This window comes from Curtobacterium flaccumfaciens (assembly GCF_013359815.1).
Lineage (GTDB): Bacteria > Actinomycetota > Actinomycetes > Actinomycetales > Microbacteriaceae > Curtobacterium > Curtobacterium flaccumfaciens.
In genome coordinates, this window is the sequence record NZ_JABMCF010000041.1 from 57,672 (window position 1) to 115,342 (window position 57,671).

The following is a 57,671-nucleotide window of genomic DNA, read 5'->3' on the forward strand; positions in this document are numbered from 1 at the left end:
GTTCGAGCCGCTCCGCCCCGGTCCGGGCGAGCCCGAGCGACAGGATGTTGGACAGGTCCGGCGTGCGGTACCCCATCCACGCGACGACGGCGGCTCCCGACCCGTTGCCCGTGGCGGCGAGCGGCGCCAGGGTGGCCTGCTCGCGGGACAGGTCGTTGGCGGTGTTCGTGAAGTCGGTCATCTGCCCGGTGACCGTGAAGAACATGCCCGGCACCACGACGGTGACGTCGGCCGCGGTGTCGAGGTCGCCGATGCTGATCGCCGCACGCCCGGACCCCCGGGTGTCGAGCGCCACCAGGAAGCGCCGCGGGTCGCCGGCTTGCTGCACCAGGGAGTCCCGGACCTGCCCGAGCATCGCGGCCCGGGCTGCACCGAGATCGGCGTCGGCGAGGCCGGACGTCAGCGTCGCACGGTTCGCCTGGTCACGGACGGCGTACGGCACGCCCTCGAGGTTCCCGACCAGGGCGGGCGCGTGCGCGAGGAGTCGGTCCTGCTCGTCGGCGGGCAGGTGCGACCACCACTGCGCGACGGTCTGCGCGGGCGGCGGGTCGTCCTGCACCGTCGCCACGACGCCGCGGTCGGTGGCCGCGCTCCGCAGGTCGGCGGCGCCGAGCGCACCGAGGTCCTCGACGAAGGCGCGTCCGTGCGCGGCGGCGAGGTCGTCGACCCGCACCGCTGTCGTGGACGGCGCCGCTGCCGCCACCGGCGTCGCCACGGGAGCCGATGCCGACGCCGACGCCGACGAGAGCACGTCGTCGACCGGGACGATGCGGGTCGTGGCGGTGCTGGCGACCGTGACCTGGTGCGCCGGGGGCATGCCTGGGGCCTCGATCACTCCGAGCGAGTGCACCGAGGCGGTGAGCAGAGCCGCAGCGATGAGCAGCATTCGGGTCTCCCCCGGGAAGGCCGTCCCGACGTCCCCCTGCAGACGACGGGTGATGCTCGGTCGAGTCTATGGAGATGTCCGCGGATCATCCATGCGCGATGCAACTTGTCCCCCGAACTGGGCGCGTTCGACGGCGCGCCGCGCTCAGCGGATGCGACCGGGCGTGCTGCGCGCCCCGGTCGGTCCTCAGTCCTCGGTCGTCGGCGCTTCCGGTTCGGCGAGCGCCGCGGGTCCCTCGGTCACGAGCAGGTGGAACTGCTCGGCGTCGATGATCCGGACGCCCAGCTGCTCGGCCTTCGTGAGCTTCGAACCGGCACCCGGACCGGCGGCCACGAAGTCGGTCTTCTTGCTCACGCTCGAGGCCGCCTTGCCACCGGCGGTGATGATCGCCTCCAGTGCGCCTTCGCGCGTGTAGCCCTCGAGTGACCCGGTCGCGACGACGGTGACGCCGGTCAGCACGCCGCCCTCGACGTCGGCGCTGCCCGGGCCGGGGTGGCCCGGGGTGGTGAACTGCACGCCGGCCGTGGTCCAGCGGTCGATGATCTCGCGGTGCCAGTCGACGTCGAACCAGGCGAGCAGGGCGTCGGCGATGATCCCGCCCACGCCGTCGACGGCGGCGAGGTCCTCGCGCGATGCCGACCGGATCGCGTCGAGGGATCCGAAGTGGTTCGCCAGGGCTCGGGCGGCGACGGGTCCGACGTGGCGGATGCTCAGGCCGACCAGGATCCGCCACAGGGGCTTCGTCTTCGCGGCGTCGATGTTCGCGAGCATCTCGAACGCGTTCTTCGACGGGTAGCGGCTCGGCTCACCGGTGTAGTCGGCGCCGCGTGCCTCGGGGTCGAACGGCGGGTCGGTCTTCTTGCGCGCCCGGCTGAACGGCGTGACGCGCTTCGGGGTGCCGTCGTCGTCCACCTTCTCCATGCCGGTCTCGGCGTCGCGGACGATGACCTCGATCGGGACGATGTCCTGCATCGTCAGGTCGAACAGTCCGGCCTCGGTGACGAGCGGCGGGGTCTCCGGGCGGAGCGGCTGCGTGAGCGCCGCGGCCGCGACCTCGCCGAGCCCCTCGATGTCGAGCGACCCGCGCGAGGCGATGTGCTCGACCCGACCGCGCACCTGCGCCGGGCAGCTCTTCGCGTTCGGGCAGCGCAGGTCGATGTCGCCTTCCTTCGCGGGGGCGAGCTCGGTGCCGCACTCCGGGCAGTTCGTCGGCATCACGAACTCGCGCTCGGAGCCGTCACGGAGCTCGACCACCGGGCCGAGCACCTCGGGGATGACGTCGCCGGCCTTCCGCAGCACGACGGTGTCACCGATCAGCACGCCCTTCGCCTTGACGACCTGCTGGTTGTGCAGCGTGGCCTGGCGGACCACGGACCCGGCGACCTCGGCCGGGGCCATCACCGCGAACGGGGTGGCACGGCCGGTGCGGCCGACGCTGACCACGATGTCGGTGAGCGTCGTGTGCACTTCTTCCGGCGGGTACTTGTACGCGATCGCCCACCGCGGCGCCCGCGACGTCGACCCGAGTTCCTCGTGCAGGGCGAGGTCGTCGACCTTCACGACGACGCCGTCGATCTGGTGCTCGACCGACGAACGGCGCTCCCCCGTGGTCCGGACGAAGCCGTTGACCTCGTCGATGGTGTCGAACACCCGGTAGTGGCTGCTCGTCGGGAGTCCCCAGGTCTGCAGCAGCTCGTAGACCTCGGACTGGCTGCGGACGTCGGTGCCCTGCTCGAGTTCACGGACGGGCCACGCGCCGATGCCGTGCACGAGCATCCGCAGACGCCGCAGCCGGTCGACCATCAGGGCCCGCTTCGCCTCGGACTTGCCCTCTTCCTTCTGGCGGAGGGACCCGGCGGCGGCGTTGCGCGGGTTGGCGAACACGCGCTCCCCCGCCTCGCGCTGGTTGGCGTTGAGCTCGTCGAACTCCGCGACCGGGAAGAAGATCTCGCCCCGGACCTCGACCAGGGGCGGGTGACCGGTGCCGGACAGGCGGTCCGGGATCGTGCCCATCGTGCGGACGTTGCCGGTGACGTCCTCGCCGACCACGCCGTCACCGCGGGTGGCGGCGGAGACGAGCCGACCGTGCTCGTACCGCAGGTTGATCGCCAGGCCGTCGATCTTCAGCTCGGTCAGGAACCGCACCCGCTCGGCACCGGCGTCCCGCTGCACCTTGAGGGCCCACTCGGTGAGCTCGTCGGGGCTGAAGACGTTGTCGAGCGAGAGCATGCGCTCGGCGTGCTCGACCGGTGCGAACTGCGTCGTCTGCGCCTGCCCGCCCACGGTCTGCGTCGGGCTGTCGGGCGTCAGGAGTTCCGGGAACCGCCGTTCGATCGCGTCGAGGCGGTGCACCAGGGCGTCGTAGTCGGCGTCCGACAGGGGCGAGGCGTTGCCCTCGTAGTAGTCGTGGCGCAGCTCGGTGACGCGGGCGCGCAACCGGTCGACCTCGCGCGCGGCCTGGGCGGCGTCGAGCCCGTCGGGGTCGATGGTCTCGAACGTCGCGTCGGTCTCGCTCATGGCATCAGTTCTACCGTGCACCACCGACGCGGCGTGCAGCGAGCGTGTGCCCCGGGAGCGGCGGGGTCAGGCGTCGACGGGGACGGCGCTGACCGTGGTGTCGATCGTGCACTGGCCGAGCACCCGCGTGCCGACGTAGACCACAGCCGTCTGGCCGGGAGCGACCCCGTGCAGCGGCTCGTCGACGTCGATCACGAGCACGTCGTCCTGCACGCGGGCCGTCGCGGGCACCGGGTCGGCGTGCGCGCGGATCTGCACGTCGCAGGCGAACGGCGTCGCGGGGTCGGCCGGGGCCGTGCCCGCCCAGGTGAACCGCGAGCCGGACATCGAGGTGACGGCGAGGGCCTCCTTCGGGCCGACGACGACGGTGTTGTCCTTCGGGCGGATCTCGAGCACGAACCGGGGCTTGCCGTCCGGTGCCGGGCGACCGAGGGCCAGGCCGCGACGCTGTCCGACGGTGTAGCCGGTGGCGCCCTCGTGCGAGCCGACGACGGTGCCGTCACGCTCGACGACCTCGCCGGGGGCGGTGCCGACGCGGTCCGCCAGCCAGCCGCGGGTGTCGCCGTCCGGGATGAAGCAGATGTCGTACGAGTCCGGCTTCTGGGCGACCGTCAGCCCGCGCTCGGCGGCCTCGGCCCGGACCTCGTCCTTCGACGGCGTCGCGCCGAGCGGGAACATCGCGTGCTGCAGCTGCTCGGCGGTCAGGACCCCGAGCACGTACGACTGGTCCTTCGCCCACGCGGCCGACCGGTGCAGCTCGCGGGAGCCGTCCGGACCGGTGACGATCGACGCGTAGTGCCCGGTCGCGACGGCGTCGAAGCCCAGGGCCAGTGCCTTCTCGAGCAGCGCCGCGAACTTGATCCGCTCGTTGCAGCGCATGCAGGGGTTCGGGGTACGGCCGGCCTGGTACTCGGCCACGAAGTCGTCGACGACGTCCTCCTTGAACCGGGCCGAGAAGTCCCACACGTAGTACGGGATCCCGAGGGCCGACGCGGCGCGCTGGGCGTCCATCGAGTCCTCGATGGTGCAGCACCCGCGACTGCCGGTGCGCAGGGTGCCGGGCATCCGGCTCAGGGCCAGGTGCACACCGACCACGTCGTGGCCGGCGTCGACCGCCCGGGCTGCGGCCACCGCCGAGTCGACACCACCGCTCATCGCCGCAAGAACACGCATGCGTCCAGGGTAACCCGCCGACGAAGCGGTACCGCTGGCGTACCGTTGGTCGGGCGATGGCCACGACGGGGAACGACTCATTCGACTTCCGGTCCGTCCTGCTGTCCGGGTTCCTGCCCGCTGCGCTCTTCGCGATCGGCGAGGGCGCGATCATCCCGATCATCCCGATCGCGGCCGACTCGCTCGGTGCCAGCCTGGCGTTCGCGGGCTTCGTCGCCTCGCTCATCCTGGTCGGCGAGCTCATCGGCGACGTGCCGTCCGGCATCGTCGTCGCCCGCATCGGCGAGCGGAACGCGATGATCGGGGCTGCGCTCGTGTCCGTGGTCGGGCTGGTCGTCGCCACGACGGCCGCGAACGCCTGGGTCCTGGCACTCGGGGTGTTCCTGGTCGGTGTCTCCACCGCGGTGTTCGCCCTCGCCCGGCACGCCTACATGACCACCGCGATCCCCCTGCGGATCCGGGCCCGGGCGCTGTCGAGCCTGGGCGGCGTCTTCCGCTTCGGCTACTTCGTCGGCCCGTTCATCGCCGCCGGCGTCATCCACCTGACCGGCACCACCAGCAGCGCCTTCTGGATCCACGTCGTCTGCTGCCTGGCGGCGGCGACCGTGCTCCTGGTGCTGCGCGACCCCGCGACGGGCACACGCGGTCTGCGGTTGCCGCCACGGGCCTCCCGGCTGTCGGCCGACCACGCGACGGACGCGAGCGACCAACCGACCGAACCGCCTGCCGACACCGGCGCGCAGTTCGTCCAGCAGGAGGCGCAGGGCCTCTTCCGCACCATCCGCGCGAACGGGGCGGTCCTGCTGCGGCTCGGCAGCGGCGCCGGCCTGATCGGTGCGATGCGCGCCGGGCGGCAGGTGATCCTGCCGCTCTGGGCGGTGAGCGTCGGTCTCGACGACTCGACCGCGGCCCTCGTGATCGGCATCGCCGGAGCAGTCGACTTCGCGCTGTTCTACACGAGCGGGCAGATCATGGACCGCTGGGGACGGCTCGCGAGCGCGCTGCCCTGCATGCTCGGTCTGAGCATCAGCTACTTCCTGCTCGCCTGGAGCGGCCACCTGGACGCCCGGGTCGGCTGGTTCGTCGCGATCGCGATGGGCATGTCCCTGGCGAACGGGGTCGGCTCCGGCATCCTCATGACGCTCGGCGCGGACCTCGCACCGCGCGACGCCCCGGCACCGTTCCTGGGGGCCTGGCGGTTCACCGGCGACTTCGGGTCGGCAGCCGCACCGCTCCTCATCTCCGGCGTGACCGCCGTCGCGTCCATCGCCGTCGCGAGCGGGGTGATGGGCGTGCTCGGCCTGGTCGGCGCGGGCATCCTGCTCCGGTACGTGCCCCGGTACCTGCCGCGTCCGCTGCGCTGACGCGCTGCTGCGCTGGCGCACCGTGCGCGCTCCTCCGCTCCGTGCGTGGTTGACCGCACGTGCACACCTACAGCGCCGCACGCAGCCGCCAGGCTCGCACCCGGGCGCGGACCGCGCACGGTGCGTCCCACGGCCTGGAGGCCCGGCGCACGTTCGCCCCGCACCCCGCGCTCGGTAGACTGCCGCTGCTCGCGGGAGTGGTGGAATCGGTAGACACGCAGGATTTAGGTTCCTGTGCCCCAGGCGTGAGGGTTCGAGTCCCTCCTTCCGCACCGAGTCCCTCCTGGCGCACCGTTGCGGTCATCCGCACGCCTTGTGCAGGTCAACCCTGCGAGGGATGGCCCGGTCACTTCCGGGCGGTACCCTCATCCCGCGGGAGTCCTCCCCGTGACTCCCGCTCCACGACCGGAAGAACCATGCACTCCGTCGCACTCGCCCTGATCCCGTGGCTCGATCCGCAGTACATCCTCGACCACTTCGGGGCCATCGCCGTGCTCGTGGTCTGCGCGATCGTGTTCGCCGAGACCGGTCTGCTCATCGGCTTCATCTTCCCGGGCGACAGCCTGCTGGTCATCACCGGCCTGTTCGCCTTCGACCGCGGTGGCGAGATCGGCGGCATCCCGATCTGGGTCGCGGCGCTGATGATCGGCGCCGCCGCGTTCCTCGGCGGCGAGCTCGGGTACTACATCGGCAAGAAGGCCGGGCCACCGATCTTCGAACGCAAGGACAGCGGGCTCTTCTCGAAGGCGAACGTCGAGCGCACCAACGCGTTCTTCCACCGCTTCGGCCCCCTGGCCGTGATCCTGGCGCGCTTCGTGCCGGTCGTCCGCACCTTCGCCCCGATCGCCGCGGGCGTCGGCCGGATGGACTACAAGAAGTACTCGCTCTACAACGCGATCGGCGCCGTGGTCTGGGGCGTCGGCGTGACGTTCCTCGGGTACTTCATCGGGCACATCCCATTCGTGGCGCACATCGTCCGCGAGTACATCGACATCATCCTGCTCGCCGCGGTCGTCGTGACCGTCGTGCCGATGGCGCTGACGTACCTGCGCAACGCCCGAAAGGCGAAGCACACGAACGAGGCCGAGGCCACCACGGCCCCGACGGTCGACCCGACGCTCTAGCCGCAGCACTGGCGCACAACCAAAGTCGCCCCGGACCACGCGATCACGTGGTCCGGGGCGACTTCCGTTGTGCGGAACGACGAGCGCGCCGGTGCTCAGACGCCGAAGTGCTCCCGCACGATCGGCGCGATGCCCCGGAACGCCTTGCTGCGGTGCGACAGGGCGTTCTTCTCGTCGCGGGTGAGCTCCGCCGACGAGCGGTCGGCGTCGTCCGGCCGGAACACCGGGTCGTAGCCGTGCCCGCCGTCACCGACGGGCTCGGTCAGCACCTCCCCGTTCCAGACCGCCTCGACGACGTGCTCCTGACCGTCGGGCGTCACGAAGGCGGCAGCGCACACGAACGCGGCGGTCCGCTCGACGACGCCCTGCAGGTTGGTGAGCAGCAGCGCGATGTTGTCGGCGTCCGAGCGGGTACCGGCGTAGCGGGCCGAGTGGATGCCCGGTGCACCACCGAGGGCGTCGACGGCGATCCCGGAGTCGTCGGCGAGCGCCGGCAGCCCCGTGTGCGCGACCGCGGCACGCGCCTTGATCAGGGCGTTCGCGGCGTAGCTGTCGCCGTCCTCGACCGGCTCGGGGCCGTCGTACCCGACGAGTTCGACACCCTCGCCGAGCGCCGACCCGAGGATCTCGCGCAGCTCGACGACCTTGCCCTGGTTGTGGGTGGCCAGCACCACCTCGCGGGACGTCACGCCAGACCCAGGACCGAACGCTGGATCGCTGCGAGCGACTGGTTGCCGGCCAGGCCGAGGTCGAGCAGGACGTTCAGCTCGTCACGGTCGAACGGCGCGTGCTCGGCGGTGCCCTGCACCTCGATGAACTTGCCCGAGCCCGTCGTGACGATGTTCATGTCGGTGTCGGCGGCGGAGTCCTCGGTGTAGGCGAGGTCGAGCATCGGCTCCCCCTTGACGATGCCGACCGAGATCGCCTGCACGCTGTCGGTGAGCGGGGTGGCCTTCTTCGCGATGAAGCCCTTGGCGCGGCCCCACTCGATCGCGTCGGCCATCGCCACGTACGCGCCCGTGATCGACGCCGTGCGGGTGCCGCCGTCGGCCTGCAGCACGTCGCAGTCGATGACGAGGGTGTTCTCGCCCAGGGCCTTCGTGTCGACGACCGCGCGGAGCGATCGCCCGATCAGGCGGGAGATCTCGTGCGTGCGGCCGCCGACCTTGCCCTTGATGGACTCGCGCTGCATGCGCTCGTTCGTCGACCGCGGCAGCATCGAGTACTCGGCGGTGACCCACCCGGTGCCCTTGCCGGCGAGCCAGCGGGGCACGCCGTTGGTGAACGACGCGGTGCAGAGCACCTTGGTGTTGCCGAAGGAGATGAGCGCGCTGCCCTCGGCCTGCGTGCTCCACCCCCGCTCGATGGTGACGGGACGGTGGTCGGTGGCGGTGCGGCCGTCGACGCGGAGGTTGTCGGTCATGGGGTCCTTTCGGTGCGGGGCAGCGTGATGGCCCCCGTCTGGAGGTGGCCGACGCTCGAGACCTCGGGACCGAGGAAGCGCCGGGCGAGCCGGATGAAGCCGTTCTTGTCGTCGCCCGTCGCCTCGAACGAGTAGGTCGGGGCGGTGGTCGCGGTGCGCTCGAGCCCGTGCTCCACGAGCCGGCGGTAGACGTCGTTCGCGGTCTCCTCGGCGCTGGAGACGAGCGTGACCTCCGGACCCATGACGAACTGGATCGCGGCGGACATGAGCGGGTAGTGGGTGCAGCCGAGCACGAGGGTGTCGACGTCGGCGGCACGGATCGGGTCGAGGTAGCCGGCCGCGATCTCGCGCAGGGACGGCGACGAGGTGTCCCCGGCCTCGACGAACTCGACGAACCGGGGGCACGCAGCGGCGGTCAGCGTGACGTCGGCGGCGACCGCGAAGGCGTCCTCGTAGGCGCGCGACGCGATGGTGCCCACGGTGCCGATCACCCCGACGCGGCCCGTCCGGGTCTGCTTGACGGCGGCGCGGGCCGCGGGCTGGATGACCTCGACGACGGGGATGCCGTACGCCTGCTCGTACCGTTCGCGGGCGTCGCGGAGCACGGCGGACGAGGCGGTGTTGCACGCGATCACCAGCGCCTTGACGCCCTGCTCGACCAGGTCGTCCATGACCTCGAGCGCGTAGCGGCGGACGTCGGCGATGGGCTTCGGGCCGTAGGGCGAGTGCACGGTGTCGCCGACGTACCGGATGCTCTCGCGCGGGAGCTGGTCGATGATGGCGCGGGCCACGGTGAGGCCGCCGACCCCGCTGTCGAAGACTCCGATCGGTGCATCCGTCACGGCACCAGCGTACCGACGCAGGCCGACCAGCACCGACGCGGCCACGCGCGCCACGCAGGCCGGGCGCCCGGGTGATCCGGGCCTCCCGAGGGTCACGTCACTAGTGTCGGAGACGTGACCAGCGCGCTCCTCACCGACCAGTACGAGCTCACCATGGTGGACGCCGCCCTGAAGGACGGCACCGCCGACCGCCGATGCGTCTTCGAGGTGTTCGCCCGGCGGCTGCCGGACGGCCGCCGCTACGGCGTCGCGGCCGGGCTCGGACGCTTCCTCACCGCCCTCGGCGACTTCCGCTTCGGCGACGAGGAGATCGGGTTCCTGCGCGACCGCGGTGTCATCGACGCCGGCACCGCCGCGTGGCTCGCCGACTACCGGTTCAGCGGCGACGTCCGCGCCTACCGGGAGGGCGAGGTCTACTTCCCGAACTCCCCCATCCTGCAGATCGAGGGCACCTTCGCCGAGGCCGTCGTGCTCGAGACCCTCGCCCTGAGCATCTTCAACGCGGACTCCGCGATCGCCTCGGCCGCCGCCCGGATGGTGTCCGCCGCCGACGGCCGCCCGCTCGCCGAGATGGGCTCCCGCCGCACCGGCGAGTGGAACGCCGTGGCCGCCGCCCGTGCCGCCTACATCGCCGGCTTCGGTGCGACGAGCAACCTCGAGGCCGGCCGCACCTGGGGCATCCCCACGATGGGCACCGCGGCGCACGCCTTCACGCTGCTGCACGACTCCGAGGAGCAGGCGTTCCGGTCGCAGCTCGACGCGCTCGGCAACGGCACGACCCTGCTCGTCGACACCTACGACATCGAGGCCGCGGTCGAGACGGCCGTCCGACTCACCGACGGCAAGCTCGGCGGCGTCCGCATCGACAGCGGCGACCTGCCGTCCGTCGTCGCCGCCGTGCGTGCGCAGCTCGACCGCCTCGGCGCGACGGGAACGAAGATCACGGTGACGAACGACCTCGACGAGTACACGATCGCCGCGCTCCGAGCCGCCCCGGTCGACTCGTACGGCGTCGGTACCTCGGTCGTCTCCGGCTCCGGGCACCCCGCCGCCGGCATGGTGTTCAAGCTCGTCGCGCACCGGGACGCGGACGGCGGCGACTGGGTCCCCGTCGCCAAGAAGTCGGCCGACAAGGCGTCGATCGGCGGCCGGAAGGAGGCGGGCCGACGACTCCGCAACGGCGTTGCCACCGCCGAGATCGTGCTCACGGGTGCGCAGGTCGGCCCGGACGAGCGGCCGCTGCTGGTCCCCGTGGTCACCGGCGGCGAGGTCGACCCGGCGTTCCTCGGCACGCAGGGTGTCGAGGCCGCACGCGCGCACCACAAGCGCGCGAAGGCGGAGCTGCCCGCCGACGCGTCGCGCATCGGGCGCGGCGACCCCGCCATCCCCACCCTGGTGATCTAGGGGACGCACATGCGTCGCGTCGCGGCGCCGCTTCGTGAGCAGCAATGGTCGGGTCTGCGTGACGGACCCGACCATTGCTGCTCACGAAGCGACCGGATGACGGACGGGAGGCCCGTGGCGGCGTCGCCACGGGCCTCCCGTCCGTCTGCTGGTCGCGGCTACTCGGCCTTCATCTTCTCGTAGATGGCCTTGCAGTCCGGGCAGACCGGGAACTTCTCCGGGTCGCGACCCGGGATCCACTTCTTGCCGCACAGCGCCTTGACCGGCTTGCCGGACAGCGCCGACTGCAGGATCTTGTCCTTCTTGACGTAGTGCGAGAACCGCTCGTGGTCACCGGGTTCGATCGCTTCGTCTTCGAGGAGCTTCTCGAGCTCCCGGTCCATCACGTCGAGGCCGCCGCCTGGTTCCGTCATGCTCATGGGTCCAGGGTACGACGGTCCGCCCTCGGGCGCGCCGCTCGTCCGCGCTGGGCGATCGTCGCGCCGAGTCGCTCGGTGTTCGATGTCGCTAGTTGCGCTGTGCCGCGGCGAGCAGGTCGGGGCCGCGGCGGTCGAACAGGCGTCCGCCGGCGGAGACACCGATCACGAGCACGACGGCACCGACCCCGATGCCCACCAGGAGCGTCAGCACCGACCAGGGCTCCGGACCCTGCACGACGGCGAGCACCGCGAGACAGGCTGCGGGGACCGTGCAGAGCACGATGCCGATCACCATGGACGCCTGCGCGACCGTGGCGGTGACGCCGGCGGCCTGGGGCTGCTGGAAGGGGTGGTCGCCCGGCCGCACCGTCGGGTAGGGCATGAGCACGGACAGGACGCTCGACAGCCCGAGGCCGGACAGCAGCGCGCTCGCGCTCACGCCGATGAGCAGCGGGAACGCCGCCCAGTCTCCGAACAGCCGGGCGGACAGCGCGGCCCCGGCGACGATCGCGGGCGCCCCCACGACCAGCACGGGCACGACACGACCGAGCCGGTCGCTCCACCCGGGCGCACCCGAGGCGACGTGCAGCCACACGGCGGTGTTGTCGTACGAGACGTCGTTGTGCGGCAGGAACCCGGCGATCAGGGCCATCAGCGGCAGCGGCACGAGCGCGGTCCACTGCCACGGCACCCCGGCGACACCGAGCGGGATGACGACGATCGGCACGAGCAGGATGATCAGGTACGACGTGCGGTACCGCGGGTCGCGGACCCAGTAGGTGAGCGCCCGGGCGGCGACGGCCGACACCGGGGCCGAACCGAACCGGTCGAACCAGCCCAGGCCCTGGTAGCGGCGGGTGCGGGCGCGGTCGTCGACGGTCTCGAGCGCACGGCCGACGAGTGCCCACCACGCCCAGGCGAGGAGCGCGACGACGGCGACCGCGACGAGGAGCTTCAGGACACCGGCGCCGACGTGGCCGCTCGCGACCTCGGCGGGCACGGCCCACGCGGCGCCCCACGGGGTCCACCCGGCGACGTCCGCGACGCGCTGCATCTCCGCGCCCTGCGGGTCGAGCCAGTCGACGCGCAGCAGCAGCGCCACCGTCGGGATCGACAGCGCGATGATGACCAAGGCCACCAGCCACCCGGCGTCGCGGGAGCGGTCCGGCCCGATCAGCCGGGAGCCGACGGTGCAGCAGACCCGGATGAGGAGCGCGCACGTGACGACGCCGAGGAGCCCGCCGAGCACCGCGAGCAGCCCGAGACCGGGGTCACGGGCCCAGGCGACGACCTGGCCGACCGCGACGACCACCACACCGATCACCGGGATGCCGACGAGGCCGGCGACGACGAGTCCGGTCGCCAGGCGACGGCGCTCGATGCCGAACACCGCGAAACGCCGCGGGTGGAGCTGGTCGCTCCGGCCGACGACGAGCGGCACGACCGTGAACCCGAAGGTGATCAGGGTGCCCACGGGCACGATGACGGCACGCGCGACGTCCGGGTCGGCGTCACCGAGGGCGATGGTCTGCGACGCGACGAACACGGCGGCGAGGAGTCCGACGAGGCTCCCGAGCACGACGGCGACGGACCGGCGGGCGGTGCCGCGGACCTCGCCCGCGAGCAGGTCCGCCCTCAGCCGGAGAAGCTGTGCAACCATTCCATGCTCTCCGCGACGACACGACCGCCGGCGAGTTCGACGAACTTGTCCTCGAGGCTCTTGCGCCCGCGGACCTGGGCCATGGTGCCGGACGCCAGGACCTTGCCGCCGACGATGATGGCGACCGAGTCACAGGTGCGCTGCACGAGCTCCATCGAGTGGCTGGACAGCACGACAGTGCCGCCGCCCCGGGTGTACCGGCGCAGGATGTCCGTGATCGTCGCCGCACTCACCGGGTCGACCGACTCGAACGGTTCGTCGAGCACGAGCACCCGCGGCGAGTGGATCAGGGTCGCGGCCAGGGCGATCTTCTTCGCCATGCCGACGGAGTAGTCGGCGACCTGGCGGCCCAGCGCCTCGCCCAGCCCGAAGGCCTCGGCGAGGTCGGCGCTGCGCTTCCGGGCGGTGGCCCCGTCGAGCCCGCGGAGTGTGGCCGAGTAGTAGAGGAGCTGCGCGCCGGTCAACCGGTCGAACAGGCGGAGCCGGTCCGGCAGCACACCGAGACTGCGCTTCGCCGCCGTCGGGTCGGCCCAGACGTCGTGGTCGAGCACCGTCACCGAGCCGGCGTCGGGACGCAGCAGTCCGGTGATCATGGAGAGGGTCGTCGTCTTGCCGGCGCCGTTCGGGCCGACCACGCCGAAGATGGAGCCCTGCCGGATCTCGAGGTCGACCTCGTCGACGGCCAGGGTCTGCCCGTAGCGCTTGACCAGGCCGCTCGCTGCGAGGACGACGGGCTGGAGCGTCTGCGGCTGCTTCGGGGCGGCGGTGCGGGGCGCACGCTTCTTCGCCGCGGGCGCGGTGGTGCTCGCCCGCTCAGCGACGTCCGTCGCGTCGTCCGCGTCGGTCGGGACGGGAGGCGCGGCGTCGGTCCGCGGGGCGGCCTTCGTCGGGCGCTTGGTGCGTCCCTTGCCGTTGCGCGCCTTCGCGGGGCGGGGCGCTGCGGCCGTCGCGTCGTCGGTGCGGGTGTCCGTCGTCGCGTCGTCCGTGCGGGTCTCGGTCGTCGCGTCGGTGCCCGTCGTTGCGTCGGTGGCGGTCGTCGCGTCGGTGCCCGTCGTTGCGTCGGTGGCGGTCGTCGCGTCGTCCGAGTGGGTCACAGTCGTCGCGTCGGTGCGGACGGCCGTCCCGTCGGTCATCGCGTCATCAGTGGCGGCGTCGTCCGCATCAGTGTCCCCCGTGTCGTCGTCGGCTGCGTCGTCCTCAGCAGCCGCGGCGGTGTCCGCGTCGTCGGCGTCCCCCGCCTCGGTCATCCAGGCAGCGTCGGCCGTGGCGTACACGTCCTCGTTCTCTGCTCGCGCTGGCATCGACCCACCGTACCAACGCTCTCCGACCGTCGGGAACCGTCTCGGCCAGGGTCACGAATTGAGTACGAAGCACGCAGACCCGTACCCCGCGAGGGGGTGTTTCCGTATCATTCACCAGGGCACGAAGGAGTGTTCACCACTTGGAAACCTGCTCCAGCAGGCGATCCCGGCAGCCTCCTCGCTGCGACGACCACGTCGACGCGACCGGTTCTCGGGCAACTCGGACGTTGGAAGCGCAGACTCGACGAGGCCCGCCCGTACCCCAGGGTGCGCGGGCGGACACCAGAAGGGACCAGCATGACCACGCAGATCGTGATCCTCGCAGCGGGGATGGGCAGCCGTCTCGGCCGCAGCCTGCCGAAGCCGCTCACGGAGCTCAGTGACGGCCGCACCATCATGCAGCAGCAGTTCGACAACATCCGCGCCGCGTTCGGTTCGAGCGCCCGCGTGACGATCGTCGTCGGCTACAAGTCGGAGCACATCGTCGAGGCGTTCCCCGAAGCGAACTTCGTCTACAACGAGTCCTACGACTCCACCAACACCTCGAAGAGCCTGCTGCGCGCCCTCAAGGCCACCGGCAAGAGCGGTGTCCTCTGGATGAACGGCGACGTGGTCTTCGACCCGATGGCGCTCGTCCGTGCGGCCGACATGATCGACGAGGGCCGTTCCTTCGTCAGCGTCAACACCGACAAGGTCTCCGACGAAGAGGTCAAGTACACCGTCGACGCCGAGGGCTTCATCCACAAGCTCTCCAAGCAGGTCGTCGGGGGTCTCGGCGAAGCCGTCGGCATCAACTACGTCTCCGCCGTTGACAAGCAGGCCCTCATCCGCCAGCTCGGGCGCGTCGACGACCAGGAGTACTTCGAGGGCGGCATCGAGGCTGCCATCGCCGAGGACGGGCTACGCTGGACGCCGATCGACATCTCCGACCTGTACGCGGTCGAGATCGACTTCGCCGAGGACCTCGAGCGCGCGAACAACCTGTTCGCCTGAACCACCGTCAGGACCCCCTCGGCGGTTCCGCCCGGAGGGAAACCGTGACGACAGCGAGTGCGCCGACCGCGCCCGTGGCTCCCGCACCTGCGAAGGCCCGGAGCGCCGGTCGGCGCTATCGCCAGGCCCTGTGGTTGCTGACCGTCCGCGACCTCCGGGTCCGCTACTCGACGTCGGCGCTCGGCTACGTGTGGTCGATCCTCGACCCGCTCGTGATGTCGGGGATCTACTGGTTCGTCTTCACGCAGGTCTTCCACCGCGGCTCGGTCGGTGAAGATCCGTACATCGTGTTCCTGCTGTCCGCGCTGCTGCCGTGGATGTGGTTCACCGGCGGCGTCTCGGACTCCACCCGGGCGTTCATCAAGGAATCGAAGCTCATCCGCTCGACCACCATCCCCCGCACCATCTGGGTGGCACGGATCATCGCGTCGAAGGGCATCGAGTTCCTGCTGAGCCTGCCGGTCCTGGCTGCCTTCGCGATCGCGACGGGTGCCCACCTGCACTGGCAGGTCGTGTTCTTCCCGCTGGCGATCGTGCTGCAGTGCGCGCTGGTCTACGGCCTGGGCCTCATCGTCGCACCGCTCGTGGTCTTCTTCCGTGACCTCGAGCGCGCCACCAAGCTCGTGCTGCGGTTCCTGTTCTACGCGTCCCCGATCATCTACGGCACGCACGCGCTGCCCTCCGCCCTGCGCGACATCGCCGCGATCAACCCGCTCACCGGCATCTTCGGCATGTACCGCGCGGCGTTCTTCCCCGGCCAGCTCGACTGGCTCGAGGTCGGCGCCTCGGTGGTCGTGACCGGCATCGTCCTGGTGATCGGGTTCGCGGTGTTCCGCCGCAGCGAGCACCGCGTGCTGAAGGAGCTGTGATGACCGCGACCGACCAGACCCGTCGCACCGAGACCGTCGCACCGGTCATCTCGGTGCGCGACGCCGGCATCTGCTTCAAGCGCAACCGTCGCGCGAGCCGGAACTTCAAGGACCTGTTCGCCGGACGCGGGCGCCGCAAGCGTGCCGATGAGTTCTGGGCGCTCCGCAACGTGTCGTTCGACGTCCGCCCGGGCGAGGCGATCGGCGTCGTGGGGCGGAACGGGCAGGGCAAGTCGACCCTGCTGAAGCTCGTGGCCCAGGTCATGCTGCCCGACGAGGGCCGCGTCGACGTGGGTGCCGGTGTCGCCCCCCTCATCGAGATCACCGGTGGCTTCGTCGGGGACCTCACGGTGCGCGACAACGTGTACCTGACGGCGGGTCTGCACGGCATGTCGCGGGCCGAGATCCGCGACGCCTTCGACGAGATCATCGACTTCGCCGAGATCGCCGACTTCGTGGACACCCCCTACAAGCACCTGTCGAGCGGCATGAAGGTCCGTATCGCGTTCGCGGTGATCTCGCGGCTCGACGAACCGGTCATCCTGGTCGACGAAGTGCTGGCGGTCGGCGACAAGGCCTTCCGCGAGAAGTGCTACAAGCGGATCGAGCAGCTCCTGGCCGGCGGCCGGACGCTGTTCTTCGTCTCCCACAGCGACAAGGACCTCCGTCGCTTCTGCGACCGGGGGCTCTACCTCGACAAGGGTCGTCTGCAGCTCGACGGCACCATCGAGGCCGCGCTGGCCCGGTACGCGGCCGACTACGGCTCCTGACCGGCCGGGGTACTCCCCCTGCACCAACACCGGTATCGCTGGCTCCCTCCACAGCCCCGGCCCTCGTGTGCGCCCCCGGGGTCCCGCCGTCGGACCCTCCCCCTAGCGTTCCACCCATGCACCACCCACCAACCGCGTACGCCGTCCCGTTCGCCGTCGACCGATCGCACGCACCGCGTCGGTACGACCTCGTCAACACCGGCCCCGAGCCGGTCGACGGGCTCTCCCTCACCCATCTGGGCAACGGCTACTGCCCGCCGCTCGCGGTGCGCCGCCTCGACCCGGGTAGGTCGTTGTCGCTGGCGGTGTTCGGCGCCGACCCCGAGGACACGGGGGTCGTCATCGTGCGGTGGCGCCGGCCCGACCGGTCCGAGTACCTCTGGCGGATGTCACTCGTCGGGCCGGGGCTCCAGCCGTGACCCTGCACCGACCTGCTCCACGGAACACGCGGGGTGACGACCGGCCGTCAGCGCCCGTCGCGTTCGGCGGCGACGGTCCGCCACCGCTCGAGCAGCCACCCCACGGCTTCGTGGAACCGCTCCGTGGCGGCACCCGGGGTCGTGTCGCCGAAGTACCGCGCGACCCAGTGCTGCAGGCGCGCGAGCTCCTCGGCGTCGCTCGCGGCCGCGTCGACACGGGCGAGCACCGACGGGGCATCGGCCGCGGTCAGCCAGTTCGCGTCGCTCAGGTACCCCCGCTCGTCGACGTCGGCCTCGGGCGAGACCGGTCGCGTGACGATGAGCGGCTTGCCGACCGCCAGCCGGTCGTAGATCATCGCGCTGATGTCCGTGATCGCCACGTCGGCGTCCGCCAGCTGCCAGCCGAGGTCACCGCCGTCGTCGTACAGGTGGTGCGCGGCGGGTTCGGCGGCGTTGGCCGCGCTGATCGCTGCCACGATGCGCTCGTGCGCCGCGCGGTACGCCGGGTCGAGCACACCACTGCGCGGGTGCGGGCGGTAGACCAGCCGGTGGCGGGGCGACGCCAGCACCTGCTCGGCGATGACCGTGCCGTGCGACGCGATCGACCCGTACGCTGCGGCACCGCGGTCGCCCTCCCACGTCGGGGCGTAGAGCACGACGGTCCGGTCGTCGTCCGGGTACGGGGCCGCTCCGGCGAAGTGGTCGGCCTGCGGGCGTCCGATCGCGATGGTCCGGGCGTCCAGGTCGTAGTCCCACAGCGCCTCGGCCAGGCGATCGCGCGCTGCATCCCCCGCGATCAGGGCGTAGTCGTACGCCTTGAACTGGTTCGTGGTCATGTACATCTTGTCGCTCTCGCCGTGGTTGACGAAGACGTGCCACATCCGCCCGTACCGCATCATCTGGAAGTTGCGGGCGTTCTGGTTGACGTACAGCACCACCTTCGGCGCCTGGGTGTCGACGAAGTGCTCGAGGTCGACCACCTGCCGGGCGTAGACCGCGGGCACGGGCGACTCGTCGAGCAGGGTCAGCATGGTGCCCGGGCTCCGCGAGACGATCGCCACCGGGTGCGTCTTCGCGAGTTCGGCCAGCGGCGCGTACCACTGGCGCACCTGGTACATGTTGACCGGACCGTCGGCGAAGTACACGGCGATCTCGACCGAACCGGGCGCCGGCTTCGGCGCGGACGGCAGTCGCTGCGCGAGCTGCCGCCGGCTCCGGCGCGACGTCAGGAGTCGCTCGACGAGCCGCAGGGCGGTCCTCAGGTCGCTGATGATCGACATGGTCGTTCTCCGGGTCTGCTCGGGCGGTACGGGGCGGGCGGGTCAGACGACCGGCGGCCGCCCTGCGATGGTCATGCGTGCGACTGTGAGCCAGCCCATCGGGCGGACCGGACCGCAGTCGGTCGTCCATCCTTCACGGATGCCCCCGAACCAGGTGACCAGTCGGCGGGGGTGACGCCACCAGCGCGCGATCTGGATCGCGGCCCACGACCCCACGTACAGCGGTCGCAGCACCGCCGGCAGGTTGCGCCGAGCGAGCCACACCCGGTTCCGGGCGTTCAACCGGTAGTACTCGGTGTGCCGCGCCGGGTCGATCGCGGGGTGGTGCGCGACGAGGTCCCCGGCGTACCAGGTCCGACGGCCGGCGTCCCACACGCGCCAGGCGATTTCGATGCCCTCGTGGGCGTAGAAGTACTCGGCACCCCAGCCACCGACCGCCCGGTACACGTCCATCGGCAGCACGACGGCGCCTTCCCAGACCGAGAAGACCGGCGACGAGTGGTCCGGCTCGCCCTTCCGGATCCGCGGGACCCACCGGCGGGGGTTCGCGGCGCCCGTGGGGTCGACGACCCGTGGCTGCACGAGGCCGAGCGACGGATCGTGCTCGAACACCGCGATCGCGTCGCGCAGGAACGTCGGCGACGGCACCGACGCATCGTCGTCGAGGAAGAACACGTAGTCGCCGTCGACGACCTCGGCCCCGGCGTTGCGCCCGGCCGGGATCCCGACGTTCTCGGGCAGGGCCAGCGCCCGAATGCCGTCCGGCAGCCCGGTCGGCACCCAGCCGTTGCCGACGCAGACGACGTCGAGCTCGACGTCCTGCTGCGCGAGCACGCTGTCCAGCCCGCGGCGCAGGTCGTCCGGCCGGGTGCCCTGCGACAGGCTCACGACGGCGACGCGCGGTCGTCCGCGGTGCACCACCGCGTGGCGGCGCAGCGTTCCGGGCACGGTCGTGTCCTCGGTCACGCCTTGACCCGCTTCGAGGCGATGATCGCCAGGAAGTGCCCGACCGTCGCGAGCACCGCGAGCGGCAACAGCGCACCGACCAGGATCCGGCTGGCGAGCGGGTCGCCGATCACCAGGGCGAGCAGGGCGAAGACGAACGCGAGCATGCTCAGCTCGACCGAGTGGTACAGGCGGTGGAACGGCAGGAACTTCGCCAGACGGCGGAGCGAGGCGAGCTTCCGACCCGACGGCGCGGTGGAGGCGTCCCGCCGGTCGACGAGCTTGTCGAGCCCAGCGTTCGCGCGGGCCACGTGCACCATGTCGTTGAGGGCCTTGTTCAGCACGATGACCAGGCCGAGTGCGCAGCCGATCGTGGTCCACATCCAGTCGGCGTCGTGGATCGGCCACGTGGCGGCACGGATGCCGAGCGCGACCGGGATCAGGCCCTCGGTCGTGTAGTGCCCCACCTTGTCGAGGAACACCCCGGCGGGCGACTTCGTGCCGCGCCACCGGGCGACCTCGCCGTCCGAGCAGTCGACGAGCATCTGCAGCTGCCCGAGCACGAGCGCCAGCGCGGCGCCCCAGATGCCGGGGATGAGCAGGGCGGCGGCGACGCTCCAGCCCACCAGGATCATCAGGCCGGTGACCTGGTTCGCGCTGACACGGGTCTTCAGGAGCACCCAGGTCAGGTACGGCGAGACGTCACGCAGGTACAGCGAGGCCGTCCAGTGCTCGGCGTTGGCGCGGGCACGGACCTCGTCCGGCTGGGCGACGGCCCGGAGCTCGGCGATCGAGGTCGGCCGTGCGGATCCGCGGCCGGTTGTGGGCTGGTCGGTCATTCGGTCACCGTCCCGTGTGGGTGGTCAGCTCGGACGTGCGGGTCAGGAACCCGATGATGAACCCGAGCCCCCAGCCCACGTGGATGCAGGGCAGCACGACGAGCAGCCAGAGGAGCGTCGGCAGCCCGGAGCGGAGCGCCACGGCGATCGACCCCAGGACGACGAAGAGCAGGTAGACGACGGGCACCACGAACCCGAGCAGCGCCCAGGCGAGCGGGGTACCGAGCACGGCGCCGACGATGCCGACGAGCCCGGCGACGATGCCCAGCGCCATCGCCGCCACCATGGCCGGCGGCACGAAGTAGCGCAGGCCGTTGTTGGCCGGGAACCGACGCGCGAGCTCGCCGCGCCAGAGCCCCGTGGCGACGAACTGCCGCACCAGGCGCTTCAGGCTCGGCCGCGGGCGGTACGTGACGACGAGTTCGGGCGTGAACCAGACGGTCCCACCGGTCTGGCGCAGCCGCCGGTTGAGTTCCCAGTCCTGTCCGCGCTTGATGCCCTCGTCGAAGAGTCCGACGTCGAACAGCCGCTCGCGTCGGAACACGCCGAGGTAGGCGGTCTCGGCCGGGCCCGCGGTGCCGCCGACGTGGTGCGGCGTGCCACCGAGCCCGACACGGCTGCCGTAGGCCAGGGCGACGGACCGCTCGAAGGGGGTCCGGCCCTCGGCGCGCATGATGCCGCCGACGTTGTCCGCGCCGGACTCGAGGAGCGTGTGCACCGCGATGCGCGTGTAGTCGGTCGGCAGGACCGAGTGCGCGTCGACCCGGATGACGACGGGGTGCACGGACGCACGGATCGCGACGTTCAGCCCGGCGGGCGTCGACCCGACGGGGTTGTCGATCGCACGGATCCGGGGGTCGGCAGCGCTCATCTCGGCGACGAGCTCGTTCGTGCCGTCGATCGACGGCCCGAGCGCGAGGATGACCTCGAACGGGCCCGTGTAGTCCTGGTCGAGCAGGCTGCCGACGGCGGCCCGGACCTCGGTGACCTCGTTGAGCACGGGCATCACGTACGAGACGCCCGGCAGGGGCTGTCCGTCTGACTGCATGCGTACCTCGGGGTGCTGGCTGGCGGCACGGGACGCACCGGGGCGGTGCCGCCCCGCAGAGCGACCATGAGCCTATCAAGAGGCCGAACCGCCCACCTGCGTCCGTCACGGGACGCGCCCAGTGACGGACTGGAGGCCCGGCGCACGTCGTGCCCCGGGCCTCCTGTCCGTCGTGTGGTGGCGTCAGCCCTTGCTGTCGAACGTTCCCAGCTTCACATCGGCCTGGCGGGTCTGGCCGTCGCGGACGTAGCTGATCGTCGTCGAGGCGCCGCCCGCGAAGAAGCGCACCTGCGCGGTCAGGTCGGTGGCGTCGGAGACCGACGCCGAACCGATCTTCGTGACGACGTCGCCCTTCTGCAGACCGGCCTTCGCCGCGGCACCGCCGTTGGACACCGACTTGATGAGGGCGCCGACCTGGGTGGCGCTGGCGTCCTCGGTGGCGTCGCCGACCGTTGCGCCGAGGAGACCGTGGGTCGCCGACCCGTTGTCCTTGATCTCGTTCGCGACCCGCTTGACCAGGTTGGCCGGGATCGAGAAGCCGACGCCGATGCTGCCGGCGGCCGACTCCGACGACGACGAGCTGCCAGCCGAGGCGATGGCCACGTTGATGCCGATCAGCCGGCCCTTCGAGTCGAGCAGCGCACCGCCGGAGTTGCCCGGGTTGATCGATGCGTCGGTCTGGATGACCGGGAGCGAGACGGTGGTGTTCGCGGACGAGCTGCTGCCGTTGTCCCCGTTGCCCCAGAAGTCGAAGGGACCCGAGCCGCCGTTGCCGCCCTCGTTCGAGTCGCCGCCCTCACTGGGGGCGCTCGAGGTGACCTGGATGCTGCGGTTCAGCGTCGAGACGATGCCGTCGGTGACGGTGTTCGACAGGCCCAGGGGCGCGCCGATCGCGACCGCGGTGTCGCCCACGTTGAGCTTGGACGAGTCCGCGAACTCCATCGGCTTGAGGTCGGTCGCGTCGATCTTGATGACCGCGAGGTCGACCGTCGGGTCGGTACCGATCAGCTTGCCCGCGTAGATCTTGCCGTTCGAGGTCGTGACGGTGATCCGGCCGTTCGAGCTGTCGCCGTCGAGGGTGACCACGTGGGTGTTCGTGACGATGTAGCCGTCCTTGCTCATCACCACGCCGGAACCGGTGCCGGCCTCGTTGCTCGCGGACACGTTGATGGTGACGACGGACGGGGTCGCCTGTGCCGCGACGGCCGTGACCACGGTGGCGGAGTCGTAGTCGTTGACGGTCAGGTTGCCGCCCTGCGACGAACCGGAGGACACCACGCTGCCACCGTCGTTGCCCGAGGAGACGGCCCAACCGGCACCGCCGCCGACCAGACCACCGGCGATGACCGCGGCGATGACCGGCAGGAGCAGCTTGCTGCGGCCCGAGCGGTCCTTGGTCGTCGTGGTCGCCGCGGCGCCCGAGGCGTCGTCGCTGAAGTAGTGGCCGTTGCGCTGGTTCGCGCCGTCGACGTCACCGAAGGCGCTCGTGGCCGACTGCGGAGCCTGCGCGGACGCGTTCGCGTACTCGGAGGACGAGCTCGGAGCGGCCGAGGACGTCGGCTGGGCGTACTCGCCGTAGCGGGGGCGTTCGCCGCCCGGCTGGCCGTACTGGGACTGCTGGCCGTACGGGTTCTGGGGCTGCTGGCCGTACTGGCTCTGCTGCCCGTACTGGCTCTGCTGCCCGGAGGGGTTCTGGGGCTGCTGGCCGTACTGGCTCTGCTGGCCGTACGGGTTCTGGGCCTGCGGCGTCTGCTGCCCGTACTGCGGCTGCTGGCCGTACGGGTTCTGGCTCTGCTGGGGCTGCTGGCCGTACGGGTTCTGGCTCTGCGGCGACTGCTGGCCGTACGGCGACGTCTGCTGGCCGTAGCCGCCCTGCTGCGCACCCGAGGAGTCGCCGGAGACGGCGGGGTACGGCGCGGTGTAGCGGTCGGTCGGGTGGTCCGTCGACGACGGGATCACGTCCGTGTGGTCCGGGGTCGTCTCGTCGTTCTGGTTCTGGTTCTGGTTCTGGTTCGGGCGAGGGGTCTCGTCCGGCTGGTCGGAGTCGTTCGGCATCGACGTGTTCCCTCTCGTGGCCGCTGCTGCGGCGTCCTCACTGGCGGCAGGCGGAGCCGCATCGTCCGGACGGCGGTCGTCGCCCTGCCCGCTGGGCGTGGTGTCGGTCATGCTGGACGTGCTCCTTTCAAGCTCGTGCAGTCTGTCGCAAGCACCTGAGCGGTCCTTCTGGCGAGGCTGCGAGCCACCCCTGGCGATCTTATGCGTGCGCTGTACACGGTGGCCCGGTCCGCCGCGGGACGGACAGCTAGGTTGGGGTCCGTTCAGCGCGACACGTCGTCGCCCGCACGGGAGGGAACCACATGCGCCAGGCAGGACCGTGGCTGCGAGCCGCGGACGGAGCGATGCTGCTCGGACCGGACGGGGTCCCCGCACCGACGGTGTTCGCCGAGATGAGCGCCCTCGCCGCCAGCACCGGCGCGGTCAACCTGGGGCAGGGGTTCCCCGACGAGGACGGACCGGCCGAGGTGCTCGAGGCCGCGGTGCAGGCGATCCGCGACGGCGTGAACCAGTACCCGCCGGGCCGGGGCACCCCCGATCTGCGGGCGGCGATCGCCGAGCACCAGCAGCGGTGGTACGGGCTCGAGGTGGACCCCGACCGCGAGGTCCTCGTCACCGCCGGCGCCACCGAGGCGCTGGCCGCGACGATCCTCGCGCTGGTCGAACCCGGTGACGAGGTGATCACCTTCGAGCCGTTCTACGACGCCTACGGCGCCCTCATCCGGCTGGCCGGCGGGGTGCACGTCACAGTCCCGCTGACCGCGCCCGACTTCCTGCCCGACGAGCGCACGCTCCGCGCGGCCTTCACCGACCGCACCCGCGCCGTGCTCGTGAACACCCCGCACAACCCGACCGGCCGGGTCCTGCCCACCGAGGTGCTGCAGACGATCGTCGACCTGGCCACCGAGCGCGACGCGGTGATCATCACGGACGAGGTCTACGAACACCTGACGTTCGACGTCCCGCACACGCCCATCGCGACCCTGCCCGGCGCCGCCGAGCGGACGGTGTCGAGGTCGAGCGCGGGCAAGACCTTCAACACGACCGGGTGGAAGGTCGGCTGGCTCACCGCTCCCCCGGCACTCGTCGACGCGATCACGACGGTGAAGCAGTACCTGACCTTCGTGAACGGCGCGCCCTTCCAACCGGCCGTCGCCGTGGGACTCCGCCTGCCCGACGCGGTCTTCACCGGCATCGCCGCCGACCTGCGCGCGAAGCACGAACTACTCGCCGACGGACTGACGGCGGCGGGGTTCGACGTGATGCGACCCGACGGCGGCTACTTCGTGCTCGCCGACGCCGCGCCGCTCGGGTACGACGACGCCCGTGCGTTCTGCCTCGAACTGCCCGCGTTGGCCGGTGTCGCGGGCGTGCCGGTCTCGGCGTTCGTCCGCCCGGACCGGGTCGCCGGCTACCGGTCCCTGGTGCGGTTCGCGTTCTGCAAGCGCCGGAGCGTCCTGGAGGACGCCGCCGCACGCCTGGCGACCCTCGGAGGGCGCCCCCGCGCCTGAGACGCGACCGCATCGGGGACGCGACCGACGCGTCAGGGCTGCCCCGGGCCTCCAGGCAGGGTGCGCAGTGCGACGTCGTAGCGCCGCAGCGACAGCGACGGGTTCACCCGCCGGACGGCATCGGTGACGGTGGTGTCGATCGTGGCGGTGAGCGTGGTCGGCGAGGCGCCGGCCGAGGCGATCGCGACGCCCGACGGGTCGAGGACGACCGAGCCGCCGATCCCGATCGGCGGCGTCTGCCCGACCCCGACGACCCAGACGGTGTTCTCGATCGCGCGGGCGGTGAGGAGCGTGTGCCAGTGGTGCTCCTTGCCGGGGCCGCGCACCCACTCCGCCGGGAGGACGACGACGTCGGCCGCTCCGGTCTCGGGAGCCGCGAGCCGTCGCGTGACCTCGGGGAAGCGCAGGTCGTAACAGGTCTCGAGCCCGACACGGACCCCGCCGAGGTCGAAGACCGGCAGCTGCTCCGGGTCGCCGGACTCGATGCGGTCCGACTCCCGCGAGCCGAAGGCGTCGTAGAGGTGGACCTTCCGGTACGTCGCCGCCAGGTCGCCCGACGGGAGCACCGCGACCAGGGTGTTCCGGAAGCGCTCCGGCGTGTCTGCCGACTCGGCGACCCCGACGATCAGGGCGATGCCCGTTTCGCGGGCGATGTCACGGAGGCCGGAGACGAACGGACCGTCCAGGGGCTGCGCGGCCGCCACGAACCGATCGTCGATGTCGGCGGTGAAGTACGAGGTGTACTCCGGCGTGACGAGGAGGTCTGCGCCACGGGCCGCCGCGTCGACGGCGGCGGTCCGCACGGTGGCGAGGTTGGCGACGGGGTCGTCCACGGGGGCGAACTGCGCCGCCGCGATCATGAGGGTGGCCATGGGGCGAGCGTACTCGGGGGTCTGCGGCGGGCGGGCCTGCGGCGGGGCGTCCTGCGCCGGGCGTCTCGCGTCTCGCGTCTCGGCGGGGCGTCTCGGCGGGGACACGAAGAAGGCCCCGGTCCTGTTGGACCGGGGCCTTCATGTGATGCTTGGTTGCGGGGGCAGGATTTGAACCTACGACCTCTGGGTTATGAGCCCAGCGAGCTACCGAACTGCTCCACCCCGCGGCACGTTTAGAAGCCTACACGGGGCCGTGGCGGGACACAAATCGAGTGCCCCGCCACGGTGTGTCAGTTGCCGTTCTCGGCTGCCGTGGCGGCCTCGATCGCGTCCTGGAGGCGCTGGTCGGCTTCCGCCGCGGCGACCAGGTCGTTGTCGGCGTAGGCCTCCTGGCGGTCCTGCAGGGCTGCCTTGGCGTCGGCCAGGGCTTCCTGCAGGGCGTCGTTGTCGGTCGAGCCGGAACCCGTCGAGCCGGTCGAGCCGGAGCCCGAGGAACCCGTGTCGGAACCGGACCCCGTGTCGGAGCCGGATCCGCTGTCGGAGCCGGAACCGGAACCGCTGTCGCTGCCGCTCGCGCCGGAGTCGCCCGCCGCGGCACCGGAGTCGCCGCCGAACAGCGAGTTCAGCGCCTCGTCGAGGGTGTCCTCGAACGCGATCTTGTCGCCGAAGGCCACGAGGACCTTCTGCAGCAGCGGGTACGAACCACTCGAGGTCGACTGGACGTAGACGGGCTGTACGTAGAGGAACCCACCGCCGACCGGCAGAGTGAGCAGGTTGCCCTGCTTCACGGTCGAGTTGCCCCGCTTCAGGATGTTCAGCTCCTGCGACACGGTCGAGTCACCGTTGAAGAGGCTCTGCACCTGTCCGGGGCCCGGGATGTTGTCGGTCTTCGGCATCGTCAACAGCGTGAGTTTGCCGTAACCCGACGCCTTCTCGCCCTTGCCGGCACCACCCGCGTCGGAGTTCACCGCCAGGTAGCCGGTCAGCACGTTGCGGTTGTTCGCCCCGGCCGACTGCTGCGGGATGTAGGTCGTGTACAGCGAGTACGCCGTCCCCTGCCCCGGCACCTTCATCGTCAGGTAGTACGGGTCCTGCAGGTTCGCCCTGTTGGCGGTCGTCGTCGTCTGCGCGCCGAGCGCGTTCGTCGACGTCGCCGCGGTGTCGGCATCACTGTCCGACGTCGCCGTGCTCGTCGGTTCCTGCGGGGTGTTCCACGCGTCGTCGCCCGAGTAGAACGAGTTGGCGTTGGTCACGTGGTACGTCCCGAGGATCGAGCGCTGCACCTTGAACAGGTCCGTCGGGTACCGCACGTGGTCGAGGAGCTCGGCGCTCATGCTCGACACCGGCTTCATCGACGTCGGGAAGATCTTCTGCCACGTCTTCAGGACCGGGTCCTTCGTGTCCCACGTGTACAGCGTCACCTTGCCCGTGTAGGCGTCGACGGTGGCCTTCACCGAGTTCCGGATGTAGTTCACCTGGTCGGTGCGGTACGTCGAGGACTCGGCGCCGGCGATGCTGTCCGACAGGCTCTGGCTCTGCGAGTACGGGTACGCGTCGCTCGTGGTGTAGCCGTCCACCACCCACTGGATGCGGTGGTCGACGATCGCCGGGTAGGCGTCGCTGTCGACGGTCAGGTACGGCGCCGCCTTCTGCACGCGGGTGATCGGGTCGCGGTCGTAGAGGATCTGCGAGTCCTTGTTCACCGCGTTCGAGAGCAGGATCTGCTCCGACTGGAACTTCGCGGCGTAGACGAGCCGGTTGAAGAAGTTGCCGAGGCTCGGACCGCCGTCGCCGGCGTAGGTGGTGGTCGCGTTGCCGCCGTTGTCGTCGTCCGAACCGGACGGGTAGTCGAGCTCCACGTCCTTCGTGCCCTTCGGCGCACCCACGATCGAGTAGGGCGGCGAGGTCTCACCGAAGTACACGCGCTGCTGGAAGTCGCCCAGTGCACCGTTCGACGGGATGCCGGACTCCAGGAACACCGGCTTGCCGTCGCTCGCGCGCTGGTTGCCGTAGGCCGCGGTGACGCCGTAGCCGTGGGTGTAGACGAACGCCCGGTTGTACTGCGTGTTCGCGGCCGAGCTGAGCCCGGCGAGGTCGATGTCGCGGACCGCGATGACGGTGTCCTCGGTCTCGCCCTTGACGTCGTAGCGGTCGACGTCCAGCTCCTTCGGGAACTGGTAGTACTGCCGGTACTGCTGCAGCTGGCTGAACGTGTCGGAGACGATCTTCGGGTCGATGAGGCGGATGTTCGCCGTCGTCTGCGCGTCCTTCGCGAGCGCACCCGAGCTCGTCTCGGTCGTGGCGTCGTAGTTCTGTTCCTCGACGCCGGCGACACCGTAGGCGTCTCGCGTGGCCTTGATGTTCCGCTCGATGTAGGCGGACTCGAAGGTGCGCTCCGAGGGCTTCACCTGCAGACGCTGGACGACCCACGGGTAGATGCCGCCGACGACGATCGCGGCGACGAGCAGCAGGCCCGTGCCGACGATCGAGATGCGCCAGCGACCGATGACCGCCGTGACGATGAAGAGCAGCGCGACGATCGCCGCGATGCCCGCCATGATCTCCCGGCCGGGGATGACCGCGTTGACGTCGGTGTACTGGGCACCGGTGATGAGGGAGTTCGACTTCGTCAGGGCCGCGTACTGGTCGAGCCAGAGGCTGACGGCCTGCAGCGCGATGTAGAGCGCCGCCGTGACCGCGAGCTGGATGCGTGCGGCACGGGAGATCCGGACCTCACGACCACCGAAGCGGAGCGCACCGTAGAGGTAGCTCGCAGCGAGCGCGGCGAGGCCGGCGATGAGGACGACGGCCGACGAGTAGGCCACGATCGAGCGCCAGAACGGCAGCTCGAACACGTAGAACCCGATGTCCAGTCCGAACTGCGGGTCGGTCTTGCCGAACGGCGTGCGGTTGAAGTACTCGAGGACCATGCTCCAGCGGCCCGCGGTCGAGAGCCCGGCGAAGATGCCGAGGACCACGGGGATGCCGATCATCACGGCGCGCCGCAGCGGCTCGATGACCTGCTGGTAGCGGTCGAGCTGCGAGTTGAGCTTCGCGTAGACCGGCCGGAACCGGAACGCGAGCGCGATGCTCACGAAGACCGGGACCGCCATGCCGAGGAAGCCCGCCAGGAACATCAGGGTCCCGGCGATCCACCGGGTGGTGAGGACCTGCTGGAACCCGAGCTGCGCGAACCACGCGTAGTCGGTGTACAGGCTGGCGAAGATGAAGAAGGCGATCACCAGTGCGGCCAGCACGATGATCGTGACCACGATGGGGACCCGCGGCGAACGCCGCCCCGAGGTGGACGAGGTTGTCGTCACTTGATGTGCTCCAGACGTGTCGGACCGGCGGGCCCGGCTCGCGGCGGGCCGTCAGTGACACTGATCCTATGGGACGGGACCGAGCGTGAACCTGTACGGGGGCTCAGGACCGGGTCAGGACCCGCAGCGGGCGAGCTTCGCGGTGCTCTTGCCGTCAGCGATCGTCTGCAGGTCGGTGACGGCCTGGTCGAGCGTGGAGACGCTGTAGACGTCCAGCCCGTCCGGCACGTGCCCGACGACCTCGTCGCAGTTGTCCGCGGGGGCGAGGAACACCGTGGCGCCCGCGTCCGCGGCACCGTAGAGCTTCTGCCGGATCCCGCCGATGGGGCCGACCTCGCCGGCCGCCGTGATCGTGCCGGTGCCCGCGACGTGCTTGCCGCCGTTGAGCTTGCCCGGCGTGATCTCGTCGATGATCCCGAGCGCGAACATCATGCCGGCGGACGGACCGCCGACGTCCTGCAGGCGGATCGACACCTTGAAGGGGAACTCGTAGCGCTCGGTGACGCCGACCCCGAGCAGCGCCGTGCCCTGCTCGCTGCGCGGCGTCACCCGGACGTCCTTCGTCGCGCCGTCCCGTTCGACGGTGACGGTCGCGGGGCTCGAGGTGCCGTGCTGCGCGACGGCTTCGCGCAGGCTCACCGCGTCGGCGTTGGTCGTGAGCGACTTGCCGTCGAACGCCGTGATGACGTCGCCCTTCTCGATCGCGCCGTCGGCCGCTGAGCCCTCCTGCACGGCGCTGACCTCGAGTTCGGTGGGCAGGTCGTTCCCCTGCTGGATGAGCGCGGCGGCGACGGCTGACTGCTGCGACGCCTGCATGTCGGCGGAGTCCCGCTCGTTCACCTGCTCGGTCGTGGTGCCGCTCGGGTAGATCGCCTCGACCGGGATCACCGCCTGCGACCTGGTGAAGATCGCGCGGATCACGCTGGTCCACGACGGGCGGTTCGTGGCGTCGCCCTGGATGCCGACGGTGAGCATGTCGAGGGCGCCGGCCGTCGGGTACGTCTCGTGGCCGGACACCTGGATGAGCTTGACGTCCTTCGCGTCCTTGCCCGTCCCCTGCTCCTGGGTGCCGATCGTGTTGTAGACCGGCCCGGGGACCTCGATGAGGTACGGACTGGGCAGCAGGCTCGCCAGCAGTCCCAGCACGACCGCGCCGACCAGGAACGCCCACCCGACCGTCCGGGCACGCGAGCGACGACGGGGCGCGGGGGCGAAGAGGGTCACGCGGGGTCCTTCCGAGGTGGGCACCCGCGCCTGGCGGCAGGGTGTTCGCCCACGTCTCGCGACAGGGCTGTTCGCCCTGGGCGCAGCGCTTCGGGCGTTCCCACGGGGGCATCCCAGGTGCGGCCCCGTGAGCAGCGATTAGCGTAGTCGGCATGCCTGATGAACCACAGCCGGGGCCGGACGACGACTTCCAGGAGATGCTGCGCAAGCTGCTCTCGGGCGAGGGGCAGATCGACCCGTCGCAGCTCGCCGGTGCCGCCGGTCTGCCGAACGACCCGGCCTCCGTGGCGAACCTGATGAGCCAGCTCCAGCGTGCCGCGCAGTCCGGCGGTGACGGCATCGACTTCTCGGCCACCGCCGAACGCGCCACCGCGATCGCTCGGGACGGCGGCCACCCCGTCGACCCGGCAACCTCGCAGGCGGCAGACCAGGCGTTCCAGGTCGCCGCGCTGTGGCTCGACGAGGTCACGACGGTCGCCGAGCTGACCGCGACCCCGAGCCTCTACACGCGTGAGCAGTGGGCTAAGGCGACCGTCCCGGTGTGGACGCAGATCGCCGAGCCGGTGGCCTTCAGCATCGCCGATGCCCTGACCGAGGCGATCGACCAGCGTGCTCCCGAGCAGCTCAAGGCGATGCTCGGTGACGTCTCGAAGGCGATGCGCGGCATCGGCGGGGCACTGTTCGCGATCCAGCTCGGCCAGGTCGTCGGGCAGCTGTCGAAGGAGGTCGTCTCCGGCGGTGACGTCGGCGTGCCGCTCCTCGACGAGCAGGTCGCAGCGCTCCTGCCCCAGAACGTCGCCGAGTTCGCCGAGGGCCTCGACGTCTCCGAGGACGAGGTCCGCATCTACCTCGCGGTCCGCGAACTCGCCCACGCCCGGCTCTTCCGGTCGGCACGGTGGCTCCGCCTGCACATCATCTCGTCCATCACGGACTACGCGCGGGGCATCCACATCCCCTTCGACCGCGTCGAGGAACTCGCGGCCGACATCGACCCGACCAACCAGGAACAGCTGCGCGACGCACTCGCCTCGGGCGCCCTCATCCCGCCGCGGACCGCCGAGCAGGACGCCGCGCTCGCCCGGCTCGAGACGATGCTCGCACTCGTCGAGGGCTGGGTGGACACGGTCACCGCCGCGGCCACCGTCCGTCTCCCCAAGGCCGGAGCGATCGCCGAGATGGTGCGCCGTCGCCGCGCGGCCGGCGGCCCGGCCGAGTCGGCGTTCGCCACACTCGTCGGCCTCGAGCTGCGACCGCGTCGCCTGCGTGAGGCCGCGGCGATGTGGCAGCGGGTGACCGACGAGCTCGGCGCCGAACAGCGTGACGCCCTCTGGTCGCACTTCGACCTGGTGCCGACCTCGGACGACGTCGACGCCCCCGATGCCCTCGTCGCACGGCTGCGGAACCCCTCCCAGACGGACGAGGACGACGCGTTCGACAAGGCCCTCGAGGACCTGCTGAACGACTCGACCGGTGCGCGTCCGCACGAGGACGAGTCCGGCCGCGTGGCCGACGACACCGAGGGCGGAGCGGGCGACGAGCCCGGGAACGACACGGGCGACCAGCCCCGCTGAGTTCTCCACAGATCCCTCTTGTGACCCCACGCGTGCCGCACACTCCGGCAGCGTGGGGTCATGGGCATCCGCATCGATCCGACGCTCGAGTTCGTCTGGCGTGACCCCGCCACGGTCCAGCTCGGGGTCGATCCTCCACGCGCCGTCGTCGCGGTGCCCACCACGGGGGAAGAACGGTTCCTCAACGGTCTGCGACGCGAGACCGGGCACGACGTGCTGGCAGGCCTGGCGGCCGCGTCGGGGTGCTCGCCGGAACGTGCTGCCGGTGTGCTCGGGGCCGCGTCGCCCGCGGTGGTCGAGGTCCTGCCCGAGCCGCTCGAACGCATCGAGGTGCACGGCGCCGGTGTCCTCGCCGACGCCGTGGCGACGTTCCTGTCCGGCGAGGGCGTGACGGTCAGCCGCACCACCGCGCCCGCCGGGGGGCCGATCGTGCTGCCCGAGCCCGAACCACGCCTGGCCGTGGTGGTGGCCGACCACGTCGTCGACCCGGCGCTCCGAGCCGCGTGGACCCGCCGGGGTGTGCCGCACCTGGCGGTCGTCGTCGGCGACGGACGCGTCCGTCTCGGGCCGTTCGTCGTGCCGGGAGCCGGGCCGTGCCTCCAGTGCGCTGAGTACGCACGCGTCGACGACGACCCGGCCTGGCCAGCCATCGCGGCCCAGGTGTGGGGGCGGCACCCGACACCGCTGTCACCGTGGCGGTCGGCGGCGGTGGCCGCCGCCACGACCCGGATGCTGCTGGAACGGCTCCCGCTCCGGACGCAACGAGCCGACCCCGACCAGCTCGTCTTCGAGCGCGACGACCTGTCGGTCAGCCGTTCGCCGGTCCGGCCCCATCCGCGGTGCGCGTGCCGAGCACTGCCAGGAACCGACTCGGAGCCCGGGCTCCCCCACGAGTGGAGCCCTGTTGCGACCACGTGATCGTGACGGAACGGCGGGCGCGCGTCAGCCCGACGTAGAACAGGCGTCGTTCCTCGTCCACCTCGGTGTCGGTCGACGCGTGCGAGATCGGCAGGAGCCCCTCGGCGGCGCCGGCGATGACCACGTGCGGCCACTCCAGGCCCTTCGACGAGTGCAGCGTCGCGAGCGTGACGGCGTCGACCTCGGGCTCGTGGTGCGTCGCCGCACGGTCCACCAGGTCCTGGGTGAACTGCTGCATCGTCGTGCCGGCGGGGGCGTCCTCGGCCAGGCCCATGATCGCCTGCAGCGCTTCCCACTGCTCGCGGACTGCGCCGGTGCCCTCCGGCGGCGTCTCCGTCCAGCCGCTGACCTGCAGCACCAGCCGGACCCGTCGGGTCAGCTCGTCGTCGGTCTGCCGGATCGCCTCGCCGCGCATGTGGTGGACGGCGAGCTTGACCTCCGGGCGGTTGAAGAACCGGGTCCCGCCCTGCACGCGGTAGGGGATGCCGTTCCGACCGAGCGCGGACTCGAGCGCGGCGGACTGCGCTCCGACGCGGAAGAGCACGGCGCAGTCCCCGTAGGACGCTCCGGCCCCGACGAGCTCGGCGATGCGCCGGGCGATGGTCTGTGCCTCGTCACCGTCGTGGACGCAGGCCAGCACGACCGGTTCCGGGCCCGGTTCCTGGCTCTGGGCCACCAGGTCGAGCGCGCCGGGCTGGCCGCGCATCAGCGCGTTGGCGGCGGACACGACCTCGCGGGTGGAGCGGTAGTTCCGCTCGAGGCGCAGGACCGACCCGCGCGGGAACTCCGACCCGAACCCGAGCAGGTAGTCGCTCGAGGCGCCGGCGAACGAGTAGATGGTCTGACTGGCGTCGCCGACGACGCACAGGTCGTCCCGGCCGCCCAGCCAGGCCCGCAGCAGGTCGTGCTGCACGGGCGAGACGTCCTGGTACTCGTCGACGACGAAGAACCGGTACTGCTGCCGCACGTACGACGCCACGCGGGGCTCGGACTCGACCATGCCGAGGGTCGCCAGCAGGACGTCCTCGAAGTCCAGCTGCCGCCGGTCGTCCTTCAGCCGCTCGTACGCCTTCATCAGGTCGATGACCCGGCGCGGCGTGGTGTCGCGCGGCATCACCCGGTCGGCGGCGGCAGCCTCGTACTCGTCGAGCGAGAGCATCTGCACCTTGCGCCACTCGACCTCGGCGGCCAGGTCGCGGAGCACCGGGGTGTCGACGTTCATGCCGACCGTGTCCGCGGCGTGGGCGATCATCCGCCCCTTGGACTCGACGATCTTGGGGGCGTGCCCGCCGACGGTGTCCGGCCAGAAGTAGCTGAGCTGCGCCATCGCGGCGGCGTGGAAGGTGCGCGCCTGGACCGTCCCGGCCCCGAGCGCGCGCAGGCGCGACCGCAGTTCGCCGGCGGCACGGGTCGTGAAGGTCAGCGCCAGGACGTGGTTCGGCGCGTAGGTCCCGGTGGCGACCCCGTACGCGATCCGGTGCGTGATCGCGCGGGTCTTGCCCGTCCCGGCGCCGGCGAGCACCGCGACCGGACCGAGCAGGGTGCGGGCGACCGTCCGCTGCTCGGCGTCGAGCGCGGCGAGCAGTTCGTCGGGCGACGGCGGCCGGGGTTCGACTGCCCCGGCACCCCTCGCACCGCGCGGACCGGTGACGCTCACGGCAGGTCCAGCGGCCCGCCGTACCACTCCTCGATGATGGCGCGGGCGATCGAGGTGCGTCCCGGCAGCAGCAGGGTGTCGCCGGCCCGCTCGCGGATCTCGTCGCGCGAGAACCACCGGACGTCCAGGATCTCCACGCCGTCGGGTCGGGCGGTCGTCGGGTCGCCGCCGGCTGCGCGGGCACGGAAGCCCACCATCAGCGACGCCGGGAACGGCCACGGCTGCGAGCCGAGGTACTCGGGCTCCTCGACACGGACGCCGGACTCTTCCCAGACCTCGCGGCGGACGGCGTCCTCGAGCGACTCCCCCGGCTCGACGAACCCGGCCAGCAGCGAGTACCGATCGGCGTCCCACGCGGCGTTGGAACCGAGCAGGATCCGGTCGTCGGCGTCGACGACCCCGACGATGATCGCCGCGTCCGTGCGCGGGAAGAGGTCGTGCCCCTCGGGGTCGCGGCGAACCCATCCGCCGCTCACGACGGCTGTGGGTGAGCCGGTGCGCGGCGAGAAGCCGTGCACGGCGTGCCAGTTGGCCATCGCCACGGCTTCGACCGCCAGGCCCTGGTCGCGCGGCGAGAGCTCGGTGCCGAACATCCGGAGGCTCTGCCAGGCGTCGTCCTCGGGTTCGATGGCGGTGGCTGTCGCGCTGTCGATCAGGGCGGCGACGAAGCGGGTACCCGCCGGGGCATCGGCGGCGTCCGACACCGCGCGGCCGAGGTACAGGGTCACGGTGTCGACCGGGATCTCCGCCGCGGTCACGAAGCGCAGGGCGCCGTCGGCGTTCCGGAGCATCTCGGCACCACGCACCGGCAGGTACCGGGTGTGCTCGTCCTCGCGCAGGACACGCTCGACGTCGTCGGTCGTGCGGAACTCGGCGTCGCGGTCGAGTTCGTTGCGGGAGAGCGGGAGCCGGGCGGCGAACTCGACGGTCACGGCGGGAGAGCTCCTCGGATCGGGTGCGGACGTGCAGGAGACGTGCGGTGGGCGTGCGGGCCGCCGAACAGCGTGGCGTGCAGCCGTGCACGCGTCACGCGCCTACCCTGAGGGGCATGGCGGGATCCCAGTTCACTCTAGCCGCGTTGGCGACGACGGCCGTTCCAGGTCTCCTTGTCACGGGCACGCGCACGCTCGGCTCGGCCGCGGCCGGCGACTACGAGTCGGCGCTCCTCCGCGACGCCGACGGTGCCGAGATCGTCATCCGCCGCCCCCGAAACCAGCGCGCCGAGGCGCGGCAGTCGGCCGACCTCGTCGCCATCCGCGCGCTGAGCGCCGGCATCCGCACACGCCTGCCGTTCGGCGTCGCCGAGTACCGCGGCCAGGCGCCGATCGGGTCGACGCGCGCCATCGTCACGACGCGGCTGGTCGGGGCCCACCCGACCCTCGCGTCGCTCGTCGAACGCCCCGACCTCGCCACCAGCGTCGGCCGTGCCGTCGCCTCGATCCACCAGCTGCCGACGAGCTTCGTCTCCGACGCCGGCCTGCCGTCGCTCACGCCGTTCGAGGTGCTCCGGTCCGCCGTCTCGGTGATGGACCGCGCCGTGGCGACCAAGCTCGTCCCCGCCGCGCTCGTCGAACGCTGGGAGGGTGCCGCCCGCGACCAGCAGCTCTGGCAGTTCACGCCGACCGTCGTGCACGGTTCGCTCGGCACAGGCGCCCTGCTCGTGGACGGCGACGCGGTGACCGGGATCCTCGACTGGGGCGAGCTGCGGCTCGGTGACCCGGCGAAGGACCTCGCCTGGGTGCTCGCCGGCCGCCGCGACGCCTTCGACACCGTCCTCAGCGCCTACGAGGCGAACGGCGGCGGGCGTGACCGACAGCTCGCGCAGCGTGCACGCGTGCACCACGAACTCGAGACGGCGCACTGGCTGCTGCACGGCGTCCAGGCGAAGAGCACCGAGGTCGTCGATGACGCCGTCGCGATGATGCACCGCCTGGTCGATGCGGTGCACGCCCCGAGTGCGGAACCGCTGCAGTCCGTGTCACCGGAGACGATGGAGATCGGCGAGGTGGAGCAGCTGCTGTCCTCCACCGAACGCCGCCACGGCTGACGCTTCGTGAGCAGGAATGGTCGGGTCGCTGCGGCGCACCCGACCATTTCTACTCACCAACGTGCGGCAGGAGTCGTGGACGCGACCGCCTGGAGGCCCGGCGCGGGTCCGGCGGACCGGCACCGGGCCTCCAGGGCGGAGCACGACACGAACGCAGCGCGGCCGCAGGACGTCAGCCGATGGCCTCGGACCACGCACGCTCGAGTCCGGCGCGGTCGAGCAGCTCGGTCGGACGGACCTCCAAGTCGTCGGCGACGAAGTAGAACACCGCGTCGACCTGGTCGAGCGGTCGCCCGGTGAACTCGGCGTAGGCGACGCGGTACAACGCGAGCTGCAGGGTTCGGCGGGCCAGGTCGTCCGCCCCCGACGGCGCCTTGCCCGTCTTCCAGTCGACCACCTCGGCGCGCCCGTCGATCTCGTACACGGCGTCGAGCTTGCAGACCACGCTGTGGCCGAGGAACGGGATGTGGATCTCGCGCTCGACCTCGATCGGCGTCAGCCCCGCCCACCGTGAGCCGGCGAACGTCGCCTGGAAGTCCGCGAGTCGACGGGCGTCGTCGTCGGTGACCACGGCGTCCGGCGACGAATCGGCGAGGTCGTCGGCATCGAGGTCGAGCTCGCCGTCCCACACGTCGAGGGTCTCGAGCGCGCCGCCGCTCCGTGCCCGCTGTTCCACCCACTGGTGGAACAGCGTGCCGAGCCGGGTGGCGCGGTACGGGCGCTCCGGCATCGGCCGGCGGAGCCGCTCGGCCACGGAGTCGGGTTCGGTCAGGTAGTCCTTGAAGCCCGACGCCGGGACACGGTGCGGGACGGCGACCGCGTGCTTCGCGTTCCGGGTGGCATGCCGTTCAGCGAGCAGCAGGTCGATGTCGGCAGCGAAGCGCCCCGCAGCGCCGGGGTTCGCGTTCCGCACCCGCTCGGCGGCGGCCAGGACCCGCGGTGCACGCTGTCCGAACGGCACGTGCGGCCAGGTCTGGGTCGCGCCGCTCTCCCCCATCGGGTTCTCGTCGTGCACCGTCGTCTCCGGGATCGCCGCACCGTCGATGACGCCGGCGTCCACCAGGTCGCGCAGGTAGCGGCTCGGCTCGGTGGGTCGGACCCCGCCGGCCCAGAACGAGCCGGACACAAGCAGGTCGTGCTTGGCACGGGTCAGCGCGACGTAGGTCAGCCGGCGTTCCTCGTCCTCGTTGCGGGCCTTCACCTGTTCCTTGAAGGCGTCGATCGCCGTGGTGACGTCCTTCTGGGTCTCCTGCCCGCGCCATGCGAGTCGCGGCAGCTCGGCGGCGTCCCCGCGGAACTCGTACGGCAGCCGGCCGAACCCGAGCCAACCGGACGAGCCCTCCTGCGGACGCGCCGGCAGGCCGCCCTCGACCATCCGGGGCACCGCGACGGCGTCCCACTCCAGCCCCTTGGACCCGTGGATCGTCAGGATCTGCACGGTGCCGGCCTCGGGCTCCTCGGAACGCGGGCCCATGTCGTCACGCCGGGCGGCGGCGTCGATCCACCCGAGGAACGAACCGAGGTCGGCCCGGTCGTCGGTCGACACGAAACCGGCGAGCTCGTCGATGAAGGCGTCGAGGTACGCGCCGCTGCCCTGTTCGTGCGCGGCGACCTCGATGTCGAGTCGCATCTCCTGCACGACGAGCGTCACGAAGTCGACCAGGTCGCTCCCCGCGCGTGAGCGGAGCATCGCAAGCTGCCCGCCGAGCGCACGCATCCGGCTGCGACCCGCGGGGGTGATGCCCTCGAGCGCGCCGTGCTCGTCGGGTGCGGTCGCGACGAAGTCGAGGGCGTCGACGATCGACCCGTGCTCCCCGGCAGCCACCGAGGCACGGAAGGCCGCGGTCAGGTCGTCATCGAGGCGCTGCTGGGTGTGGTCGCGCTGGAACAGCCACCGGGCGAGCTGGTGCAGGGCGACGATGTCCGCCGCCCCGACCCGCCACCGTGCACCCGCGAGCAGCCGGAGCAGGTCGTTTCCGGCCGCCGGGTCGTGCAGCACCCGCAGGCACGCCACCAGGTCGACGATCTCCGGACGCTGGAGCAGTCCGCCGGTGCCGAGCACGTGGTAGGGCACCCCACGGGCACCGAGCGCCGCCGTGAACGCCGCGAGGTCCTTCCGGGCCCGCAGCAGCAGCGCCATCGAGCCCGCCGGGTTCTGCCTGCGGTGGTCCTGGAACCACGCCGCGACCTCGTCGGCCTCTTCCGGCAGGGTCTCGGGGAACACCACCCGCACGGTGCCGGCGTCCGCACCTGGCCGCGGGGAGAGTCGTTCGACGTCGACCTCGGACGCCTCGGACAGCGGTGACACGATCGCGTTCGCCCCCGCGAGCACGTCCACCGGGTTCCGCCAGCTGGTCGACAGCGCGAAGGTGACGGGTTCGGCCACGCCGGGTTCGTCGCCGCCGAAGTCGCGCGGGAACCGGGCGAGGTTCGCGGCACTCGCACCGCGGAACCCGTAGATCGACTGGTGCGGATCGCCGACCGCCATCACCGAGTGCCCGCGGAACAGCCGGGCGAGGAACCGGGTCTGCACCACCGAGGTGTCCTGGTACTCGTCGAGGAGCACCACCCCGTACCGGCTCCGCAGGTCCGTCACGACCCGCGGCGCCGACTCTGCCGCGGCGAGCGCGAGGGCGATCTGGTCGGAGAACTCCACGAACCCGCGGTCGACCTTCTGTCGTCGGAACTCGGCGACCAGGTCGGCCAGGGGTTCGAGGGCGCCGATCGCGGCGACCGCGTCGGTGATCGCCTTGTACGGCTTGCCGCGGTTGCCGGGGAGTTCGAGCAGCTCGGAGAACTCGATCGCGAACCGGCGCAGGTCCTCCGGCTCGACGAGGTGTTCCGAGGTGGCGCCGGCGAGCGCGACCACGGCTGCGGTCAGGGTGTCGACGTCGCGGTCGAGCCCGGCGAGCCGGTCGTCGCGGGCGGCCACCACCACCCGACGGGCGAGCTGCCAGGCCGAGGGCTCGGTCAGCACCTGGGACTCGCCGTCACGCCCGACGAGCAGGGCGTTCTCGCGGAAGACCGCGTTGGCGAAGGCGTTGTACGTCGAGACGGTGGGTGCCTCGAAGGCGTCACCGGGGGTGATCAACCCCACGTCCTCGAGCGCGCGGATGCGGTCGTTGATGCGGACGGACAGCTCGCCGGCGGCCTTGCGGGTGAAGGTCAGTCCGAGGACCTCGTCGGGGCGGACGAGTCCGTTGGCCAGCAGCCAGACGACGCGCGAGGCCATCGTCTCGGTCTTCCCGCTGCCGGCACCGGCGACGACCAGCGCCGGCACGAGCGGTGACTCGATGACGGCACGCTGCTGGGCGGTGGGACGAGGGCGGCCGAGGGCGTCGGCGATGGCGTCGGCGCCGTGCCGGATGACGGGCGGTGCAGCGGCAGCCGAGCCAGCCGCAGCAGCCGTGCCGGTCGCGTCACCCGCGTCGGTCGCGTCCGCCGTGTCGGTCGTGTCCGCCGCCTCGGTCGTGTCGCTCACCAGGTCACCTCCGCCACCACGTGGATCCGGCACTCGACCCCGGTCCGGGCCTTCTCGCAGTGGTCGTCCACGTTCGCCACGAACGTGCGTCCGGCCATGCCCCGCGCCACCCCGTGCAACCGCTCGCGGTAGGCCTCGCGCGCCTCGGCGTCGAACGCGTGCTGGGTCCGCTCGGAGTACGCCTGCCCGCCGCGGGGGTTCTGGACGAAGACCAGCCGAGCGTCGGTCATCGGAGACCCCGCCGGCACGCCCTCGACCGCGCCGTCCTCGACCGCGAGTTGGTAGGCGCCGAGCTGTGGGTGTTCCGGCATGTCGTTCTTCTCGCTGGGCATCGAACGGCCGGTCTTCAGGTCGACGACGCTCACGCGCCCCTCGGCGTCGACCTCGATGCGGTCGATGCTCCCCCGGATCCGGGCGGGCCCGGTCACGAGCGCGAACGAGGTCTCGGCGCCGAGCAGCCTGCGGCCGGCGCTGGCGAAGGTGCGGAGGTAGTCGCTCAGCCCCTCGATCATCCGCCGGGTCCGGGCACGTTCGCGGTCGGCGACCCAGGGCGACTCGAACGTGAGCTCGTCCCACCGCGCCTCGACCCGCTCCCACAGCGACTCGACGTCGATCTCGGTGGCGTGCTCCATCGCTTCGTGCACGATCGTGCCGATGCCCATCGCCGGGCTCGGGGCACCGCCGCCGAAGGTCTGCGCGAACCAGTGCACCGGGCACTCCTCGAAGGTGCCGATCCGCGACGGCGACACGGATACTGCCGGGGCGACGGGTTCGCCGCCCTCGACCTCGGGCGCGGGCTCGGCGTCGAGGTCGACCAGGGGGTCGTCCGTGGTCGGCTCGGCGAGCCCGTACCACTCGTCCGGGTCCGCCCCGGGGACCTCGGCCTCGGCCAGGCGGGCCAGCGCGGACGCGGCCTCGTGGTCGCCGGAGCCCACCACGCGGCGGCGCAGCGACCCGGCGAGCCCACGCAGGGACAGCGGGTGGACGGTCGGCTGACGGTCCGGCGGCACCGGGACGAGCCGGACGAAGGGTGACGGCGACTCGTCGTCGTTCGCGACCGTGCCGATGACGACCTGGGTGGTGGCCCGAGAAACGGCCCGGGCGAACAGCCGCAGTTCGTCGGCGACCACGGCGGCTCGGTCGTCGATGGGTGATCGCTCGACCCCGGCAGCGGCGCGGACCAGGCCGTCCGGGTCGAGCAGACTGCCGCGCACCCGGGTGTTCGGCCAGACGCCGTCCTGCAGACCGAGCACCACGGCCACGTCGCACTCGAGCCCGATCGTCGCCGACGGCGTCAGGACCCGCACCCGGCCGGCGGTCCGGTCGGGGCCGATCGAGTCCTCTGGCAGGTCCGCGCCGAGCAGGTCGTCGACGAAGACCCGCGCGGGCGCGTCCGGCGTGCGCTCGACGAAGCGCTTGGCGGCGGTGAACAGGCCGACGACGGCGTCCAGGTGCCGGTCGGCTTCCCCGGCGCCGACCCCACCGGCGGCGGACTGGGCACCCCATGACTTCGCGAGACCGCTGCGCTCCCAGAGGCCCCAGAGGATCTCTTCGATGCTCGATCCTGCATCCGCGTCGGCACGAGCCTGCACCAGGCTGCGGGCCAACCGGGTCGCCCGTCGCGCGAACCCGGCGTCAACGGTCGCCAGGCGCTCCGGCGCGCCCAGGGCATCGACCAGCAGTTCGTCGGCGGTGCGGCTGCCGTCGCCCGCGAGTTCCTCGCGCCGCAGGGCGAGCCGGAGCCGGCGCATGGCCAGGGTGTCGAGGCCACCGAGGGGCCCGGTGGCGAACGCGGTGGCCAGGGCAGCGTCCAACGGCAGGACGTCGAGCGCCACCGCGGCCGCGTCGAGCAGCGCCCGCGCCGCGGAGTCGTCGCGCGGACGGACGGGCGCGGCACCGGCGGTCGCCGGGACCTCGGCCACGGAGAGTGCCCGGACGAGTTCGGGGATGGCAGCACCGCTGCGGGTGACCACGGCCATCCGGTGCCACGGCACACCGTCGAGCAGACGGTGTTCGCGCAGTCGACGGGCGATCGCCACGACGAGCGCGGACCGGCTGGCGGCTTCGAGGTGCACGACGGCGTCGGACCGCGCATCCTGGTCGCCCGCCGACGCGCTGCGCTGCCGACCGGCCGCCGCGGTGCCGATTCGACCCGTGACGCCGGTGACCAGGGCACGGATCGGGGCGGGGTGCCGGTGCACGGCGCCGAGGAACAGCTCGTCGACGCGGTCCACCCCGAGTCGCACGGCCAGCCGACCGAGCACGTCCGGCTCGGCGCCGCGGAACGCCGAGGCGGCGATGTCCGGATCCCCGAAGGCGACGACCTGCACGCCGGAGCGCGCGAGTGCCCCGAGCAGCGCGATCTCCCCCTCCACCAGTTCCTGCGTGTCGTCGACCACGACCAGGCGCAGGGCGGCGATGCTCGCGGGGAGCTCGTGCCGCAGCACCGCGGCGGTGGCGTACGCCACGAGTTCGCCGGAGTCGAGCCCGGTCGGCCGGAACGCGGTGACCGATGCCCGGTAGTCGTCCACGAAGTCCCCGACGGCCCGCCACTCGGGCCGTCCGAGCTCGTCGCCGAGTTCCCGCATGTCGTCGGGCTCGACGCCGGCGGCCACGGCACGCATCATGACGTCGCGCAGGGCGGTACGGAACCCCGCTCGCTCACGGACGACGGCGGTGATCGGGTCGGGCCAGGCCGGTCCGGCTCCGTCGACTTCGTGGCCGGCGAGCAGGTCGGCGATGATCCGGTCCTGCTCCCCGCCGGTCAGCAGCGTCGGGGGTTCCTGCCCCTGCACCGACGCCGCGTGGGTGACGATCTGGAACGCCAGCGAGTTCACGGTGCGTGCGAGGGCACCCGGCACGACCCGGTCGACCGCCCGTGCGAGCCGGTCACGCAGCGCCGTCGCGGCCGTCCGCGCCGAGGTCAGGGCGAGCACCGTCGCGTGGCCGTCGGGGGTGATCGCGTCGGGCCGGGTCAGCCGGTCGGCGACGAGCCGCGCGAGCGTGGTCGTCTTGCCGCTGCCCGGCGCACCGATCACCGCGGCGTGACGGCCGTCCGGCAACGCGAGCACCGCGGCCTGCGAGGGGTCGTCGACCAGTGCGCGCGCGAACCCGGTGTCCTCGGGAGCGGGCATCAGCGTGGTCTGCGGCACGCTCGTACGGTACCCAGGACCGCCGACAGCACCGCTGCGGACGCGCGGGGCACCGGTCGTCACGCCGTCGAGTGCGCCCGCGGCGAACGCCCGATGCCGCACGGGACCGCTCGGATACGCTGTGCTCGTGGACATCAAGATCGGCATCATCAACAGCCCCCGCGAGATCGCCTTCGAGACCGCCCAGACCGCGGACCAGGTCGAGAAGGCCGTGTCCGAGGCGCTCACCGCCAAGTCGACGCACCTGTCGCTGCAGGACGACAAGGGCCGTCGCTTCATCGTCCCCGTCTCGGCCCTGGCGTACGTCGAGGTCGGCGCGGAAGAGGCACGGCGCATCGGCTTCGTCGCCTGACGACGTGGAACTGCTCTTCGCCGTCCTCGGCGGCGTCATCATCGGTGCGGTCGCGCACGTGATCATGCCATGGCGGTCGAACCGTGGCGTGCTCGTCGGCCCAGCGGTCGGCGGCATCGCCGCAGCAGTGCTCTGGGAAGCGCTGACCTGGGCCGGGTGGCGGTACGACGGCACCTGGATCTGGGTCGTGGCCCTCGTGGGGTCCGGCGCGATCACCCTCGTCGTCGAGTGGCTCCTCGGCACCCAGCGCGACAAGCGCGACGCCGAGTACTACGAGCTGCTCAAGACGCGCGGCGCCTGACGCCCCGGCAGCCGAAGCCCAAGCACCTGACGCTCGACCAGCCAGCCCCTCGGGCAGCTTAACCGCTCAGGCCGTCAGCCCGAGCGCGTCCATCCGTCGGGTGTGCGCGGCGATGAGCTCGGTCCAGACCGGCTCGAGCCGCTCCTGGTCCTCGCGGGCGTGCGACGCCAGCGCCGACCGGGCGACGAGCAGGGTGTCGCCCACCAGGCGACGTCCCCACATCGCCAGACGCGAACCGATCTGCGGGTCGTCCTCGATGTGGGCCGTCAGCTCCTCGACGACCGCCGCTTCCTCGCGCGCGTCGAACACCGACCGCAGCCGCTGCCGCACGTCGATCGGCAGCGAGCGGAGCAGGTTGCCGAACAGGTCGTTCAGGATGCCGGCCGTCACGTAGCCGGTCAGCATCGACTCGTACCAGTCGGCGCCGCTCGTCCGTTCGAGGAACAGGTCGATCGCTTCGCGGTGCGGGGCCATCAGCGCTGCCGGGTCCCCGCCGGTGCGCTCGATCTCGGCCACGATCGTGCGGTGCCGCTCGAGCGCCGTGGTCGCGAGGACCCCGGTGACCAGACGGCCGGAGAGCGTCGGGGCCGAAGCACCGGCTCGTCCCATCGTCTCGTAGACGGAGAGCTGCAGGTACGCGGCCTGCCCCAGGTAGACGTCGAGCTCCGGGGTGACGTCGTCGAGCGCGAGGCGCTTGACCTGCGCGGCTCCGCGCGGGTTCCGCGACGCGAGCCATGCGGCAGCGAGCTGCGCCGCGCGCTTCCGGTTCCACCACGACACCACGCGACCAGCATAGAGGGCACCCGCCGGTCACCCGCCCGACGCCCAGCGGCGCCCGCCGGACGCCCGCCCCGACGCCCAGCGGCGCCCGCCCCGACGCCCAGCGGCACCCCCCGGGCGCCTGCCCCGACGCCCAGCGGCACCCCGGAGTGCCCCGGACCACGCGCCCGTCGGGAGCCGGAGTGCCCCGGACCACCAGCCCGTCGGTAGACTGGCCCGGACTTCCACCAGAACTAGGGTGATTCTTTGACTTTCTCAGACCTCAACATCGACCAGGACATCGTCGATGCACTGGCCGGCAAGGGCATCATCGAGCCCTTCCCGATCCAGGAACAGACCATCCCGCTCGGCCTGACCGGCCAGGACATCATCGGCCAGGCCAAGACGGGTACCGGCAAGACGCTCGGCTTCGGCCTGCCGCTGATCCAGCGGCTCGGTGCCGACCCGGCGCACGGCGTGAAGGCGCTCGTCGTCGTCCCGACCCGTGAACTCGCGGTCCAGGTCACCGAGGACCTCGAGCTCGCGGCCTCGAACCGTCCGACCACGGTCGTCTCGATCTACGGCGGCAAGGCCTACGAGGGCCAGGTGGAGCAGCTCAAGGCCGGCGCCCAGATCGTCGTCGGCACGCCCGGGCGGCTCATCGACCTGCAGCGGCAGCGTCTGCTCGACCTCTCCCACGTGCAGGAGGTCGTGCTCGACGAGGCCGACCGCATGCTCGACCTCGGGTTCTTGTCGGACATCGAGCGCATCTTCCAGGCCGTCCCCGAGTTGCGGCACACGATGCTGTTCTCGGCGACGATGCCCGCGCCGATCGTCGCCCTCGCCCGCCGGTTCATGAGCCGTCCGGTGCACATCCGGGCGACCGACCCGGACGAGGGCCTCATGCAGGCCAACATCAAGCACCTCATCTACCGCGCGCACTCCCTGGACAAGGACGAGGTCATCGCCCGCATCCTCCAGGCCGAGGGCCGTGGCAAGACCGTGATCTTCACCCGCACCAAGCGTGCCGCGGCGAAGCTCGTCGAGGAGCTGAAGGACCGCGGGTTCAACGCCGCAGCGGTGCACGGCGACCTCAACCAGGAGCAGCGCGAGCGCGCGATGGCGGCGTTCAAGGCCGGCAAGCGTGACGTGCTCATCGCCACCGACGTCGCCGCCCGCGGCATCGACGTCGACGACGTCACGCACGTGATCAACCACACGATCCCGGACGACCCGGACACGTACCTGCACCGCGCCGGCCGCACCGGCCGTGCGGGCAAGACCGGCATCGCGGTCACGTTCGTCGACTGGGACGACCTGCACAAGTGGACGCTGATCGACAAGGCCCTCGAGTTCGGCATCCCCGAGCCCGTCGAGACCTACTCGTCGTCGCCCCACCTGTTCGAGGAACTCGACATCCCCAAGGGCACCAAGGGCCGCCTGCCCGGCTCGTCGTCGCACGCCGCCTCGGCCGGCGCCCCCGTCGAGAAGCGCGCCAGCGACCGCCCGGCCTCGGGTTCGCGTGACGCGTCGCGTTCGCGGTCGCGCAGCCGCACCCGGTCAGGAGGCACGGAGCAGTCCGCCCCGCAGGCTCCGGCCACCGAGTCGGTCGCCCCCACCGCCGCGGCCGGCACCGAGGACGGCTCGGCCGTCGAAGGTGGTTCCGCCACCGACGGCGCGGCGAAGCGTCGCCGTCGTCGCCGCCGTCGCGGAGCCGGCACCGGCGATGCCTCGGCGACCGCCTCGGCACCGCAGGGCACGTCGGACGGCGAGTAGCGCCTCCAGACCGAAGGGCCCGTCGCTGACGCGACGGGCCCTTCGTCGTCTCCACCCGCGGACCGGCGTCACGCGCGCAGCGACAGTTCACGCGGACGCCGACGCGTGGCCTGTCGGCCAGGCCGAAGACTCGTTCGGACGGCACGACGCGTCAGGACAGGCGCGAGCCGGGTCCGACCACGGGAGCGCTGCCCGTCGCCTCGGACACGATCGCGTCGAACGAGACGCGCGCCGTGCGGTGCTCCCCCAGCCGGTTCGGCTTGCCGGTGCCGTGGTAGTCGCTCGAACCGGTGACGAACAGGCCGTAGCGCGTCGCCCAGTCGAGCAGGGTGCGCTTGCCGTGTGCCAGGTTCTCGCGGTGGTCGACCTCGAGCCCGCCGAGCCCGGCGTCGACCAGGTCGCGGAGCATCGGCTCGTCGATGACGATCCCGCGCGAGGACGCCGCCGGGTGCGCGATGACGGGCACGCCGCCCGCCTGCCGGATGAGTTCGACGCCGCGCAGGGGCGACGGTGCCTCGTGGGGTTCGTAGTAGCCGGACGCCGGGTGCAGGATCCCGCGGAACGCCGCGGACCGGTCCGACTCGAGCCCGCGGGCGACCAGGGCGTCGGCGATGTGCGGACGGCCGATCGTGGCACCGGGGCTGGACTGGGCCAGGACGTCCGCCCAGGTGATCGGGTGGTCCTCGGCGATGCGGTCGACCATGCGGTGCGCGCGGGAGAGCCGGCCGTCGCGGATCCGGGTCGTCTCCTCGACCAGACCGGGGTGCTCGGGGTCCACCAGGTAGCCGAGCACGTGCACGCTGCGGTAGCCGATCCGGGTGCTCAACTCGAGGCCGGGCAGCAGGGTCAGGGGCAGCTCGTGCGCCGCGGCCGTGGCGTCCGCCCACCCCGCCGTCGTGTCGTGGTCGGTCAGCGCGACGGCGTCGAGTCCGGCGGCCGCGGCCGCTCGGACGAGCTCCGCGGGACGCTCGGTGCCGTCGGAGACACTGGAGTGCGCGTGCAGGTCGATGAACGGGTCTGGCACGTGGCCAATGCTATCCACAGGTGAGCGGCCGCACAGGCCGGGTGTCCCCGGGCGGTGCGATGATGGACGCATGGCCGACACGACTCCCCGCGCGACGAGCAACCGATCCACGACCCCCGGGTCCTCGACCTTCAAGGACTTCATCGGGTCGCAGTGGGCCGAGCGCTCGGAAGCGCAGCCCGAGCCCCGCGAGCAGGCCGCGTTCGCCGCAGAGCGTCGCGCGCGCATCTCCGAGCTGCACCCGGGCCGCACGATCGTGGTGCCGGCCGGGCAGGCCAAGGTCCGCTCGAACGACTGCGACTACCCGTTCCGCCCGCACTCCACCTTCGCGCACCTGACCGGCTGGGGCACCGACACCGTCGTCGGCTCCGTGCTCGTGATGACGCCGAACGGCTCCGGGCACGACGCCACGCTGTACTTCCGGGCCACCGCAGGCCGCGACTCGGAAGAGTTCTACGCCAACCCCGAGATCGGGGAGTTCTGGGTCGGGCCGCGCCCCTCGCTCGACGCCGTCGCCGCCGACCTCGGGCTGGCCACGGCCGACCTCGGGGCGTTCACGGCCGTCGCCGACGCACTCGACGCGTCGGCGCTGCTCGTGCGTGAAGCCGACGACGACCTGACCCGTTCGCTCGACGCCCGTACCGGCGCAGCGATCGGTGGCGCGGACGAGACCGAGGGGTCGCCGGCCACCGACGACCTGCTCTCCCGCGACCTGTCCGAGCTGCGACTGGTCAAGGACGCGTACGAGGTCCGTGAGCTCCGCAAGGCCGTCGACGCCACGAAGCACGGGTTCGACGACGTCATCGGCGACTTCGACGCCGTGCTCGCACACCCGCGGGGTGAGCGCATCGTCGAGGGCACGTTCAACCGCCGGGCCCGCGCCGACGGCAACACCGTGGGCTACGACACCATCGCCGCCTCGGGCCACCACGCCTGCATCCTGCACTGGACCCGCAACGACGGCGCCGTGCAGCCGGGCGACCTCATCCTCATCGACGCCGGGGTCGAGGTCGACTCGTTCTACACCGCCGACATCACCCGCACGCTGCCGGTGAGCGGCACGTTCTCCCCCGTGCAGCGCATGGTCTACGAAGCCGTGCTCGAGGCAGCCGACGCCGCGTTCGCGATCGTCAAGCCGGGCATCACGTTCCGCCAGGTGCACGCGACGGCGATGGAGGTCATCGCGCGCAAGACCGCCGAGTGGGGCTTCCTGCCGGTCTCCGCCGCCGAGTCGCTCGAGCCGGACAACCAGTTCCACCGCCGCTACATGGTGCACGGCACGAGCCACCACCTCGGCCTGGACGTGCACGACTGCGCGAAGGCCCGCCGCGAGATGTACCTCGACGGCACCGTGCAGGCCGGCATGGTCTTCACGATCGAGCCCGGACTGTACTTCCAGCAGGACGACCTGACCGTGCCGGAGGAGTTCCGCGGCATCGGTGTCCGCATCGAGGACGACATCCTGGTGACCGAGGACGGCGCCGAGAACCTGTCGGTCGGCATCCCCCGGACCCCCTCGGAAGTGGAGGGGTGGATCGCCCGCTCGGGCCGCTAGCCTGATCGGGTGACCATGCCCGAGGCCTCCCCGAACACCATCTCGATCGAGGTCGAGCACTTCGACTCCCCCGACGCCCAGCGACTCCGTGCCGCCCAGCGCCTGGAGATCGACCGGGCGCACGGCGGCGACACCGAACCGGGTGAGAAGCCGACCGCCGAGTCGATCGCGGTGTTCTTCGTCGCACGCGACGAGTCCGGGACTCCACTCGGGTGCGGGGGCCTGCGCATCGTCGACGACGGCATCGCCGAGATCAAGCGGATGTACGTCCGACCGGAGTCCCGCGGCTCCGGCGCCGCGGCTGCGTTGCTGCGCCGGCTGGAAGAAGCGGCGCTCGACCTCGGGTCCCCGGCGCTCGTCCTCGAGACGGGCACGGAGCAGCAGCGCGCCGTCGGGTTCTACCAGCGCGAGGGGTTCCGGCGGATCGCGAACTTCGGGCCCTACGTCGGGGCGCCCCTGTCGGTCTGCTTCTCGAAGGTCCTCTAGCCGGCCCGAGCCTGCCCGGACCGCGCCGCGCGCAAGCCCGGCTCGCGCGCGCCCGAGCCCGCTCGGCTCTGGGTCACGACGTGCCGTCGGTCCGAGGTCGAGCGGTCACGAACCGTCGTCTGGGCCGGCGCCGAACGACGATCTCCGACCGCTCGACGCCATGCGCGCGGGGTGTTGCGACCGCCCGGACTACCCGGACGACCGCCGAGGTCGCACGAAGTGCCGCCCGCGGAGCTCGGCGGCGACAGTTCCTGCGACCTCGGCGGACGTGAACGGCGTGTCGAGCGACCTCGCACGACCCGATCTCGGGCGACCCGAGGACGAAGCCCGGTCGCGCCAGCCGGAGCCCGGCTAGCGGCGGTCGCTGCTCCCGTCACCGTCACCGTCGCGCTGGGCGTCCGGCGAGGACGAGGGCTCCGGCGGCGTCGCACCGGCGACCCGCTCGCCGTAGCGCGGCGGCTCCTCGGGTCGACGCTCCGGCACCGGCGGAGCCGCGGGGGCGGCAGCCGTCTCGGGGGTCTCCCCGTACCGGGGGCCGTCGTTCGTGCCGTAGCGCGGCGGGCCCGAAGGCGCACCCGTCTGCGCGCCGGGGGCCGACGTGCCGGAGTGTTGCGGGCCTCCCGGCTGCTGGTGGGGTGTGGCGTGCCCGCCGTACTGCGACTGCTGCTGCGGCGGGACCCCACCGGGGCCCGGACGCCACTGCTGCTGCTGCTGGGGAGCGTCGTTCCAGTGCGTGGACGGGGTCGCCCCGTGCTCGCCGAGGATGCGCTGCGCCTGCCCGGTCAGCTGCGGGTTGACGACGATCTGGTAGTTCGTGGCGAGCACCTGGTGCACGCTCGTGAAGTCACGCTGGCGCTTCGTGATCGCGAACGAGACGATGCCGTAGAGCATGCCGAACGCGGCACCGATGATCGCGGCGGCCAGGATCAGGCCGCCGGCGCTCGGCGAGAAGAGCGTGAGCACGATGCCGAAGAAGATGCCGAGCCACAGGCCCGACAGCGCGCCGGCGATGGCGGCACGGCCGTAGGTCATCTTGCCGGTGACCCGCTCGACCGTCTTCAGGTCGTTGCCGACGATCGAGAGCTGGTTGACGGGGAAGTCGGCCTCGGCCAGCTTCGCCACCACGCGCTGCGCGTCGGGGTAGCTGTCGTACGTTCCCAGGACGTCGCCCTTGGGCAGCGTCGGGAACGCCTGGGCGGTCCTGCCGGCGAAGGGGCTCTGATTGCTCACACAGCCATCATTCACCGCACACCTTGCAATCGCACGTGCACTCTCAGGGAAGCAGCCGATCGGAAGCAGCCGATCGGAAGCCACCGGCCGGTGCCGTCGGCGGCGCGGGCGAACCCCCACACCCGAGCGACTACGCTGGGTCGAGTGAGCGCCACGAAGGTCTTCGTCGCCCGCCTCGCCGGGTGCTCCGTCTTCGACCCCGCGGGCGACCGCGTCGGCAGGGTCCGGGACGTCCTGGTCGTCTACCGCCGGGCCGATCCCCCGCACGTCGTCGGGCTCATCGTCGAGGTGCCCGGCAAGCGCCGCATCTTCGTGAGCATCGGCCGCATCACCTCCATCGGTGCCGGGCAGGTCATCACGACCGGTCTGGTCAACATGCGCCGCTTCGAGCAGCGCGGCGGCGAGGTCCGCGTCATCGCCGAGATGCTCGGCCGCAAGGTGCTCATCAAGAACCAGCGGATCCGCGCCACCATCGAGGACGTCGCGATCGAGGACCGCGGGCAGGGCGACTGGGAGGTGGCGCAGCTCTTCCTCCGCAAGCCGAAGACCACGCCGTCGCCGTTCGGCAAGGGCCCGACGACGTTTGCGACGTGGAACGAGGTCACCGAGGACGAGCTCCCCGGCGAGGCCCAGTCCGCCGAGCACGTCATCGCCGCCTACTCCGACCTGCTGCCCGCCGACCTCGCGTCGACGCTGCTCGACCTGCCCGCCGAGCGCCGGTTCGAGGTCGCCGAGGAACTGCCCGACGACCGCCTCGCCGACGTGCTCGAGGAGATGCCCGACCAGGAGCGCATCGAGATCCTCACCCGGCTGGACGACGCCCGTGCCGCCGACGTCCTCGACCAGATGCAGCCGGACGACGCGGCCGACGTCCTCGCCCAGTTCTCCGACGAGCGGAGCGAGGCCCTCCTGCAGCTCATGGAGCCGGAGGAGGCGCAGGACGTCCGCATGCTCCTGGAGTACGAGCCGGACACCGCCGGTGGTCTGATGACCACCGAACCGGTGATCGTCTCGGCCGACGCCACCGTGGCCGAGGGCCTCGCGCTGGTCCGGCGCCACGAGCTCGCGCCGGTGCTCGGTGCCGCCGTGTGCGTCACCCTGCCGCCGTACGAGCCGCCGACCGGTCGGTTCCTCGGGCTCGTGCACTTCCAGCGGATGCTCCGCTACCCGCCGAACGAGCGGCTCGGCACGCTCATCGACCAGCAGACCGAACCGGTCCGGGTCGACGCGAGCGCCGCCGAGGTCACCCGCATCATGGCGACCTACAACCTGCTGTCCGTCCCCGTGGTCGACGACGCCCACCGTCTCGTCGGGGTGGTGACGATCGACGATGTCCTCGACCACGTCCTGCCGGACGACTGGCGAAGTCAGGGCGAGGGGGAACCCTCACCGCTTCCACGCCAACGCCCGCGCAGGACACCCGTGACGACGGGAAGGAGGACCACCCGTGGCCCGAACGGATGACAACCGTCGCGACCGTGACCGCCAAGAGGTCCGGCTCGACTCCCCCAAGGGCATGCGCACGCGTGTGCTGCCCAGCCGCCGCCGTGGTCGCGGGGACACCTTCGGTCGTGCGACCGAGGGCATCGCCCGCGGGATGGGCACGCCGTGGTTCCTCATCGGCCTCACGCTGTTCTGCGTGGTCTGGATGGGCTACAACACCCTGGCGCCGAAGCCGTGGCAGTTCGACTCGGCCGCCATCGGCTTCACGGCTCTGACGCTCGTGCTCTCGCTGCAGGCCTCGTACGCCGCCCCGCTGATCCTGCTCGCGCAGAACCGGCAGGACGACCGCGACCGCGTGCAGTTCGAGCAGGACCGCCAGCGCGCCGAGCGCAACCTGGCCGACACCGAGTACCTGGCCCGCGAGGTCGTGGCCCTTCGCCTGGCGATGCGGGACATGGCGTCGAAGGACTTCATCCGCGCCGAGCTCCGCTCCCTGCTCGAGGAGCTCGACCGCCGCGACGCCGACGAGGCCGGATACGCGGACGAACACGACAGCTCCACCCGTGGCTGACCCCGCCCCCACCGACGATCAGCTCGGCACGGCGGTCCTCGCTGCGCTCGGCCGCGTCATCGATCCCGAGATCCGCCGCCCCGTCACGGAGCTCGACATGATCCGTGGTGTCGACGTGCAGCCAGGAGGCGCGGTGCGCGTCGACCTGCAGCTCACGATCGTGGGGTGCCCCGCCGCCGACACCATCGAGCGCGACGTCCGCGTCGCCGCCGGGTCCGTCCCGGGGGTCGCCGCAGTCGACGTCGACGTGTCCGTGATGGACCCGGCCACGCGCGCCGCACTGACCGAGCGGCTGCGAGCCGGCCGCCCCAAGGGCATCCAGTTCACCGCGGACTCGCTCACGCGCGTCATCGCCGTCACGAGCGGCAAGGGTGGCGTCGGCAAGTCCACCGTCACCGTGAACCTCGCCGTCGCGCTCGCCCGCCGGGGCCTGCGGGTCGGGGTCGTCGACGTCGACGTGCACGGCTTCAGCGTGCCCGGACTGATGGGCCTGACCGACGAGCACGGGGTCGCACCCCGCCCGACCCGCGTGGACAGCATGATCCTGCCGCCGGTGGCGCACGACGTGAAGGTCGTGTCGATCGGCATGTTCGTCGACGACGTCTCGACCGCGGTGTCGTGGCGCGGACCGATGCTGCACCGCACCGTCAACCAGTTCCTGACCGACGTGTTCTTCGGCGACCTCGACGTCCTGCTGCTCGACCTGCCCCCGGGAACCGGCGACGTCGCGATCTCGGTGGGGCAGTTGCTGCCGCACGCAGAGGTTCTGGTCGTCACGACCCCGCAGGCCGCCGCGGCCGACGTCGCCGAGCGCAGCGGGATCGTCGCCCGGCAGACCGGGCAGCGGGTCATCGGCGTGGTCGAGAACATGGCCGGGCTCGTGCAGCCCGACGGCTCGGTGCTGCACCTGTTCGGCGAGGGTGGTGGCGCCGAGACCGCCGCACGTCTCTCCCGCGGGCAGGACGCCCCCGTCCCGGTGCTCGGCAGCGTGCCGCTGTCCGTGCCGCTGCGCGAGGGCGGTGACGCAGGCGTCCCGGTGGTGCTCGGTGCCCCGGAGGACCCGTCCGCCGTGGCCCTGACGGCGATCGCCGACCGGATCACCACGATGGGGCGCGGACTCGCCGGCCGGAAGCTCGGGTTGTCGCTGTCCTAGGCTCGAGGTCATGAGCACCGATCACGTCGATGTCGACTGGGACCACGCACGCGCCACGAACCGCGCGAACTGGGACGACCGGGTGCCGATCCACGAGGGCGCCTACGCGATCGACGCCCTCGCCGACCCCGGCCACCGCTCGGACGTCGTCCGCGAGGACCTGCCGGCCCTGACGCCCTGGTTGCCGAACGGCTCGCTCGCGGGCCTCGACGTCTGTCACCTGCAGTGCCACATCGGCACCGACACGGTGTCGCTCGCCCGCGAGGGTGCCCGACTGACCGGTGTCGACTTCTCCCCCGCCGCCCTCGCCTCGGCCGCCGGACTCGCATCGCGCCTCGGGCTCGACGTCACCTGGGTCGAGACCGACGTCCTCGATGCCCGCGCCGCCGTCACGGGCGACTTCGACGTCGTGTACACGAGCATCGGCACGATCTGCTGGCTCCCCGACCTCGACCGCTGGGCTGCGCAGGTCGCCGGCCTGCTGCGCCCCGGCGGGGTGTTCTTCATCCGCGACGGACACCCGGCGCTGTACGCCCTCGACGAGGACGCCGACGAGCTCGTCACCCGGTACCGGTACTTCCCGGACGGCACCGCGCAGCAGTGGGACGACGCCGGCACCTACGTCGGTGACGGGACCGTGGCGCACACCCGGACCTTCGAGTGGCCGCACCCGCTGTCCGAGATCGTGAACGCCCTGCTCGGTGCCGGGCTGCGGCTCCGACGGCTCGACGAGGGCCGGACCCTGCCGTGGCGCTTCAGCTCCCGCATGGTTGAGACCGACACCGGCTCGTGGGCCTGGCCGGAACACGACCGCGACCGGATGCCGACCACCTACACGATCGTCGCGACCCGCGATTGACGACGCGACCCCCAGACGGACTGGAGGCCCGGTGCCAGCTGGCACCGGGCCTCCAGTCCGTCACATGGGGACGTGACGGGCGTCAGGTCGCCTCGGCGTCGAAGGGTGCCGGTTCACCGGCAGCCAGGGGCACGACGGGAGCCGTCGCGCGAACCTTGGAGGCCGTCACCTGCGCGGTCTGCACCGCGGCCGCACTGGAACCGGAGTCGAGCAGGGCGTCTCGGATGATGCGGCGCGGGTCGTACTGGCGCGGGTCGAGCTTCTGCCACTCGATGTCGTCGAACTCGGGGCCCATCTCGTCGCGCATCCGCTCCTTCGCGGTGTCGGCGAATCGACGGACGGCCTTGACGAACTCGGCCAGCTTCTGGGCGTACATCGGCAGGCGCTGCGGCCCGAGCAAGAGGACGCCGATGACCCCGATGATCAGGATCTTGTCGAGCGGGATGTCCACGCGAGCGAGCCTAACGCGTGCGGCTGCGTTGCACCTCTAGAGTTGTCTCCCGAACGGAGTGTGCGTGTCAGAGAAAGAGTCGAACTGGAAGTTCGCCGAGGACATCGTCTCGGAGACCGAGGCGATCGCCCGTGCTCGTGAGCACTCCCTGGAACTCGGGGTCGAAGCGATCTCACCCGCGATCGGTGCACAGATCGGGGTCATCGCCGCAGCCTCGCGAGCCACGAGCATCATCGAGATCGGCACCGGTCTCGGCGTTTCCGGCCTGTACCTGCTCGCCGGTGCCCCGAACGCAACCCTGACCACGATCGACGTCGAGGTCGACCACCAGCAGTTCGCCCGCGACGCCTACATCAGCGCCGGCACCGCTCCCGCACGGATCCGGCTCATCCCCGGACGGGCGAACCAGGTGCTCCCCCGCATGAACGAGGCCTCGTACGACGTCGTCCTCGTCGACGCCGACCCCGAGCACGTGATCGAGTACGTCGAGCACGGGCTGCGCCTCGCACGCCTGGGTGGCACCGTCCTGGTGCCGCACGCCCTGTGGCGCGGACGCGTGGCCGACCCGGTGAAGCGCGACCGTGCCACCACGGACTTCCGGCTGCTCCTGACCGAGGTGTCGACCTCGGGTGCGGTGCGCAGCGCGCTGTCGCCTGCCGGTGACGGGCTGCTGCAGTTGACGAAGGTCACCAACTAGCGCTCGACCCGCCGGCGCTCGCGCAGGTCAGTCGAGGTGCCGCAGGTACCGCTCCGGGGACTCGAGGAACGCCCGCTGGTTCCGCACCAGGTCGAGGTCTCGCCACTCGGTGCGCCGCAGGCCCCACTCGCCGACCTCGTGGATCGTCGCGCCCGGGAACGCGGCGAGCACGGGCGAGTGGGTCGAGAGCACGACCTGGCCGACGCCGCTCTCGACGATCGAGCGCAACAGTGCGATCAGGGTGAGGCACCCGGAGAACGACAGGGCGGACTCCGGCTCGTCGAGGATCCAGAGCCCGGGCCACTGCGAGCGGTGGATGACGAAGTCGAGGAACGACTCACCGTGGCTCCGCTCGTGGAACAGCGGCTCGGCTCCCCCGGGGTGCTGTTCGAGGTAGGTGAAGACCCCGTGCATGGTCTCCGCGCGCAGGAAGAAGCCGGACCGCACCGCTCCGGGCTCCCGGTGCAGGGCGATGTGCTCCCAGAGCTGCGATTCGCTCGGGCGGGTGCTGTGCCCGGACTTCGTCGAACCGCCCTCGGGCCCCATGCCGAAGGCGAGCGCCATCGCCTCGACCAGGGTGGACTTGCCGGCGCCGTTCTCACCGACCAGCACCGTCACCGGAGCGAGGTCGAGCCCGTCGTCGAGCAGCTGCCGCACGGGCGCGAGCGTGGCCGGCCAGACCCTGCGCGGCATCGGGTCCGGCGCGTACTCCTCGACGCGGCGGATCGGCAGTCTCGTCCTCGGCACGGCCCCATCCTGCCGGAGCCGACCGACAGCGCCGCGGGTGTCCCAGCCGCGGGATCATCGGCGGACAGACGGAAGGCCCGGAGCGTACACGCTCCGGGCCTTCCGTTCTGGTGCTTCGACGTACTAGGCCGAGACGACCTCAGCGAGTGCGTCGTGGAGTTCCTTGGCCTCGGCATCGTTGACCGAGACGACCAGGCGGCCTCCACCTTCGAGCGGAACCCGCACGATGATGAGTCGACCCTCCTTAACAGCCTCCATCGGCCCGTCACCGGTCCTCGGCTTCATGGCTGCCATCAGATGTCCCCTTTCGTGCAGTAAATGCTGTCCCATTATCCCGTATGGAGGGGGCAACTGCGAAACCGCCCAGGTTGGGGGTGTCGGATGCGCCGTTCTGATGCTCCGCAGAACGCGGATCCACGGGCCTCCGGCGCCCGGGATCGATCACGGCGGGGTCCAGTCGTAACCGTCGACCCACCACGTGTAGTACAGCCAGACCCACTGCAGCCCGACGAACGCGACGACGACGGCCACGCGGTACACCCGCGACCGCGGCAGCGCCACGATGCCGAGCAGCGGCGCGATCGGCACGAGGATGCGCCAGGTGCTCGACTGCGGGAAGAACACCGCCAGCAGGTACACCAGGTACGCCACGCCCCAGAGTCGCAGCTCGATGCCGATCCGGCGTGCGGCCGGCATGCACACGAACGCCGCGAACCCGACGAGCACGACGACGAGCAGCACCGTGCCGGCCGGCTGCCCGAACCACCACCCGAACCCCTGCACCCACGGCGCGAACGGCACGAGTTCCTTCCACCCGATGTACGACGACCGCCAGGCGAGCTCGGTGTCCGTGTAGGCCTTCGGCACGCCGGTGACCGCCCACGCGATGGCCGGCCAGGCCAGACCGACCAGACCCGACACCGTGGCGACCACCGCGGGTGGGACGAGCCGGCGGAGGGTCAGCGGTTCCGACGAGCGCACCCACGCCGGGCGGATCGCCCACGCGGCCACGAAGAGCACCACCAGGAACGCGAAGGCGAGCCCCGTCGGTCGGGTCATGCCGAGCAGGAGGACGACGGGCAGCATCGCCCACCACCGTCGATCCACCATGAGCAGCAGCGCGACGAGCAGCAGGAACAGGCCCATCGACTCCGCGTAGGCCACCTGGAACATCGCCGAC

The 57,671-nt window shown here is 71.8% G+C and carries 49 protein-coding genes and 2 tRNA genes (2 of these 51 cut by a window edge); 22 read left to right on the forward strand and 29 right to left on the reverse strand.

The genetic code is table 11. The annotated features are described in order from the left end of the window. The 3 genes from HP445_RS17195 to mnmA form a co-directional block, all read right to left on the reverse strand. Positions 1-886, reverse strand: partial view of an alpha/beta hydrolase gene (locus HP445_RS17195; RefSeq protein WP_128781234.1) — the 5' portion only. Its footprint begins 527 nt before the window's first position; 886 of the gene's 1,413 nt are visible here — the first part of the coding sequence; its start codon is at positions 884-886; the stop codon falls past the left edge of the window. A gap of 186 nt (positions 887-1,072) precedes the next feature. Further along, the gene (gene ligA, locus HP445_RS17200; protein WP_128781233.1) at positions 1,073-3,403 is read right to left on the reverse strand and encodes an NAD-dependent DNA ligase LigA; all 2,331 of its coding nucleotides are present in this window, start codon (positions 3,401-3,403) and stop codon (positions 1,073-1,075) included. Between the two features lie 66 nt (positions 3,404-3,469). Continuing rightward, on the reverse strand, positions 3,470-4,576 hold the full coding sequence (gene mnmA / locus HP445_RS17205; protein ID WP_031259645.1) for a tRNA 2-thiouridine(34) synthase MnmA: 1,107 nt from the start codon (positions 4,574-4,576) through the stop codon (positions 3,470-3,472). A 56-nt stretch (positions 4,577-4,632) separates the two neighbouring features. Between mnmA and HP445_RS17210 the strand changes: the two genes are divergently transcribed. The 3 genes from HP445_RS17210 (at position 4,633) to HP445_RS17220 (ending at position 7,064) form a co-directional block, all read left to right on the forward strand. Continuing rightward, positions 4,633-5,940 carry an MFS transporter gene (locus HP445_RS17210; protein ID WP_128781232.1) on the forward strand — a complete coding sequence of 436 codons (1,308 nt, stop codon included), beginning with the start codon at positions 4,633-4,635 and terminating at the stop codon, positions 5,938-5,940. 191 nt (positions 5,941-6,131) lie between these two features. Next, positions 6,132-6,212, forward strand: a tRNA-Leu gene (locus HP445_RS17215). Positions 6,213-6,356: 144 nt separating this feature from the next. After that, positions 6,357-7,064, forward strand: coding sequence for a DedA family protein (locus HP445_RS17220; protein WP_027464603.1), 708 nt, complete (start codon positions 6,357-6,359; stop codon positions 7,062-7,064). A gap of 95 nt (positions 7,065-7,159) precedes the next feature. On the opposite strand, the gene rdgB is transcribed toward HP445_RS17220, so the two are convergent. The 3 genes from rdgB to murI are packed head-to-tail and all read right to left on the reverse strand — an operon-like array spanning position 7,160 to position 9,329. After that, positions 7,160-7,753, reverse strand: a complete 594-nt coding sequence (gene rdgB, locus HP445_RS17225) for an RdgB/HAM1 family non-canonical purine NTP pyrophosphatase (protein WP_027464602.1) — start codon at positions 7,751-7,753, stop codon at positions 7,160-7,162. Then, complete coding sequence (gene rph, locus HP445_RS17230; protein WP_027464601.1) at positions 7,750-8,487, reverse strand: ribonuclease PH; 738 nt, start codon at positions 8,485-8,487, stop codon at positions 7,750-7,752. Before rph ends, rdgB begins: the two co-directional genes overlap by 4 nt. Beyond that, a complete protein-coding gene (gene murI / locus HP445_RS17235) occupies positions 8,484-9,329 on the reverse strand; it encodes a glutamate racemase (protein WP_128781231.1) in 846 nt (281 codons plus the stop codon). The genes rph and murI overlap by 4 nt, the downstream gene beginning before the upstream one ends. Before the next feature lie 114 nt (positions 9,330-9,443). On the opposite strand from murI, the gene HP445_RS17240 reads away from it, so the two are divergent. Next, positions 9,444-10,733, forward strand: a complete 1,290-nt coding sequence (locus HP445_RS17240; RefSeq protein WP_128781230.1) for a nicotinate phosphoribosyltransferase — start codon at positions 9,444-9,446, stop codon at positions 10,731-10,733. Positions 10,734-10,891: 158 nt separating this feature from the next. Here HP445_RS17240 and HP445_RS17245 read toward each other — a convergent pair whose 3' ends face one another. The 3 genes from HP445_RS17245 to HP445_RS17255 form a co-directional block, all read right to left on the reverse strand. Next, the gene (locus tag HP445_RS17245) at positions 10,892-11,152 is read right to left on the reverse strand and encodes a DUF3039 domain-containing protein (RefSeq protein ID WP_099051947.1); all 261 of its coding nucleotides are present in this window, start codon (positions 11,150-11,152) and stop codon (positions 10,892-10,894) included. A gap of 88 nt (positions 11,153-11,240) precedes the next feature. Continuing rightward, a complete protein-coding gene (locus HP445_RS17250) occupies positions 11,241-12,812 on the reverse strand; it encodes an ABC transporter permease (RefSeq protein ID WP_128781229.1) in 1,572 nt (523 codons plus the stop codon). Further along, entirely contained in the window at positions 12,788-14,113 is a 1,326-nt protein-coding gene (locus HP445_RS17255; protein WP_241660458.1) for an ABC transporter ATP-binding protein, read from the reverse strand. Before HP445_RS17255 ends, HP445_RS17250 begins: the two co-directional genes overlap by 25 nt. A gap of 297 nt (positions 14,114-14,410) precedes the next feature. Here HP445_RS17255 and HP445_RS17260 point away from each other — a divergent pair, with 297 nt between their 5' ends. The 4 genes from HP445_RS17260 to HP445_RS17275 all read left to right on the forward strand — a co-directional run bounded on the left by HP445_RS17260 (position 14,411) and on the right by HP445_RS17275 (position 17,164). Beyond that, positions 14,411-15,106 (forward strand): phosphocholine cytidylyltransferase family protein, encoded by a 696-nt coding sequence (locus tag HP445_RS17260; protein WP_128781228.1) that lies wholly within the window; start codon positions 14,411-14,413, stop codon positions 15,104-15,106. Between the two features lie 44 nt (positions 15,107-15,150). Continuing rightward, positions 15,151-15,975 carry an ABC transporter permease gene (locus HP445_RS17265; protein WP_084741093.1) on the forward strand — a complete coding sequence of 275 codons (825 nt, stop codon included), beginning with the start codon at positions 15,151-15,153 and terminating at the stop codon, positions 15,973-15,975. Beyond that, complete coding sequence (locus tag HP445_RS17270) at positions 15,975-16,745, forward strand: ABC transporter ATP-binding protein (RefSeq protein ID WP_071405446.1); 771 nt, start codon at positions 15,975-15,977, stop codon at positions 16,743-16,745. The genes HP445_RS17265 and HP445_RS17270 overlap by 1 nt, the downstream gene beginning before the upstream one ends. 116 nt (positions 16,746-16,861) lie before the next feature. After that, positions 16,862-17,164, forward strand: coding sequence for a hypothetical protein (locus tag HP445_RS17275; RefSeq protein WP_071405447.1), 303 nt, complete (start codon positions 16,862-16,864; stop codon positions 17,162-17,164). 47 nt (positions 17,165-17,211) lie between these two features. On the opposite strand, the gene HP445_RS17280 is transcribed toward HP445_RS17275, so the two are convergent. From HP445_RS17280 to HP445_RS17300, 5 genes are all read right to left on the reverse strand, one after another. After that, complete coding sequence (locus HP445_RS17280) at positions 17,212-18,444, reverse strand: CDP-glycerol glycerophosphotransferase family protein (protein ID WP_128781227.1); 1,233 nt, start codon at positions 18,442-18,444, stop codon at positions 17,212-17,214. A 42-nt stretch (positions 18,445-18,486) separates the two neighbouring features. Then, entirely contained in the window at positions 18,487-19,362 is an 876-nt protein-coding gene (locus HP445_RS17285) for a glycosyltransferase family 2 protein (RefSeq protein ID WP_128781414.1), read from the reverse strand. 44 nt (positions 19,363-19,406) lie between these two features. After that, on the reverse strand, positions 19,407-20,228 hold the full coding sequence (locus HP445_RS17290; RefSeq protein WP_110864465.1) for a CDP-alcohol phosphatidyltransferase family protein: 822 nt from the start codon (positions 20,226-20,228) through the stop codon (positions 19,407-19,409). A 4-nt stretch (positions 20,229-20,232) separates the two neighbouring features. After that, positions 20,233-21,276, reverse strand: coding sequence for a glycosyltransferase family 2 protein (locus HP445_RS17295; protein ID WP_128781226.1), 1,044 nt, complete (start codon positions 21,274-21,276; stop codon positions 20,233-20,235). Positions 21,277-21,459: 183 nt separating this feature from the next. Further along, the gene (locus tag HP445_RS17300) at positions 21,460-23,442 is read right to left on the reverse strand and encodes a S1C family serine protease (RefSeq protein ID WP_254699645.1); all 1,983 of its coding nucleotides are present in this window, start codon (positions 23,440-23,442) and stop codon (positions 21,460-21,462) included. 191 nt (positions 23,443-23,633) lie between these two features. Between HP445_RS17300 and HP445_RS17305 the strand changes: the two genes are divergently transcribed. Further along, positions 23,634-24,842: an aminotransferase class I/II-fold pyridoxal phosphate-dependent enzyme gene (locus HP445_RS17305; protein ID WP_128781225.1), complete on the forward strand. Its 1,209-nt coding sequence runs from the start codon at positions 23,634-23,636 to the stop codon at positions 24,840-24,842. Positions 24,843-24,874: 32 nt separating this feature from the next. Here the strand turns inward: HP445_RS17305 and HP445_RS17310 are convergent, their stop codons facing one another. The 4 genes from HP445_RS17310 to HP445_RS17325 form a co-directional block, all read right to left on the reverse strand. Then, positions 24,875-25,714 (reverse strand): carbon-nitrogen hydrolase family protein, encoded by an 840-nt coding sequence (locus HP445_RS17310; protein ID WP_128781224.1) that lies wholly within the window; start codon positions 25,712-25,714, stop codon positions 24,875-24,877. A 150-nt stretch (positions 25,715-25,864) separates the two neighbouring features. Further along, positions 25,865-25,941: transfer RNA gene (locus HP445_RS17315), tRNA-Met, on the reverse strand. Positions 25,942-26,004: 63 nt separating this feature from the next. Next, positions 26,005-28,986: a UPF0182 family membrane protein gene (locus tag HP445_RS17320; RefSeq protein ID WP_175330836.1), complete on the reverse strand. Its 2,982-nt coding sequence runs from the start codon at positions 28,984-28,986 to the stop codon at positions 26,005-26,007. A gap of 165 nt (positions 28,987-29,151) precedes the next feature. After that, the gene (locus HP445_RS17325) at positions 29,152-30,261 is read right to left on the reverse strand and encodes a YlbL family protein (protein ID WP_128781223.1); all 1,110 of its coding nucleotides are present in this window, start codon (positions 30,259-30,261) and stop codon (positions 29,152-29,154) included. 152 nt (positions 30,262-30,413) lie between these two features. Between HP445_RS17325 and HP445_RS17330 the strand changes: the two genes are divergently transcribed. After that, a complete protein-coding gene (locus HP445_RS17330) occupies positions 30,414-31,832 on the forward strand; it encodes a zinc-dependent metalloprotease (protein ID WP_111092436.1) in 1,419 nt (472 codons plus the stop codon). A gap of 60 nt (positions 31,833-31,892) precedes the next feature. After that, the gene (locus tag HP445_RS17335; RefSeq protein ID WP_111033222.1) at positions 31,893-32,750 is read left to right on the forward strand and encodes a TOMM precursor leader peptide-binding protein; all 858 of its coding nucleotides are present in this window, start codon (positions 31,893-31,895) and stop codon (positions 32,748-32,750) included. Here HP445_RS17335 and HP445_RS17340 read toward each other — a convergent pair. Both HP445_RS17340 and nudC read right to left on the reverse strand, forming a co-directional pair. Beyond that, positions 32,641-34,407 (reverse strand): ATP-dependent helicase, encoded by a 1,767-nt coding sequence (locus HP445_RS17340; RefSeq protein ID WP_175330837.1) that lies wholly within the window; start codon positions 34,405-34,407, stop codon positions 32,641-32,643. The genes HP445_RS17335 and HP445_RS17340 overlap by 110 nt on opposite strands. Beyond that, positions 34,404-35,339, reverse strand: a complete 936-nt coding sequence (gene nudC, locus HP445_RS17345) for an NAD(+) diphosphatase (RefSeq protein ID WP_128781222.1) — start codon at positions 35,337-35,339, stop codon at positions 34,404-34,406. Before nudC ends, HP445_RS17340 begins: the two co-directional genes overlap by 4 nt. A 116-nt stretch (positions 35,340-35,455) precedes the next feature. Here nudC and HP445_RS17350 point away from each other — a divergent pair, with 116 nt between their 5' ends. After that, on the forward strand, positions 35,456-36,454 hold the full coding sequence (locus HP445_RS17350; RefSeq protein WP_111022632.1) for a phosphotransferase: 999 nt from the start codon (positions 35,456-35,458) through the stop codon (positions 36,452-36,454). Between the two features lie 172 nt (positions 36,455-36,626). Here the strand turns inward: HP445_RS17350 and HP445_RS17355 are convergent, their stop codons facing one another. Together HP445_RS17355 and HP445_RS17360 are read right to left on the reverse strand one after the other, a co-directional pair. Continuing rightward, positions 36,627-39,821, reverse strand: coding sequence for an ATP-dependent DNA helicase (locus tag HP445_RS17355; protein WP_128781410.1), 3,195 nt, complete (start codon positions 39,819-39,821; stop codon positions 36,627-36,629). Between the two features lie 110 nt (positions 39,822-39,931). Continuing rightward, a complete protein-coding gene (locus HP445_RS17360; RefSeq protein ID WP_164941236.1) occupies positions 39,932-43,087 on the reverse strand; it encodes a UrvD/REP family ATP-dependent DNA helicase in 3,156 nt (1,051 codons plus the stop codon). Between the two features lie 127 nt (positions 43,088-43,214). On the opposite strand from HP445_RS17360, the gene HP445_RS17365 reads away from it, so the two are divergent. Beyond that, positions 43,215-43,439, forward strand: coding sequence for a DUF3107 domain-containing protein (locus HP445_RS17365; RefSeq protein ID WP_111022630.1), 225 nt, complete (start codon positions 43,215-43,217; stop codon positions 43,437-43,439). A 4-nt stretch (positions 43,440-43,443) separates the two neighbouring features. Further along, positions 43,444-43,740, forward strand: coding sequence for a hypothetical protein (locus tag HP445_RS17370; protein ID WP_128781220.1), 297 nt, complete (start codon positions 43,444-43,446; stop codon positions 43,738-43,740). Positions 43,741-43,806: 66 nt separating this feature from the next. Here HP445_RS17370 and HP445_RS17375 read toward each other — a convergent pair whose 3' ends face one another. Then, positions 43,807-44,523: a ferritin-like fold-containing protein gene (locus HP445_RS17375; RefSeq protein WP_017887041.1), complete on the reverse strand. Its 717-nt coding sequence runs from the start codon at positions 44,521-44,523 to the stop codon at positions 43,807-43,809. Between the two features lie 243 nt (positions 44,524-44,766). Here HP445_RS17375 and HP445_RS17380 point away from each other — a divergent pair, with 243 nt between their 5' ends. Beyond that, a complete protein-coding gene (locus HP445_RS17380; RefSeq protein ID WP_128781219.1) occupies positions 44,767-46,275 on the forward strand; it encodes a DEAD/DEAH box helicase in 1,509 nt (502 codons plus the stop codon). Between the two features lie 151 nt (positions 46,276-46,426). Here HP445_RS17380 and HP445_RS17385 read toward each other — a convergent pair whose 3' ends face one another. Then, positions 46,427-47,299: a PHP domain-containing protein gene (locus HP445_RS17385; RefSeq protein WP_071405460.1), complete on the reverse strand. Its 873-nt coding sequence runs from the start codon at positions 47,297-47,299 to the stop codon at positions 46,427-46,429. Positions 47,300-47,369: 70 nt separating this feature from the next. On the opposite strand from HP445_RS17385, the gene HP445_RS17390 reads away from it, so the two are divergent. Together HP445_RS17390 and HP445_RS17395 are read left to right on the forward strand one after the other, a co-directional pair. After that, complete coding sequence (locus tag HP445_RS17390; protein WP_128781218.1) at positions 47,370-48,854, forward strand: aminopeptidase P family protein; 1,485 nt, start codon at positions 47,370-47,372, stop codon at positions 48,852-48,854. A 15-nt stretch (positions 48,855-48,869) separates the two neighbouring features. After that, entirely contained in the window at positions 48,870-49,340 is a 471-nt protein-coding gene (locus tag HP445_RS17395; RefSeq protein WP_071405472.1) for a GNAT family N-acetyltransferase, read from the forward strand. 351 nt (positions 49,341-49,691) lie between these two features. On the opposite strand, the gene HP445_RS17400 is transcribed toward HP445_RS17395, so the two are convergent. After that, a complete protein-coding gene (locus HP445_RS17400) occupies positions 49,692-50,570 on the reverse strand; it encodes a YflT domain-containing protein (protein ID WP_128781217.1) in 879 nt (292 codons plus the stop codon). A gap of 144 nt (positions 50,571-50,714) precedes the next feature. Between HP445_RS17400 and HP445_RS17405 the strand changes: the two genes are divergently transcribed. From HP445_RS17405 to HP445_RS17420, 4 genes are read left to right on the forward strand one after another with little or no spacing between them, the layout of a single operon-like run. Beyond that, the gene (locus HP445_RS17405; RefSeq protein WP_128781216.1) at positions 50,715-52,034 is read left to right on the forward strand and encodes a magnesium transporter MgtE N-terminal domain-containing protein; all 1,320 of its coding nucleotides are present in this window, start codon (positions 50,715-50,717) and stop codon (positions 52,032-52,034) included. A gap of 52 nt (positions 52,035-52,086) precedes the next feature. Next, a complete protein-coding gene (locus HP445_RS17410) occupies positions 52,087-52,584 on the forward strand; it encodes a DUF1003 domain-containing protein (protein ID WP_042539423.1) in 498 nt (165 codons plus the stop codon). Then, a complete protein-coding gene (locus HP445_RS17415) occupies positions 52,577-53,737 on the forward strand; it encodes a P-loop NTPase (protein WP_128781215.1) in 1,161 nt (386 codons plus the stop codon). Before HP445_RS17410 ends, HP445_RS17415 begins: the two co-directional genes overlap by 8 nt. A gap of 10 nt (positions 53,738-53,747) precedes the next feature. Further along, positions 53,748-54,596 carry a class I SAM-dependent methyltransferase gene (locus HP445_RS17420; protein WP_128781214.1) on the forward strand — a complete coding sequence of 283 codons (849 nt, stop codon included), beginning with the start codon at positions 53,748-53,750 and terminating at the stop codon, positions 54,594-54,596. 82 nt (positions 54,597-54,678) lie between these two features. On the opposite strand, the gene HP445_RS17425 is transcribed toward HP445_RS17420, so the two are convergent. Beyond that, on the reverse strand, positions 54,679-55,047 hold the full coding sequence (locus HP445_RS17425) for a twin-arginine translocase TatA/TatE family subunit (RefSeq protein ID WP_110894138.1): 369 nt from the start codon (positions 55,045-55,047) through the stop codon (positions 54,679-54,681). Between the two features lie 64 nt (positions 55,048-55,111). On the opposite strand from HP445_RS17425, the gene HP445_RS17430 reads away from it, so the two are divergent. Then, entirely contained in the window at positions 55,112-55,744 is a 633-nt protein-coding gene (locus tag HP445_RS17430; RefSeq protein WP_017887052.1) for an O-methyltransferase, read from the forward strand. Positions 55,745-55,771: 27 nt separating this feature from the next. Here HP445_RS17430 and HP445_RS17435 read toward each other — a convergent pair whose 3' ends face one another. The 3 genes from HP445_RS17435 to HP445_RS17445 all read right to left on the reverse strand — a co-directional run. After that, positions 55,772-56,491: an AAA family ATPase gene (locus tag HP445_RS17435; protein WP_128781213.1), complete on the reverse strand. Its 720-nt coding sequence runs from the start codon at positions 56,489-56,491 to the stop codon at positions 55,772-55,774. Positions 56,492-56,614: 123 nt separating this feature from the next. Continuing rightward, a complete protein-coding gene (locus HP445_RS17440; RefSeq protein ID WP_017887054.1) occupies positions 56,615-56,785 on the reverse strand; it encodes a DUF3117 domain-containing protein in 171 nt (56 codons plus the stop codon). 147 nt (positions 56,786-56,932) lie between these two features. Beyond that, a protein-coding gene (locus HP445_RS17445) for a hypothetical protein (protein ID WP_128781212.1) crosses the window boundary here: on the reverse strand, positions 56,933-57,671 show its 3' portion. It continues 506 nt past the right edge of the window; only the last 739 of its 1,245 coding nucleotides appear in the window; the start codon falls outside the window, past its right edge; its stop codon occupies positions 56,933-56,935.

Coding starts and splice junctions, on each gene's coding strand:
- HP445_RS17275 (WP_071405447.1), top strand. CDS start 16,862: ATGCACCACCCACCAACCGCGTACGCCGTCCCGTTCGCCGTCGACCGA.
- HP445_RS17260 (WP_128781228.1), top strand. CDS start 14,411: ATGACCACGCAGATCGTGATCCTCGCAGCGGGGATGGGCAGCCGTCTC.
- HP445_RS17270 (WP_071405446.1), top strand. CDS start 15,975: ATGACCGCGACCGACCAGACCCGTCGCACCGAGACCGTCGCACCGGTC.
- mnmA (WP_031259645.1), bottom strand. CDS start 4,576: ATGCGTGTTCTTGCGGCGATGAGCGGTGGTGTCGACTCGGCGGTGGCC.
- HP445_RS17350 (WP_111022632.1), top strand. CDS start 35,456: ATGGCGGGATCCCAGTTCACTCTAGCCGCGTTGGCGACGACGGCCGTT.
- HP445_RS17330 (WP_111092436.1), top strand. CDS start 30,414: ATGCCTGATGAACCACAGCCGGGGCCGGACGACGACTTCCAGGAGATG.
- HP445_RS17420 (WP_128781214.1), top strand. CDS start 53,748: ATGAGCACCGATCACGTCGATGTCGACTGGGACCACGCACGCGCCACG.
- HP445_RS17245 (WP_099051947.1), bottom strand. CDS start 11,152: ATGAGCATGACGGAACCAGGCGGCGGCCTCGACGTGATGGACCGGGAG.
- ligA (WP_128781233.1), bottom strand. CDS start 3,403: ATGAGCGAGACCGACGCGACGTTCGAGACCATCGACCCCGACGGGCTC.
- HP445_RS17280 (WP_128781227.1), bottom strand. CDS start 18,444: ATGTCGATCATCAGCGACCTGAGGACCGCCCTGCGGCTCGTCGAGCGA.
- HP445_RS17440 (WP_017887054.1), bottom strand. CDS start 56,785: ATGGCAGCCATGAAGCCGAGGACCGGTGACGGGCCGATGGAGGCTGTT.
- HP445_RS17220 (WP_027464603.1), top strand. CDS start 6,357: ATGCACTCCGTCGCACTCGCCCTGATCCCGTGGCTCGATCCGCAGTAC.
- HP445_RS17255 (WP_241660458.1), bottom strand. CDS start 14,113: ATGCCAGCGCGAGCAGAGAACGAGGACGTGTACGCCACGGCCGACGCT.
- HP445_RS17335 (WP_111033222.1), top strand. CDS start 31,893: ATGGGCATCCGCATCGATCCGACGCTCGAGTTCGTCTGGCGTGACCCC.
- HP445_RS17410 (WP_042539423.1), top strand. CDS start 52,087: ATGCGCACGCGTGTGCTGCCCAGCCGCCGCCGTGGTCGCGGGGACACC.
- HP445_RS17290 (WP_110864465.1), bottom strand. CDS start 20,228: ATGACCGACCAGCCCACAACCGGCCGCGGATCCGCACGGCCGACCTCG.
- HP445_RS17305 (WP_128781225.1), top strand. CDS start 23,634: ATGCGCCAGGCAGGACCGTGGCTGCGAGCCGCGGACGGAGCGATGCTG.
- HP445_RS17250 (WP_128781229.1), bottom strand. CDS start 12,812: ATGGTTGCACAGCTTCTCCGGCTGAGGGCGGACCTGCTCGCGGGCGAG.
- HP445_RS17300 (WP_254699645.1), bottom strand. CDS start 23,442: ATGACCGACACCACGCCCAGCGGGCAGGGCGACGACCGCCGTCCGGAC.
- HP445_RS17310 (WP_128781224.1), bottom strand. CDS start 25,714: ATGGCCACCCTCATGATCGCGGCGGCGCAGTTCGCCCCCGTGGACGAC.
- HP445_RS17210 (WP_128781232.1), top strand. CDS start 4,633: ATGGCCACGACGGGGAACGACTCATTCGACTTCCGGTCCGTCCTGCTG.
- HP445_RS17390 (WP_128781218.1), top strand. CDS start 47,370: ATGGCCGACACGACTCCCCGCGCGACGAGCAACCGATCCACGACCCCC.
- rph (WP_027464601.1), bottom strand. CDS start 8,487: ATGACCGACAACCTCCGCGTCGACGGCCGCACCGCCACCGACCACCGT.
- HP445_RS17395 (WP_071405472.1), top strand. CDS start 48,870: ATGCCCGAGGCCTCCCCGAACACCATCTCGATCGAGGTCGAGCACTTC.
- HP445_RS17295 (WP_128781226.1), bottom strand. CDS start 21,276: ATGCAGTCAGACGGACAGCCCCTGCCGGGCGTCTCGTACGTGATGCCC.